This is a genomic window from Vibrio proteolyticus NBRC 13287 (assembly GCF_000467125.1).
Lineage (GTDB): Bacteria > Pseudomonadota > Gammaproteobacteria > Enterobacterales > Vibrionaceae > Vibrio > Vibrio proteolyticus.
Window position 1 is genome coordinate 1 of the sequence record NZ_BATJ01000028.1, and the last position, 57,322, is coordinate 57,322.

At 51.2% G+C, this 57,322-nt stretch carries 51 protein-coding genes and 1 tRNA gene; 32 read left to right on the forward strand and 20 right to left on the reverse strand.

The features are described from left to right. Positions 1–155 precede the first annotated feature (155 nt). The gene (locus tag VPR01S_RS20655) at positions 156–356 is read left to right on the forward strand and encodes a hypothetical protein (RefSeq protein WP_021707313.1); all 201 of its coding nucleotides are present in this window, start codon (positions 156–158) and stop codon (positions 354–356) included. Positions 357–433: 77 nt separating this feature from the next. Further along, entirely contained in the window at positions 434–2,080 is a 1,647-nt protein-coding gene (locus VPR01S_RS20660; protein ID WP_021707314.1) for a diacylglycerol kinase family protein, read from the forward strand. Here the strand turns inward: VPR01S_RS20660 and VPR01S_RS20665 are convergent. Beyond that, positions 2,077–3,429: a sigma-54 interaction domain-containing protein gene (locus VPR01S_RS20665; protein WP_021707315.1), complete on the reverse strand. Its 1,353-nt coding sequence runs from the start codon at positions 3,427–3,429 to the stop codon at positions 2,077–2,079. The two genes, VPR01S_RS20660 and VPR01S_RS20665, sit on opposite strands and share 4 nt — an antisense overlap. Positions 3,430–3,585: 156 nt before the next feature. Between VPR01S_RS20665 and VPR01S_RS20670 the strand changes: the two genes are divergently transcribed. Both VPR01S_RS20670 and VPR01S_RS20675 read left to right on the forward strand, forming a co-directional pair. Next, on the forward strand, positions 3,586–3,990 hold the full coding sequence (locus VPR01S_RS20670) for a hypothetical protein (protein ID WP_021707316.1): 405 nt from the start codon (positions 3,586–3,588) through the stop codon (positions 3,988–3,990). A 174-nt stretch (positions 3,991–4,164) separates the two neighbouring features. Then, on the forward strand, positions 4,165–4,719 hold the full coding sequence (locus VPR01S_RS20675) for a BON domain-containing protein (protein ID WP_021707317.1): 555 nt from the start codon (positions 4,165–4,167) through the stop codon (positions 4,717–4,719). Positions 4,720–4,795: 76 nt separating this feature from the next. On the opposite strand, the gene VPR01S_RS20680 is transcribed toward VPR01S_RS20675, so the two are convergent. Further along, complete coding sequence (locus tag VPR01S_RS20680; RefSeq protein WP_021707318.1) at positions 4,796–5,692, reverse strand: LysR family transcriptional regulator; 897 nt, start codon at positions 5,690–5,692, stop codon at positions 4,796–4,798. A gap of 136 nt (positions 5,693–5,828) precedes the next feature. On the opposite strand from VPR01S_RS20680, the gene VPR01S_RS20685 reads away from it, so the two are divergent. From VPR01S_RS20685 to mscS, 5 genes are all read left to right on the forward strand, one after another. Next, positions 5,829–7,784 carry a ligand-gated channel protein gene (locus tag VPR01S_RS20685; RefSeq protein ID WP_021707319.1) on the forward strand — a complete coding sequence of 652 codons (1,956 nt, stop codon included), beginning with the start codon at positions 5,829–5,831 and terminating at the stop codon, positions 7,782–7,784. Positions 7,785–7,932: 148 nt separating this feature from the next. After that, complete coding sequence (gene epd / locus VPR01S_RS20690; RefSeq protein ID WP_040903257.1) at positions 7,933–8,970, forward strand: erythrose-4-phosphate dehydrogenase; 1,038 nt, start codon at positions 7,933–7,935, stop codon at positions 8,968–8,970. Between the two features lie 142 nt (positions 8,971–9,112). Next, complete coding sequence (locus VPR01S_RS20695; RefSeq protein WP_021707321.1) at positions 9,113–10,276, forward strand: phosphoglycerate kinase; 1,164 nt, start codon at positions 9,113–9,115, stop codon at positions 10,274–10,276. A 155-nt stretch (positions 10,277–10,431) separates the two neighbouring features. Then, positions 10,432–11,508 (forward strand): class II fructose-bisphosphate aldolase, encoded by a 1,077-nt coding sequence (gene fbaA / locus VPR01S_RS20700; protein WP_021707322.1) that lies wholly within the window; start codon positions 10,432–10,434, stop codon positions 11,506–11,508. Positions 11,509–11,836: 328 nt separating this feature from the next. Further along, complete coding sequence (mscS, locus tag VPR01S_RS20705; RefSeq protein ID WP_021707323.1) at positions 11,837–12,700, forward strand: small-conductance mechanosensitive channel MscS; 864 nt, start codon at positions 11,837–11,839, stop codon at positions 12,698–12,700. Positions 12,701–12,760: 60 nt separating this feature from the next. Here the strand turns inward: mscS and VPR01S_RS20710 are convergent, their stop codons facing one another. Beyond that, positions 12,761–13,243, reverse strand: a complete 483-nt coding sequence (locus VPR01S_RS20710; protein ID WP_021707324.1) for a YbaK/EbsC family protein — start codon at positions 13,241–13,243, stop codon at positions 12,761–12,763. 1 nt (position 13,244) lies between these two features. Further along, positions 13,245–13,877, reverse strand: a complete 633-nt coding sequence (locus VPR01S_RS20715; protein WP_021707325.1) for a LysE/ArgO family amino acid transporter — start codon at positions 13,875–13,877, stop codon at positions 13,245–13,247. 123 nt (positions 13,878–14,000) lie between these two features. Between VPR01S_RS20715 and VPR01S_RS20720 the strand changes: the two genes are divergently transcribed. The 3 genes from VPR01S_RS20720 to VPR01S_RS20730 all read left to right on the forward strand — a co-directional run bounded on the left by VPR01S_RS20720 (position 14,001) and on the right by VPR01S_RS20730 (position 17,728). Further along, positions 14,001–14,897 (forward strand): LysR family transcriptional regulator ArgP, encoded by an 897-nt coding sequence (locus tag VPR01S_RS20720; protein ID WP_021707326.1) that lies wholly within the window; start codon positions 14,001–14,003, stop codon positions 14,895–14,897. A gap of 102 nt (positions 14,898–14,999) precedes the next feature. Beyond that, positions 15,000–15,698, forward strand: a complete 699-nt coding sequence (locus VPR01S_RS20725) for an oxidative stress defense protein (protein ID WP_021707327.1) — start codon at positions 15,000–15,002, stop codon at positions 15,696–15,698. Positions 15,699–15,844: 146 nt separating this feature from the next. After that, positions 15,845–17,728, forward strand: coding sequence for a sensor domain-containing diguanylate cyclase (locus VPR01S_RS20730; RefSeq protein WP_021707328.1), 1,884 nt, complete (start codon positions 15,845–15,847; stop codon positions 17,726–17,728). Positions 17,729–17,754: 26 nt separating this feature from the next. Here the strand turns inward: VPR01S_RS20730 and VPR01S_RS20735 are convergent, their stop codons facing one another. Beyond that, positions 17,755–18,408 carry a GntR family transcriptional regulator gene (locus VPR01S_RS20735; RefSeq protein WP_021707329.1) on the reverse strand — a complete coding sequence of 218 codons (654 nt, stop codon included), beginning with the start codon at positions 18,406–18,408 and terminating at the stop codon, positions 17,755–17,757. Positions 18,409–18,562: 154 nt separating this feature from the next. Then, a complete protein-coding gene (gene pykF, locus VPR01S_RS20740) occupies positions 18,563–19,975 on the reverse strand; it encodes a pyruvate kinase PykF (protein ID WP_021707330.1) in 1,413 nt (470 codons plus the stop codon). A 431-nt stretch (positions 19,976–20,406) separates the two neighbouring features. Between pykF and VPR01S_RS20745 the strand changes: the two genes are divergently transcribed. Both VPR01S_RS20745 and glmS read left to right on the forward strand, forming a co-directional pair. Continuing rightward, on the forward strand, positions 20,407–21,168 hold the full coding sequence (locus VPR01S_RS20745; protein ID WP_021707331.1) for a DeoR/GlpR family DNA-binding transcription regulator: 762 nt from the start codon (positions 20,407–20,409) through the stop codon (positions 21,166–21,168). 84 nt (positions 21,169–21,252) lie between these two features. Next, positions 21,253–23,085 (forward strand): glutamine--fructose-6-phosphate transaminase (isomerizing), encoded by a 1,833-nt coding sequence (glmS, locus tag VPR01S_RS20750; protein ID WP_021707332.1) that lies wholly within the window; start codon positions 21,253–21,255, stop codon positions 23,083–23,085. Between the two features lie 86 nt (positions 23,086–23,171). On the opposite strand, the gene VPR01S_RS22040 is transcribed toward glmS, so the two are convergent. The 5 genes from VPR01S_RS22040 to VPR01S_RS20775 all read right to left on the reverse strand — a co-directional run bounded on the left by VPR01S_RS22040 (position 23,172) and on the right by VPR01S_RS20775 (position 30,408). Then, positions 23,172–23,915: an immunity protein TsiV2 protein gene (locus VPR01S_RS22040; protein ID WP_217997216.1), complete on the reverse strand. Its 744-nt coding sequence runs from the start codon at positions 23,913–23,915 to the stop codon at positions 23,172–23,174. After that, positions 23,900–24,634 carry an immunity protein TsiV2 protein gene (locus VPR01S_RS22045; protein ID WP_021707334.1) on the reverse strand — a complete coding sequence of 245 codons (735 nt, stop codon included), beginning with the start codon at positions 24,632–24,634 and terminating at the stop codon, positions 23,900–23,902. The genes VPR01S_RS22040 and VPR01S_RS22045 overlap by 16 nt, the downstream gene beginning before the upstream one ends. Then, positions 24,634–28,842, reverse strand: a complete 4,209-nt coding sequence (locus tag VPR01S_RS20765; RefSeq protein WP_021707335.1) for a LysM peptidoglycan-binding domain-containing protein — start codon at positions 28,840–28,842, stop codon at positions 24,634–24,636. The genes VPR01S_RS22045 and VPR01S_RS20765 overlap by 1 nt, the downstream gene beginning before the upstream one ends. A gap of 185 nt (positions 28,843–29,027) precedes the next feature. Further along, positions 29,028–29,684 (reverse strand): TVP38/TMEM64 family protein, encoded by a 657-nt coding sequence (locus tag VPR01S_RS20770; RefSeq protein WP_021707336.1) that lies wholly within the window; start codon positions 29,682–29,684, stop codon positions 29,028–29,030. After that, positions 29,677–30,408 (reverse strand): glycosyltransferase family 2 protein, encoded by a 732-nt coding sequence (locus VPR01S_RS20775; protein ID WP_021707337.1) that lies wholly within the window; start codon positions 30,406–30,408, stop codon positions 29,677–29,679. Before VPR01S_RS20775 ends, VPR01S_RS20770 begins: the two co-directional genes overlap by 8 nt. Before the next feature lie 410 nt (positions 30,409–30,818). On the opposite strand from VPR01S_RS20775, the gene VPR01S_RS20780 reads away from it, so the two are divergent. Continuing rightward, on the forward strand, positions 30,819–32,522 hold the full coding sequence (locus VPR01S_RS20780; RefSeq protein ID WP_021707338.1) for an ArnT family glycosyltransferase: 1,704 nt from the start codon (positions 30,819–30,821) through the stop codon (positions 32,520–32,522). A gap of 50 nt (positions 32,523–32,572) precedes the next feature. On the opposite strand, the gene VPR01S_RS20785 is transcribed toward VPR01S_RS20780, so the two are convergent. Further along, positions 32,573–34,324: a bifunctional lysophospholipid acyltransferase family protein/GNAT family N-acetyltransferase gene (locus tag VPR01S_RS20785; RefSeq protein ID WP_021707339.1), complete on the reverse strand. Its 1,752-nt coding sequence runs from the start codon at positions 34,322–34,324 to the stop codon at positions 32,573–32,575. Positions 34,325–34,748: 424 nt separating this feature from the next. On the opposite strand from VPR01S_RS20785, the gene VPR01S_RS20790 reads away from it, so the two are divergent. Together VPR01S_RS20790 and VPR01S_RS20795 are read left to right on the forward strand one after the other, a co-directional pair. Continuing rightward, entirely contained in the window at positions 34,749–35,468 is a 720-nt protein-coding gene (locus tag VPR01S_RS20790; protein WP_021707340.1) for an SIMPL domain-containing protein, read from the forward strand. A gap of 268 nt (positions 35,469–35,736) precedes the next feature. After that, entirely contained in the window at positions 35,737–37,782 is a 2,046-nt protein-coding gene (locus VPR01S_RS20795) for a GGDEF domain-containing protein (RefSeq protein ID WP_021707341.1), read from the forward strand. A 40-nt stretch (positions 37,783–37,822) separates the two neighbouring features. Here the strand turns inward: VPR01S_RS20795 and VPR01S_RS20800 are convergent, their stop codons facing one another. Beyond that, a complete protein-coding gene (locus VPR01S_RS20800; RefSeq protein WP_021707342.1) occupies positions 37,823–38,080 on the reverse strand; it encodes a hypothetical protein in 258 nt (85 codons plus the stop codon). A gap of 135 nt (positions 38,081–38,215) precedes the next feature. Here VPR01S_RS20800 and VPR01S_RS22960 point away from each other — a divergent pair, with 135 nt between their 5' ends. Both VPR01S_RS22960 and VPR01S_RS22965 read left to right on the forward strand, forming a co-directional pair. Beyond that, positions 38,216–39,004 (forward strand): hypothetical protein, encoded by a 789-nt coding sequence (locus VPR01S_RS22960; RefSeq protein ID WP_021707343.1) that lies wholly within the window; start codon positions 38,216–38,218, stop codon positions 39,002–39,004. Positions 39,005–39,032: 28 nt separating this feature from the next. After that, a complete protein-coding gene (locus tag VPR01S_RS22965; RefSeq protein WP_021707344.1) occupies positions 39,033–39,617 on the forward strand; it encodes a methyltransferase domain-containing protein in 585 nt (194 codons plus the stop codon). Here VPR01S_RS22965 and VPR01S_RS20810 read toward each other — a convergent pair. The 6 genes from VPR01S_RS20810 to rpsU all read right to left on the reverse strand — a co-directional run bounded on the left by VPR01S_RS20810 (position 39,614) and on the right by rpsU (position 46,535). Further along, on the reverse strand, positions 39,614–41,542 hold the full coding sequence (locus VPR01S_RS20810; RefSeq protein ID WP_021707345.1) for a sulfatase-like hydrolase/transferase: 1,929 nt from the start codon (positions 41,540–41,542) through the stop codon (positions 39,614–39,616). The two genes, VPR01S_RS22965 and VPR01S_RS20810, sit on opposite strands and share 4 nt — an antisense overlap. 261 nt (positions 41,543–41,803) lie before the next feature. Beyond that, positions 41,804–41,879 (reverse strand) — tRNA-Ile (locus tag VPR01S_RS20815). 141 nt (positions 41,880–42,020) lie between these two features. Beyond that, positions 42,021–43,889, reverse strand: a complete 1,869-nt coding sequence (gene rpoD, locus VPR01S_RS20820) for an RNA polymerase sigma factor RpoD (RefSeq protein WP_021707346.1) — start codon at positions 43,887–43,889, stop codon at positions 42,021–42,023. Between the two features lie 98 nt (positions 43,890–43,987). Beyond that, positions 43,988–45,754, reverse strand: coding sequence for a DNA primase (gene dnaG, locus VPR01S_RS20825; protein WP_021707347.1), 1,767 nt, complete (start codon positions 45,752–45,754; stop codon positions 43,988–43,990). A 93-nt stretch (positions 45,755–45,847) separates the two neighbouring features. Next, entirely contained in the window at positions 45,848–46,291 is a 444-nt protein-coding gene (locus tag VPR01S_RS20830; RefSeq protein ID WP_021707348.1) for a GatB/YqeY domain-containing protein, read from the reverse strand. Between the two features lie 28 nt (positions 46,292–46,319). Continuing rightward, positions 46,320–46,535 (reverse strand): 30S ribosomal protein S21, encoded by a 216-nt coding sequence (gene rpsU / locus VPR01S_RS20835; protein ID WP_001145625.1) that lies wholly within the window; start codon positions 46,533–46,535, stop codon positions 46,320–46,322. Between the two features lie 229 nt (positions 46,536–46,764). Between rpsU and tsaD the strand changes: the two genes are divergently transcribed. Together tsaD and VPR01S_RS20845 are read left to right on the forward strand one after the other, a co-directional pair. Continuing rightward, on the forward strand, positions 46,765–47,781 hold the full coding sequence (gene tsaD / locus VPR01S_RS20840; protein WP_021707349.1) for a tRNA (adenosine(37)-N6)-threonylcarbamoyltransferase complex transferase subunit TsaD: 1,017 nt from the start codon (positions 46,765–46,767) through the stop codon (positions 47,779–47,781). 143 nt (positions 47,782–47,924) lie between these two features. Continuing rightward, a complete protein-coding gene (locus VPR01S_RS20845) occupies positions 47,925–48,737 on the forward strand; it encodes an alpha/beta fold hydrolase (RefSeq protein ID WP_040903271.1) in 813 nt (270 codons plus the stop codon). A gap of 12 nt (positions 48,738–48,749) precedes the next feature. On the opposite strand, the gene plsY is transcribed toward VPR01S_RS20845, so the two are convergent. Then, positions 48,750–49,358 (reverse strand): glycerol-3-phosphate 1-O-acyltransferase PlsY, encoded by a 609-nt coding sequence (gene plsY / locus VPR01S_RS20850; protein WP_021707351.1) that lies wholly within the window; start codon positions 49,356–49,358, stop codon positions 48,750–48,752. 168 nt (positions 49,359–49,526) lie between these two features. On the opposite strand from plsY, the gene folB reads away from it, so the two are divergent. The 11 genes from folB (at position 49,527) to rpoS (ending at position 57,279) form a co-directional block, all read left to right on the forward strand. Beyond that, positions 49,527–49,880, forward strand: a complete 354-nt coding sequence (gene folB, locus VPR01S_RS20855) for a dihydroneopterin aldolase (RefSeq protein WP_021707352.1) — start codon at positions 49,527–49,529, stop codon at positions 49,878–49,880. After that, a complete protein-coding gene (gene folK, locus VPR01S_RS20860; RefSeq protein ID WP_021707353.1) occupies positions 49,877–50,374 on the forward strand; it encodes a 2-amino-4-hydroxy-6-hydroxymethyldihydropteridine diphosphokinase in 498 nt (165 codons plus the stop codon). The genes folB and folK overlap by 4 nt, the downstream gene beginning before the upstream one ends. 7 nt (positions 50,375–50,381) lie before the next feature. Continuing rightward, positions 50,382–51,185 (forward strand): undecaprenyl-diphosphate phosphatase, encoded by an 804-nt coding sequence (locus VPR01S_RS20865; RefSeq protein ID WP_021707354.1) that lies wholly within the window; start codon positions 50,382–50,384, stop codon positions 51,183–51,185. Between the two features lie 117 nt (positions 51,186–51,302). Next, on the forward strand, positions 51,303–51,584 hold the full coding sequence (gene ftsB / locus VPR01S_RS20870) for a cell division protein FtsB (protein WP_040903273.1): 282 nt from the start codon (positions 51,303–51,305) through the stop codon (positions 51,582–51,584). A gap of 1 nt (position 51,585) precedes the next feature. Then, positions 51,586–52,281 (forward strand): 2-C-methyl-D-erythritol 4-phosphate cytidylyltransferase, encoded by a 696-nt coding sequence (gene ispD, locus VPR01S_RS20875; protein ID WP_021707356.1) that lies wholly within the window; start codon positions 51,586–51,588, stop codon positions 52,279–52,281. 23 nt (positions 52,282–52,304) lie between these two features. Further along, positions 52,305–52,781, forward strand: coding sequence for a 2-C-methyl-D-erythritol 2,4-cyclodiphosphate synthase (gene ispF, locus VPR01S_RS20880; RefSeq protein WP_021707357.1), 477 nt, complete (start codon positions 52,305–52,307; stop codon positions 52,779–52,781). Positions 52,782–52,804: 23 nt separating this feature from the next. Next, entirely contained in the window at positions 52,805–53,848 is a 1,044-nt protein-coding gene (gene truD, locus VPR01S_RS20885) for a tRNA pseudouridine(13) synthase TruD (RefSeq protein WP_021707358.1), read from the forward strand. Positions 53,849–53,851: 3 nt separating this feature from the next. After that, entirely contained in the window at positions 53,852–54,607 is a 756-nt protein-coding gene (gene surE, locus VPR01S_RS20890; protein ID WP_021707359.1) for a 5'/3'-nucleotidase SurE, read from the forward strand. A gap of 2 nt (positions 54,608–54,609) precedes the next feature. Beyond that, a complete protein-coding gene (locus tag VPR01S_RS20895; protein WP_040903252.1) occupies positions 54,610–55,236 on the forward strand; it encodes a protein-L-isoaspartate(D-aspartate) O-methyltransferase in 627 nt (208 codons plus the stop codon). Between the two features lie 3 nt (positions 55,237–55,239). After that, complete coding sequence (gene nlpD / locus VPR01S_RS20900) at positions 55,240–56,205, forward strand: murein hydrolase activator NlpD (protein WP_021707361.1); 966 nt, start codon at positions 55,240–55,242, stop codon at positions 56,203–56,205. A gap of 72 nt (positions 56,206–56,277) precedes the next feature. Then, positions 56,278–57,279 (forward strand): RNA polymerase sigma factor RpoS, encoded by a 1,002-nt coding sequence (rpoS, locus tag VPR01S_RS20905; protein ID WP_021707362.1) that lies wholly within the window; start codon positions 56,278–56,280, stop codon positions 57,277–57,279. The last annotated feature ends 43 nt before the right edge of the window (positions 57,280–57,322 follow it).

The window sequence follows — 57,322 nt, forward strand, 5'->3', positions numbered from 1 at the left end:
GCGTAAGTTTTTCCCATCGGTGTGAAATTCTTACCGCTTCGGATTTTAGATTTGTTTACTGATTTTTCTATATTACTGATTTTTAATGGTTAGTTTTGTTGGCACGGCTTTCGCTACCTTGTATTCAACCTCTTCTAATCACTAAGGAGCGTATGATGAAAAAGCGTAATCAAAAAGTATTGATCCCGATGCTAACTCTGATGCTGAGTGCTGGTCTGGTCGCGTGCAGCGACGACAACAGCGCCGAAGATGTCGGTGAGAAAATCGACCAGGCGGTGACGGACACCGGCAATGCTATCGAAGACAGTTGTGAAAACCTCAAAGAATCGGCCAACGCGCAAGACACGGATTGTTAAATATCCTGTGTGACTGGGCTCCCGCTATACTCAATACGTCTGGCGGGAGTGAATCTGATGGCAAAATGAGGTGAAGAATGCGGGTTGCAACGTATTACATGATGGGCTGTTTTGGCGCCTTAATTCTGAGTCTGCTTAGCCCTTGGTGGGGATTGAGCCTGGTGATGCTTTGGACGGCGTTGTCACTGGCGCTGGTGGCGTTGGCGTATTACAAAAACAATGGACGTATCTTTCGTAAAAACAGTGACGGCCGAATTCCGAAAGGGGTGCGGGTATTGTTTTGGCCGTTTATGTTGGGGGTGTACGCGTACAACTATCTGGTGCGATCGCGCTCTTCTACGCCCAGCATTCAGCAAATCGAACCCGGGCTTTACCTCGCAGCGCGCCTGACCCCCGCAGATGTTGAGGCGTTGCATCAGTATGAAGTCAAAGCCGTACTGGATGTGACGGCCGAATTTGAAAGCCTCAATATGTCTTTGATGGGCGAGGGGATCGATTACCTCAACGTACCGGTCCTCGACCACGCCTACCCGGAATTTTCCACCTTGCTTCAGGCGGTGCGTTGGATCGAAGCTCAGCGCAAAAAACAACGCGCCGTGGTGGTGCACTGTGCGCTGGGTCGCGGCCGATCTGTGATGGTCATGGCCGCCTACTTGCTGGCTCGGTCACCGCAAAGCAGCATTGAGGAAGTGATGCAGCAGATCCAGTCGATCCGTCGCAGGGCACGGCTGAACTCAACGCAGTACCGGGCTCTGGAGCGTTACATTGCCAACCAGGAGTTTGGTCTGAGTAAACCCAAAGCGTGGCTGATTGCCAACCCGGTCTCCGGCGGCGGTAAATGGCCAGCGAACAAAGAGGGCATCATCGTAGCGTTGTCTCCGTATTTCTCTCTGGCGGTGCAAGAAACCAGTGAGCAAGTCTCGGCGGCACAGCTGGCCCGTCAGGCTTTGCAAGCCAAGCCGGATCTGGTGATCGCTGCCGGGGGCGATGGTACGGTTAACGAGGTGGCGGCCGAATTGGTCGGCAGCTCGGTACGCTTTGGGATTCTGCCGCTTGGCACCGCCAACGCTTTATGTCATGCGATGTGGGGAATTCGTTCCAAACTGACGCCTCTGGCCACCGCCTGCGAAGCCATTATTCATGGCGATACCCGTATGATTGACGTCGCGACCTGTAATCAGCGGATTGCGTTATTGATTGTCGCGGTCGGCTTTGAGCAGCAGATGATCGAGTTTGCCAATCGGGAAGCGAAGAACAGCGATGGTCAGGTGGCGTATCTGAAAGGCTTTTTAAATGCGGTGACGAATGGCGACAGCATTACGCTCAAGGTCCGCTTTGATCAGGAAGAAGAGCAGACATTAGAGACACAGAGCATCGTGATCGCCAATGCTGCGCCGTTCAGTACCTTGCTGGCGCAAGGCAGTGGCGAGCCGGACATCAACGACGGCAAGCTGGACGTCACCTGGATCCCCAAAGCCGAATTGCCGGGCATGCACGTTCTGTCACTCACCGAACTGGCTGTGGCGGGGGTAACGTCGGAAAAATTGGGCAGTTTCACTGAGCACCGTCAGGTGGAATCGGTGCGCATTCAGCATCCTGACGGCCTCAAGTATGTGATTGATGGTGAACTGTTTGAGAGCAGTGTGCTTGATATTGCGGTGCGCCCGGACGCACTAAAAATCATGTCGCCCAGAGCACCGCAAAGCGGCGAGATCACCCTTTAACTTTTGGCCTGATAGCGTTCCAGTTTGTTGTACAGAGTTTTGACACTGATACCGAGATCGGACGCGGTCTCGGTTTTATTGCCTTGATTTTCTTGCAAGGTATTGAAAATGGCTGCTTTTTCAATCTCTTCCAGTGCGACGCCAGCAGGAATCGCGGCTTCCAGCCTCGACGGCGATTGCAGTGGCGGTGCATCGAACACCAGATGGTGTGACTCAATCTGTTGATCCGCCAGTATGTACGCCCGTTCAATACAGTGTTTCAGCTCACGGACATTCCCCGGCCAGTCGTGCGTTGCCAGCGCGTCAATGGCTTGAGGCGAGATGGCTTTACTTTGCTGCTCTTCGGCATTACGGTGGGCGAGAAAATGCTGCGCCAGACCGCTGATGTCATCGCCCCGCTCACGCAGTGGTGGTACATGGATTGGAAAATGCGCCAGGCGAAAATACAGATCTTCGCGAAAGCGTCCCTCTTCGATCGCTTGCTGAGGATCGCGGTTAGTGGCCGCCACGACCCGGACATTGGCGCGACAGCTTTGTTGGCTGCCCACCGGGCGGTATTCCCCGCTTTCCAGCACGCGCAACAGCTTGACCTGATGCTCCAGCGGCATTTCGGTCACCTCATCGAGAAACAACGTACCGCCTTCGGCCTGACGAAAAACACCCGCGTGGGTTTTGTTGGCGCCGGTGAAGGCGCCTTTTTCGTGTCCGAACAGCTCACTGTCCACCAACTCCGGGCTGATCGCTCCGCAGTTGATGGCGATGAAAGGCTGCTGAGTTCGCGCGCTGGCAAGGTGAAGGGTATTGGCCACCAGTTCCTTACCCGCACCGCTTTCACCGACGATCAGCACGTTGGATTCGGTTTTCGCTACCCGGCGCAGTGTGCGATACATGGTGTGCATTTCTCGGGATGATCCGACCAGCAGACCAAATTGATCCAGCGGACTGGCCTGAACTGCGGCCGTTGGCGGACCAGATTGGTGCTGTTCAAAGTGGCGAGCTATGTCGCTCAGGGTATCATGCAGTAGTTCGTGATTGAGTGGGTGGCGAAAGTGGAACACACTGCCGCTCAACATTAATTGATCAATGTGCGGATTGGGAGTGCCGTCGCTGAGCAGGATCACGTCGGTGTCGGTGACTACGTGGGAGGCGGCCAACTCGGTCAGTTCATTAGCCGAGAAATAACGGGTATCCAGTAGCGCCACGTCGGTATCAGCCTGCTCAAGCTGACTCAGCCAGTGTGTCTGGCCGTTTGCCTCGATAAGGGAAAATTGCGACAACACGCCGTTGCGGGTCAGAGCGTCAACATGCTGAGGATCGGAGAGTAACACGAACAAAGTAGGCAGAGACATGCACGGTTCCTTTGCGGTGAATGAACCTTCACTGTATGTAATCGGATGCATTCTCTCAAGCGGCGCGCTGTGTTTTTAACCGCAGTTTTACGTATAAGTTGGTATAAAGATTGTTTGTCATCTCAGAGTGAGAGAAATAACAGCCAGGAGGTGGAAGTGACTCAGGAGAACGAAAGCGTTGTTTCGCTGGCCGATGCTCATCAAGTGCGCTTGGTCATGGCGTGGTTGCAGGCCAGCCTCAACCACGCCAGAGTGCAGTGGCACGCCACCACGCACAACCACAGTCTGCAGCGCTCATTGGCGAGGCTGATGAGCCTGAAGCGTCAGGCCATCCGTGCGCTGGGCAAAGAGTTGGGAGGCTGCCAGCCAGTGTATCTGGTGACGTCGCACTGCGAGGGAATGCCGGCGTTGATGGAACAAAACCGGCTACTGATTCGCCGTGCGCGTCAGGTCAGTAAAACCTTGCAAGATAAGAGACTGATTCACATGGTGTCGTATTGGATTGCGGCGTTGCAGATGGAAGTGGAAACCGCAGCACTGACTTGGCGACGTTTGCGCTGAGCGCGTATAAAAGTTACCTCCGGACAGGAATTTTTTTCATAGCTCGGCGAGCAGTGTGGTTTAAGTTTTGTTTTAAGTAGTTGATTTATAATTATTTGATTGATTGGCACGCCTTTGGCATAGATACAAATGGACATTTTATATTTGTATGACCAGACCACAGAGGAGACGAACATGAAATTTTCAACGTTAACTCAAGCGCTTATTCTGACTCTTGGCGTGAGTGTATTCAGTGCCAGCGCGGCGGACAGCAATCAGTGGAAAGACAGTGCGCAGGATGGCTGGATCGACGGCAAAGCCGAGGCGACGCTGCTGTTTAATGGCAATCTGAACAGCTTTGATATCAATACCGATGTGAAACAAGGGGTGGTGTATCTGACCGGTAATGTGGACAGTGATGTCGACAAACGCCTGGCCGGTGAGCTGGTGCGCAACATAGATGGGGTAAAAAAGGTCGACAACCAACTGACGGTAATGGATGAGAAGCAGCAGAGCAGTGATCTGAAACAGGATCTGGTGGACTCAAAAATTGCCACCGTAGTCAAAACTTCCTTGTTGCTCGAGCCGGATGTGAACGGTTCGGACATCAATGTTGATGTTGAGCAGGGTGTGGTTACCCTCAAAGGGGAAGTGGAATCGGACGCTATGCGTCAGCTCGCATTGCTGCTGGCGAAGCATACCGATGACGTGAAAAAGGTCGATGATCAGCTCAACGTGGTCACCCAGTAATCATTCCAATCGTTGCCGCAGCACACGTTGCGGACACAACACGAAAGGCGCTCTTAGAGCGCCTTTTTTATGCGCGTTACCCTTTGCACCAGCACAGCGGAACCTGCTGTTGTAGGGCGTCCAGTAACACCGACAGACGCAATGGGTGGCGACCTGCCGGGGTATAGCAGGTGATAGCGACCGGTTCGGACAACCAGCTGTCGAGACAAGGAACGATGCGTCCCGGATGGTGGCGCTGGTAACCCTGCACGGTCCAGGTAGGCAGCAGGCCAATGCCGTGTCCGTTGGCGATCGCATCAATCTGCAACGCCACGTTGTCGCTGTGCAGGCGGCTGGAGAGCGGCTCGAGCTTAAACTCGCCGTGCTCACTGTGGTGAAGCGTCAACTCACGTTCGCGCAGGCAACCGAAATCGATCCATGGGTGACGATGCAATTCCTGAGGAGACGTCAACTGGCCATGCTGACGCAGATACTCCGGCGATGCGTAAGGCGCATAGCGCCAGTAACCCAGTGTTTCTTCGCGCCATTCGAGTGAGGGGCAAGGCCCGACCCACAGCACCAGATCCGGCTCATTATGGGTGCTGTTTACATCGCTGCTCAAGCGGATTTTGACGTCCGGATTCTCACTCAGGAACTGATTGAGTACGCCACTGAGCCAACTGCGCACTAAAGCGGCGTGACACACGATGTGCAGTTGTCCGGAGATTTTGTTGTTCAACCCCTGCAGCGCATCCTGACTCTCATCGGCCAGCTCCAGCATCTGCCGGCTGTAACGGGCGAAGATTTTGCCGGCTTTGGTCAGTACCAGCCGGTTGCCTTGCCGGGCGGTCAATGCCTGACCGACGTCTTCTTCTAATTGCGCCAAACGGCGGCTGATGGTCGATTTCGGTTGATTCAGAGCTTTGGCTGCCGACGTCAGACTTTTGTGCTGGTTGAGCGCATCAAAAGCCCGGATAGCCGCGAGGTCATGCATCTTTTACTCCTCATGCTGTGCAGTGACCAAGTTCCATTTATGGGAAGAGTCATTCCATAACTCTGTCTATGCATCGCTGTCTATTTGTGAATAATCGTTTCGAAAATAATAATCATTATCAATAATGGAGTTCAAGATGTCCACTATTAAACTGCCGGCCGCAGGTTCTGCCGGCATGTTGGCTCTGTTGGCCATTCCTCAGGTCCACGCCGATTCTGCAACCAAACCCGAAACTGTGGTGGTAACCGCTTCCGGTTTCGAACAAAGTCAGGCCGATGCTCCGGCCAGTATCAGCGTGGTAACGCGCGAAGAGCTTGAGTCCCGTTACTACCGTGATATTACCGACGCACTGAAGAGCGTGCCGGGTGTGGTGGTGACTGGCGGTGGAGATACCACTGACATCAGCATCCGCGGGATGGGGTCGAAATACACCCTGATCCTGGTGGACGGCAAACGTCAGAGTACCCGCGAAACGCGTCCGAACAGCGACGGCCCGGGTATTGAGCAGGGGTGGCTGCCACCGTTGCAGGCGATTGAACGTATCGAAGTCATCCGTGGCCCGATGTCGACACTCTACGGTTCGGACGCGATCGGTGGTGTGATCAACATTATTACGCGCAAAGACAGCCAAAGCTGGAACGGTAATATCCAGCTCGGAACGGTGATCCAGGAAGACCGCAAATCGGGTAACGAACAGAGCGCTAATTTCTATTTGAACGGCCCGCTTTCTGACGCTCTGTCGCTCCAAGTTTACGGCCAGTATACCCAGCGTAACGAGGACGATATTCCTCACGGCTATGAAGACAAAAGCCTGCAGAGCCTGACGTCGAAACTGACTTATCATTTGAATGACCGTCATTCGTTCCAGTTAGAAGGCGGGACGTCGGCGCAGGATCGCCGCGGCAATGTGGGTCATTCGGTTCCGACCAGCGGTTGTCGCGGTGAGTGTGAAGACAGCGAAAATGAATACCGTCGTAACTATGTGGCTCTGAGCCACAGCGGTGACTGGCAGGAATGGGGGTATTCGGAAACTTACCTGCAGCGTGAAGACAGCCGCAATAAGTCGCGTAAGATGGAGATTGAGAACACCACCTTTAAATCCAGCCTGGTGACGACCCTGTCATCCCATGTGCTGACGACCGGTATCGAAGCCACGCACGCTAAACTCAATGATGAGACTTCAAATGAAGCATCCAGCCAGTCGAAAATTTCGAACAGCCAGTGGGCGTTGTTTGTGGAAGACGAGTGGACCATCATTGATCCGTTCAGCCTGACGTTAGGCGGACGTGTCGATCATGATGAAAACTACGGCACGCACTTTAGTCCGCGTGCATACGGTGTGTGGAGTATCGATTCTGACTGGACGCTCAAGGGTGGCGTAGCGACCGGTTTCCGTTCACCGCAGCTGCGTGAAATAGCACCAGGCTGGGCGCAGGTCAGCCGTGGCGGCAACATTTACGGTAACCCGGATCTGGAGCCGGAAAAATCGATCAATAAAGAGATCAGCCTGATGTATCAGGGGGAATACGGGATTGATGCGTCACTGACCTTGTTCCACAACGACTTCAAAGACAAGATCACTCGCGTGGTATGTCCGGCATCGGTCTGTACCGACGGCGCCAACGAGTGGGGCTCGGATCCAACTTACCGCATCAACGTGGATGAAGCGGTGACACAAGGGGTGGAAGCGACGTTTGCGATGCCACTGACGGAGACGGTTTATCTGAGCACCAGCTACACCTACACCGATTCTGAACAGAAAACCGGTGAATACAAAGGTCAGCCACTGCAACAACTGCCGAAGCACCTGTTCAATGCCGATCTGAGCTGGCAGGCGACTGCCAAGCTGGAGAGCTGGGCGAAGCTGACCTACCGTGGCAAAGAGATGGATCCGACCACCGGACCCTCGTCGGGTAGCCTGATTGAGCCGGCGTACACGTTTGTGGATACCGGTGTGACGTACCGTCTGACGCACAACACCACGTTGAAAGCGGCGATCTACAACCTGTTTGATGAAGAGATCAGCTACGAAGAGTACGGGTACATTGAAGATGGCCGTCGTTACTGGCTGGGTCTGGATGTCGCGTTCTGAGCACTGAGGCTCGATCACGGAACTGAACACAGGCCGGAATGTATTCCGGCCTGTTTTGCGTTGGTCTGTTCACTCATTCAACGGATGCGCTTTGGTCTGGTATCGGTTAGTATCTGGGGCACGAAAATGATGTAGAGCGATGGAAGTGATGCTGAAAATAGCGATCAATGGATTTGGGCGCATCGGTCGCAACGTGTTGCGTGCGGTGTACGAAAGCGGTAAGAGTCAGCAGATAAAAGTGGTCGCCGTGAATGAATTGGCGCAACCCGACGCGATGGCGCATCTGCTTCAGTATGACACCAGCCACGGCCGTTTCGGCAAGAAAATTTCCAATGATCAGGAACACATCTATGTTCATCATGACAGTGGTGAATTCGATTCGATCCGCATTCTGCACCTGAGCGATATTGAACTGTTACCGTGGCGTGATCTTGACGTCGACATTGTCCTCGACTGTACCGGCGTCTTCGGCGCTCAAGTGGATGGTCAGGCCCATATTGCCGCTGGTGCGCGTAAGGTGTTGTTTTCCCATCCGGGCGCCAGCGATCTCGACAACACCATTATCTATGGGGTGAACCACGATACGCTGCAAGCGACGCACAAAGTGGTGTCCGCTGGATCTTGTACCACCAACTGCATTGTCCCCATCATCAAAGCGCTCGATGACGCGTTTGGCATTGATTCCGGGACCATCACCACGATTCACTCGTCCATGAATGATCAGCAGGTCATTGATGCATACCATACCGACTTACGCCGTACCCGGGCAGCCAGCCAGTCCATTATTCCTGTAGACACCAAGTTGCATAAAGGAATTGAAAGAATCTTCCCGAAATTTTCCAACAAGTTTGAGGCTATTTCGGTGCGGGTGCCCACAGTCAATGTCACTGCCATGGATTTAAGCGTCACAATTAATACAAATGTGAAAGTTAATGACGTAAATCAAACCATAGTTGACGCTTCTCAGTGTACATTACACGGCATTGTTGACTATACTGAAGCTCCGCTCGTTTCCATCGATTTTAACCATGATCCGCACAGCGCGATCGTCGACGGTACCCAGACCCGGGTCAGTAATGGCCGACTGGTGAAAATGCTGGTCTGGTGTGATAACGAATGGGGCTTTGCGAACCGCATGCTGGACACAGCGCTCGCAATGCAGGCCTCAGAAAATCCGAGTGACTGAGGCGTGGAGAAATATTTATTTTTAACCTTGAAATAAATGAGCCGTATCTCCATATCAAAAGTAGTTTGAAGAATTTACAAGTTCGGCAGGGTGGCCGGGCTTTCCAAAAACTTTAATTATTTATTATTTGAGAGGACACAACATGTCTGTAATCAAGATGACTGACCTGGATCTTGCAGGTAAACGCGTATTCATCCGTGCTGATCTAAACGTGCCAGTAAAAGAAGGCAAAGTGACGTCAGATGCTCGTATCATCGCATCACTGCCAACGATCAAGCACTGTCTGGAAGCGGGCGCGAAAGTAATGGTGACGTCTCACCTAGGTCGCCCAACGGAAGGTGAATACGCAGAAGAGTTCTCTCTACAGCCTGTTGTGAACTACCTGAACGACGCTCTGGACTGCGACGTGAAACTGGCGAAAGACTATCTGGATGGTCTGGAACTGAACGCGGGTGAACTGGTCGTTCTGGAAAACGTTCGCTTCAACAAAGGCGAAAAGAAAAACGAAGAAGAGCTGTCTAAGAAATACGCAGCCCTGTGTGACGTATTTGTGATGGATGCATTCGGTACGGCTCACCGCGCTCAGGCATCGACTCACGGTGTCGGTATGTTTGCGCCTATTGCTTGTGCAGGTCCTCTGCTGGCGAACGAACTGGATGCACTGGGCAAAGCGATGGACAACCCAGCACGCCCAATGGTGGCTATCGTTGGTGGCTCTAAAGTGTCAACCAAACTGACGGTGCTTGAGTCACTGTCTAAAATCGCTGACCAACTGGTTGTTGGCGGTGGTATCGCCAACACGTTCATTGCCGCTGCCGGCCACAACGTTGGTAAGTCTCTGTACGAAGCCGACCTGGTGGATACCGCGAAGAAACTGATGGAAGAGTGTGCCATTCCAGTTGCCACTGACGTAGCGTGTGCCAAAGCGTTCGATGAAAACGCAGAAGCTGAAATCAAACACGTTTCTGAAGTGCAAGACGACGACATGATCTTCGACCTTGGCCCAGACTCAACCGCCGCTTTGGCTGAAATCCTGAAAGGTGCGAAAACCATTCTGTGGAATGGCCCGGTTGGCGTATTCGAGTTCAAGAACTTCGAAGCCGGTACCAAAGGCATTTCTGAAGCGATCGCCGCTTCTGAAGGTTTCTCTGTTGCTGGTGGCGGTGACACGCTGGCTGCGATTGACAAGTTCGGCATCAAAGCGGACGTGTCTTACATCTCGACTGGTGGCGGTGCGTTCCTTGAGTTTGTTGAAGGTAAAGTACTGCCAGCAGTAGAAATGCTGGAAGCACGCGCTAAAGCGTAATGAATCAATGAAAGCGGGGGAAATCTCCCGCTTTCTTGTTTGCTGCACGCAGGGGGCTTCTCTGCTAGAATAGCCCTAGTTGTGAGCAAACGTTTGCAAGAATTTAAACTTAACAAGTTTTATTTTTAAAACGACAGATAAATAGGACTCTATCCATGTCTAAGATCTTCGACTTCGTAAAACCAGGTGTTATCTCTGGTGATGACGTTCAGAAAGTATTTGAAGTTGCTAAAGAGAACAACTTTGCACTTCCAGCGGTTAACTGTGTAGGTACTGACTCTGTAAACGCAGTACTAGAAGCAGCAGCGAAAGTTAAAGCACCAGTTATCGTTCAGTTCTCTAACGGTGGCGCAGCTTTCTTCGCTGGTAAAGGTCTAAAACTTGAAGGTCAAGAAGCACAAATTCTGGGTGCAGTAGCGGGTGCAAAATTCGTTCATACTGTGGCTGAAGCTTACGGCGTGCCTGTTATCCTGCACACTGACCACGCAGCGAAGAAACTGCTGCCTTGGATCGACGGCCTGCTGGATGCTGGTGAAGAGTACTTCGCGCAAACTGGTAAGCCACTGTTCTCTTCTCACATGATCGACCTGTCTGAAGAGTCTCTGGAAGAAAACATCGAGATCTCAGTTAAGTACCTAGAGCGCATGGCGAAAATGAACATGACTCTGGAAATCGAACTGGGTTGTACTGGTGGTGAAGAAGACGGCGTAGACAACTCTCACATGGACGCGTCTGAGCTGTACACTTCTCCAGAAGACGTAGCTTACGCGTACGAGAAACTGAACGCGATCAGCCACCGTTTCACTATCGCAGCGTCTTTCGGTAACGTTCACGGCGTTTACAAGCCAGGTAACGTGGTTCTGACTCCAACTATCCTGCGTGATTCTCAAGCGTACGTTTCTGAGAAATTCGGTCTGCCAGCGAACTCTCTGAACTTCGTATTCCACGGTGGATCAGGTTCTTCTTTGGAAGAGATCCGTGAGTCTATCTCTTACGGTGTTATCAAAATGAACATCGACACTGATACTCAGTGGGCAACTTGGGATGGTATCCGTCAGTACGAAGCGGACAACCACGATTACCTGCAAGGCCAAATCGGTAACCCAACCGGTGAAGATGCGCCAAACAAGAAATACTACGATCCACGCGTATGGCTGCGTGCGGGTCAGGCGTCTATGGTTAAGCGTCTGGAGCAAGCGTTCGCAGACCTTAACGCGGTTGACGTACTGTAAGGCGTTGACTTAACGCATTCAAAGCCCGCGGTAACGCGGGCTTTTTTGTGCCTGTGATATATCAAATATGCAAAAAATCACACTTAAAGCTCGCCACCCTATGGCGAAATGGAAAAACATTTCTTACTCTTGTAACACGTGCGAACTAGACTCGGCCGAAATGTCTTGATTTACAACTCTTTGCAAAATTCTTACTTTGCAAAACGTCACTTTTAAGATATTGTGCCAAAATTCTGACGCATGTTTGGCAAACTGATCATTTGCTCGCCCATTCCCTGGGTGTATTGCAGCACATTTAATAAAAATTCTATTGTTAGAGGATACGTATATGGCAGGGGAATCTGCGGAGGTTCAAACTCCACTTATTGATGGTTTGGCAAGTGCTGAATCATGGCTGACAAATAACTCTGATCTGCTGATCCAGTACGGAGTTAATATCATTTCTGCACTGCTGATCCTGTTTATCGGTAACCTGATTGTGAAAGCAGTGGCGGGCAGTGTCTCTAAAGTCCTGAAGAAAAAAGACATGGATCCGGCCGTTGTCGAGTTTGTACATGGTCTGGTTCGTTACCTGCTATTTGTGATCGTACTGATCGCGGCATTGGGTCGTGTTGGCGTACAAACTGCTTCCGTGGTTGCGGTTATCGGTGCGGCAGGTCTGGCCGTTGGTCTGGCCCTGCAAGGTTCTTTGTCTAACTTTGCGGCGGGCGTACTGATTGTCGCTTTCCGTCCGTTTAAATCTGGCGACTACGTTGAAGTTGCTGGTGTGGCGGGCTCGGTGGATTCTATCCAGATTTTCCAAACGATCCTCAAAACACCAGACAACAAGATGATTGTTCTGCCAAACTCTGCCGTTATTGGTGGTGCAATCACCAACTATTCTCGCTACGACACTCGTCGTGTTGATTTCCTGATTGGTGTGTCTTACAACGCGGACCTGAAAAAGACCAAACAAGTGCTGCGTGAAGTGGTTGAAAGTGACCCTCGCGTTCTGAAAGATCCCGCAGTGAATGTCTCTGTGCATGCGCTGGCGGATTCTTCCGTGAACCTGGTAGTACGTCCTTGGGTAAACAGCGCAGATTACTGGGCTGTGTACTGGGACCTGACTCAAGCGATGAAAGAAGCGCTGGACGACAACGGTATCGAAATTCCATTCCCGCAAATGGACGTTCATCTGAACAAAGTCGACTAAATAGACGATGCATTAAAAAGCGAGGCTCCGGCCTCGCTTTTTTTATCTCTTTAGCACACGTTATATTTCATACAGTGGGTTTGGCAGCGCCTGTAAGACGTTGGCCAGTTCGGCACCGGAAATGCCAAAGGTCATGTCCGGATAGCCGGGGGTATAGAGCACCTGCGGATGCTGGTAGAGACGGGTATCGACGATCACGCTGACCTGTTCTGGCATCCCAAATGGACACACAGCACCAGGCACACAGCCGAGCTCGCGGGTCATTTCCTTATCGCTGCAGATGGATGGACGCTTGCCCGTTGCAGCCTTGATGGCTTTGGTGTCGAGTCGCGAGTCTTTGTCGGTCAGATACAAGGCGTAATCACCGCCTTTAAGTTTAAGAAACAGGCTTTTGCTGTGCGTGCCACTCCAGCCCAGTTCTCTGGCTACCCGCTCATCCGTGACAAAGTCCAGAATGGGTTCATGCTGCCATTGTGCATATCGGATGTTGAGCTGTGTCAGCAAGCCAACGTTGCTTTGATAGATCTTTTCCAGTGATGACATATTAACCCCAATATTGCGTAATCAACTCTTGGCTGAGTGAGGCAGCGATAAGCAGCATCATACCCGCCACCGCCAGATCAATTCCTTGCTTCACTCGCGGTTTTGATAATGTCGGCCCGAGTTTGGCGGCACCGATCGACAGGCTGTAGAACCAGACAAACGACGCGATGATGGTGCCAAGCGCAAACGCGATTCGATCATGCCCTGCAAATTGTCCGCCGATTGAGCCGAGAATCACCACGGTATCGAGATAGAGGTGCGGATTTAACACCGTTACTGCCAGAGCGCCGAGAATGACGGTGCGCCGTCCTCTGGCCATCGCTTCCGACGGGCTCGTATCGTTGCCGCCTGAACTGAAAGCACTTTTTAGTGACAAGCCGGCATAAAGGGTAAGAAACGCAATGCCGCCGAGCGTCACCAGAGTCAGCAGGGTTTCATTCTGCGATAACAAGGCACCACCACCGAATATACCGAGAGAAATAAAGAACATGTCCAGTACGCTACAAACGGTGGCTGTGGTCAAATGATGGTGGCGATTAATCCCTTGATTGAGCACATACGCATTTTGCGCGCCGATAGGAATAATCATGGTTGCTCCTAAGCCAAACCCTTGTAACATCAACCAAAAATTCACTTTTTTCTCCTTTCATCATGGTCTTGGTTGTGAATGCCTGCCACCTTAAACCGGATATCTTTATAAGTATAATTAATGATTTTAATCTATTATAAGTTTGTCTAATTTTATGGGGACAGGGCCATGCGCGGGTTGGATTACAAATGGATAGAAGCGTTAGAGTCGGTGATCACGCAGGGCAGCTTTGAGCGAGCTGCCGATAGTCTGTATATCTCGCAATCGGCGGTCTCACAGCGTCTTAAGCAACTGGAAAAGTTTCTCGCTCAGCCAGTGTTGGTTCGCGAGCAGCCGCCAAGAGCCACTCCGGTGGGAAAAAAGCTGCTTGGCCTCTATCATCGTATCCAGTTGTTAGAGAGCGAACTGATGCCGGAGTTGACCAATCAGGAGCATGAGCGGCCGCTACCTGTGTCGATTGCAACCAATGCAGACAGCCTGGCGACCTGGTTGCTACCGGCACTGTCGCCAGTGATGAAACAGCGTCATGTCGAGTTGCATCTGGTGGTGCATGGTGAAGCCCGCACCATTGAAAAGCTGAAAAATGGCGAAGTAACAGGGGCCATCAGTCTGGAAGCAAACGCGTTGCCGGGTTGCAATGCGGTGTACCTTGGCCGGATGGACTATGTGTGCGTCGCCAGTCCGGAATTCTGTCATCGCTACTTTCAAGCGGGGGTGAATCGGGAGACGTTACGCCGGGCGCCGGCGGTGTCGTTTGATCAGCACGACGATCTGCATCATCAGTTTCTCAACCAGCACTTTAATTTGTCGCCAGATTGCGTCACCAACCATAGAGTGGCCAGCTCAGAAGCGTTTGTGAAACTGGCGTTGTCCGGGGCGGCGTATTGCCTGATCCCCAAATTGCAGATTCTGGATGAGTTGCAAAGCGGCGCGCTGGTGGATTTGATCCCGGGCTTTTTGATCCCTTACCGGATTTACTGGCATCACTGGCAACTGGAAACCGGGATCCTGCAAACCATCTCGGAAGCGATCACCGGCTACGCAGCGCAGATTTTACCCAGATAGACGTCGGTCAAAGTTGTGTCAGATCGTCGTTTAAAAGCTAGTCAATCCGGAGTAAAAAACTATGATGTATGGGAATCAGTTACATAAGGTGAACGTATAACTATGAAGATGGTATCTCGCTTTGTACTTGTGATCTCCGGATTGTTCAGTGCGGCAGCGTTGGCGGAAGCGCCAGGCTTTCCCCATCTGGTGACCACAGGTTATGGAGAAATTGTAGCCAAACCGGACATGGCCGAGTTTTCGGTGCGAGTGGTGGAGTCCACTATGACCGCAGAGCAGGCGAAGCAGGCAGTCGATAAAACGGTCGACAGCTATCTCAAAAGTCTCGCCGATCTGGGGGTGAAGCCCGAGAGCATCAGCAGCTCGAATCTGTATCTCGCACCTCAGTACCACTATCCAAAATCGGGTAAGCCGGAGTTGGTGGGCTATCGAGCGTCGCGCAATATCACCGTGACCGTCGATGATCTGGCCAATTTAAATCAATATTTGGATCTGGCACTGAGTGACGGCGTTAACCAAGTGGATCAGATCAAACTCAAAGTGCGCGATGAGAGCAAATATCAGGCTCAGGCGCGTCAGGCGGCGATTAAAGATGCCATGAACAAAGCCGCGTCTTTGGCGCAGGGCTTTGATAAAAAACTTGGTGATATCTGGCGCATCGATTACAACACGCCGAATGTCCAGCCTGTGCTGATGCGCTCAATGGCGATGGATTCCGCGCGCAAAGAATCGAACTCGTACCAAGACTCGACACTGGTGATCCATGACCGTGTCGACGTCATTTATAAATTAAAAGATTAACTTCTTACCGGGTACGATTTAACCCTACAGTTTTTGCTGGAATGAGAACCCACTATCAGTTTTGACGATTGATAGTGGGTTTAATTTAGACACCGATTCCAAGTAGTATAATCTTTTCCGTTTTTGCTGGAAGAGACGATAGCGTAATGAAGTACACCAAAATCGCAGCCTATTTGCTGGTGACGTGTTTTGTTTTCGCCGTCATTGTTTCCGCCTACTACTATCATCGCTACCTGACACTGCAACACAACGTGGTGGAAAAAACCGCCCAGGACGCCCTCAATCAACTGACGTACAGTGAACGGGAATACGACACCCTCAAAGGGCAGTTGCGCTCGACGGTCAAACTGCTGGCCAACAGTCAAAGCATGTTTGATTACGCGATTTTACCCAATACTGAGCACCGCCAGGTGCTGGAGAATATTTGGGAGTCGGTGGCCACCAGTCAGAAATGGTATAAGCAGATTCGCTACATCAGTCGAGCCGGAAAAGAGCTGATCGATGTGGGCTACACCCGCAACCCCGGACATTCTTTTGTGCGCAACGCACTTCAGAATAAAGCCTCCCGTGATTACTTCAAATATGCTCAGTCGCTGGAAGCCGGTGAGGTGGCGCTTTGGGGGATTGATCTGGAAACCCACGACGGGGAATTGGTCGTGCCCTATACGCCGGGGTTGCGTCTGATTTCTCCGGTTACAGTATTGGGGAAACGCATGGGCTATCTGGTGCTCAATGTGGATGTGAGCTATCTATTTTCACGCATGAACTACTCCCCGGACAGCGACTTCAATCCGGAATTGCTGAATCAGCAAGGCTACTACCTGTCGAGTGACAACAAGAGCAAGTTGTTTGGTCATATCCTGAGCGAGCGTCAGCAGTACAATGTCGCCAACCTGTTTCCCGCCGTGTGGCAAAAGATGCAACAGCAGCCCTACGGCTACGCCAGGGAGCAGGGCGGGATCATCGCGTTTCGTCGGATTGAGCTGGTGCCGGGAAACAGCATGTATCTGATGGCGCATGTTGATCGGCAACAGATCCTGCAACGCCATGCGCGTGACTTTGACGACTTATTGCAAGAAGCGATTTTTGTCTTGATGATGGTGCTGTTTTTTGCGCTGCCCATCGCTTCGGTAGGGTTGCATTACCACCGGCGTAACATTGAAAGCCAGCTTGCCCGTGCCGCACTGAGCGGCATGTCCGCCGTGATGATTTCTGACGCGCACCACAGTGTCATTATGACCAACGATGCGTTTACCAAACTGACCGGACGTACACAGAAACAGGTGCAGGGCCGCAATGCGCTCAAAGTGTTGTTTGGTGAAAAGCGGTTGGAGTCGATGCTGAAAATTGTTGACCGGGTTGGTCAAGAGCGCCGTTGGGAAGGTGAAGTGGAGTTCGATATCAACGATCAACCAGGGCCGGTGACGGCCATCATGCGGGTTCAGGCGGTGTTGTCGGAAAACGGCAAAATCAGCTATTACATCACCTCGCTGGTCGATATTTCCGATCGCAAAGCGCTTGAGTTTCAGCTACGTGAACTGAGTGAGAAAGATGAACTGACCAAGTTGTGGAACCGACGTAAGTTTGAAAATGAGCTTAAGCGCCACGCTTTGATGGTGGAGCGTTACCCGGAACGCAATCGGGTGTGCTTAGCATTGATCGACATCGATCATTTCAAGCGCATCAATGATCACAAAGGGCACGATGAAGGCGATCGAGTGATCCGAGCGGTTGCAGAGGTCATGACAGACACGCTGCGTCAAACCGACTTTATTGCCCGGATTGGTGGTGAGGAGTTTGCGGTGATCATGCCGCACACCACGCTTGAAGAAGCTGAATCCGCATTAAACAGGCTCCGTATTGCGGTTGAGCTGGATGCGCGCATTAACACCACCATCAGCGCCGGGTTTACCGATCTGACTCACGATAATACTCGTTGTTACAAATGGGCCGATGTAGCGCTGTATGACGCCAAAGCGTCAGGCCGCAATCAGGTCGCGTACTGTTTGAGCAGCGAAGAGGTGGCGTAAAAGTACAGTTTGATTGCTCTGGCGGTTCAAGCGAGATCGAGCGCGCGCTCCAGCTGCTGTTTATGATCAGTCAGTTGTTGCTCAAACAGAGCGGTCGCTTGTTCGGTGTCTTTGGCCAGTGCGGATTTCATCAAACGCTCATGGGTGTCGATATCGAGTCGGGGAGTGAAATGACGCTGATGCATGGCGTACGATTGATAGCGTTTAACCTGATTAAACGTCTGATTGAAAAACTCACACAACCGCTGCGCGCCCGCACCATCCAGCAGAGAGTGGTGAAATACCTGGCGGCGGTCTTCAAGGGAATGCCAGTCCTCATCGCTGTGGTTTTGCAAGCGGGACAAACGGTGGAAAGCGGTCAGTACTTCCAGCTCCCAGCTTTCATCGCCGTGTTGAATCGATTTGACGAGCAAAATGCGCGATAGCACACTCAAAGTATCGAATAAGTCGCTCAGATCGTTTTTGCAGATCGGGGCCACCCAGCAGCCTTTTTGGGGTTCTAGTGTGACGTACCTGGACCAGGACAGCTGGACCAGCGCTTCCCGGATCGGTGATGCCCCCACACAATAACGCTCCTTTAAATCGGCAACGACCAGCTTTTGTCCTGGTTTCAGTTCACCAGCCAGAATGTCCGTACGGATGATTTTTGCGATTTTGTCAGCTAACGTCGGGCTGGGCATACCGGCATTCCTCAAAATAAACGGTAAGTTAATGGTATGAGGTACTTATAAATATTTTTAATGATATAGCGTTCTGAATATGCCAGCAAGAGAGAGAAATAAAAAAAGAGGGCCATAGCCCTCTTTTATGTATCGTTATGTATCTATTCGCGTTTTATAGAACGTGAACCGATGCAGTGTTGGTGGTACCAGACGCAACCAAGGCACCAGAAACCATCACTACGATGTCGCCTTTGTTACCCAGGCCTGATTCCAGCGCCAGCTCTTTACCACGGATGTAGAATGCGTCAGTACTGTCGATGGAATCAACAACAACTGGCATTACACCTTTTGTCAGAACCAGCTGAGCGGCGGTCTTCTTGTTGGTAGTCAACGCCAGGATGTTGGCTGTTGGGAAGTATTTACGTACTGAACGTGCTGATTTACCGCCTTCGGTTGCCACGACGATCAGTGGTGCCGCAAGTTTCTCAGCGGTGTCAACTGCACCTTTACATACAGCTTCAGTGATGCGCAGTCGTGGGCTGTCCAGACGAGAACCCAGCTCGGCTTTCAGAGCAGAGTCAGTGCGGTTTGCGATTTGTGCCATGATGGTCACAGCTTCTACCGGGTATTTACCTTTCGCGGTTTCACCAGACAGCATCACTGCGTCAGTACCGTCCATGATTGCGTTAGCAACGTCACCGGCTTCTGCACGTGTTGGACGTGGGTTCTTGATCATGGAATCCAGCATTTGAGTCGCAGTGATAACCATCTTACGTGCACGGTTACATTTCTCGATCATCATCTTCTGCGCGAAGATAACTTCTTCTGCTGGAATTTCTACACCCAGGTCACCACGTGCAACCATGATACCGTCAGACAGCTCCAGAATGTCGTCGAAGTTATCAACACCTTCCTGGTTTTCAATCTTAGAAATGATGTGGATGTTCTGGCCGCCGTTTGCGTCCAGTACTTCGCGGATTTCTTTCACGTCAGAGGCTTTGCGGATGAAAGAAGCAGCAACGAAATCAACGCCTTGCTCACAACCGAATTTCAGGTCGTTCTTATCTTTCTCAGCCAGTGCTGGCAGATTTACCGATACGCCTGGCAGGTTCACACCTTTGTTTTCACCCAGTGCGCCGTTGTTCAGCACTTTACATTTTACTTCGGTGTCGGTAGTTGAAATCACTTCCATTTCAATCAGGCCATCGTCAACCAGAATGGTGTTGCCCGCAGACAGGTCAGCCGCAAAACCAGGGTAGGTAACAGCCACAGTGTCTTTATTGCCGATCACAGAGGTGTCGGTGGTAAAAGTGAATTCCTGGCCTGCAACCAAATCAACGTCTTCGCCGTTTTCCAGTTTGATTGTGCGGATTTCAGGACCTTTAGTATCCAACAGGATAGCCAGTTGCTTACCTGTTGCTTCCATTACTTTACGGAAGTTCGCAATACGAGTGCCGTGCTCTTCGTAGTCACCGTGAGAGAAGTTCAGACGCATTACGTTCATGCCTGCGTTAACCAGCTCGGTCAGTTTCTCTACAGATTCAGTTTTAGGGCCAATCGTACAAACGATTTTGGTCTTTTTCATGGAAGATACTCTCCGCTAAATATAGTTACAATTTGAAACTTGGTTTTGGTCACCAGAGTGGGGGCCGATTGGGCTGACATTTTGGGCCTGTCAGCGTGATTTTGCTTCGGCAGCGCAGCACTCCAGAACTGAAAGTCTTTCATCAAGTTTAGTCATTTTATGACCACGCTGATGGGAATTTATTCGGTAGTTTTGTGACTAACCCCACTTTATATGAGGAAAGTTGCAAAAAAATAACGGTCAATTCTGTAATTTATTTTCTTTTCGGTGGCGAATTCTACCACCGAATCGCCGCAATATCACTGTTTAAGAATTGTCTTAGGACAAGGTTTTAGCGGGAAATATTAATTTTTTGGATCGAAATAAATGGACAAAAAAGTTTCGCTTTGATTATACTTTGTTTCGATTTGAAACTTATAATTTAAAATTAAATGTCGAAACGAAACACTCAACTGCGCCGCCACGCGATTTCAAACTTAGTGAACGACAAGGGTGAAGTCAGTGTGGAAGAATTATCCAGCCGATTCGAAACCTCTGAGGTCACGATTAGAAAGGATTTGGCTTCGCTAGAGAAAAATGGCCAGCTACTGCGTCGTTATGGTGGTGCCATTGCATTGCCGAAAGAAGTCGTAAGCGAGGAATTAAGTAAAAATGTTTCGACTCGAAAGGTGGAGTTGGCCAAAGCCGCCGCAGAACTGATCCGCGATCACAATCGTTTAGTGATCGACAGTGGCAGCACGACGGCGGCATTAATTCAGCAACTCGATCATAAACGCGGTCTGGTTGTCATGACCAACTCACTGCATGTCGCTAATGCGCTTAATGAGTTGGAAAACGAACCGACATTATTAATGACTGGCGGAACTTGGGATACGCACTCAGAGTCCTTTCAGGGTCAGGTGGCCGAATCGGTATTACGCTCATACGATTTTGATCAGTTGTTTATCGGCGCGGATGGTATCGATCTGGAGCGCGGTACCACGACGTTTAATGAGTTGGTAGGCCTTAGCAAAGTGATGGCCGAAGTCTCACGTGAAGTCATTGTGATGATTGAGTCCGAGAAAATTGGCCGCAAGATCCCTAATCTGGAATTAGGCTGGCAGAACATCGACGTGCTGGTGACAGACAAACAGGCCAGTGACGAGCAGGTCGCACAAATCGAATCTCATGGCGTACGAGTGATCCGCGCCTGACCCTATTACCCTGTTTCCCCGACGTTCCGGCTTTTGCTTGCTGCCGGTTGGGGAGATAAAGAAATCAAACACGGAGAACAAAACATGTGTGGAATCGTAGGTGCAGTAGCACAACGAGATGTCGCTGAAATTCTGGTAGAAGGTTTACGCCGTTTGGAATACCGCGGGTATGACTCCGCTGGTGTTGCCGTAGTAGATGGCGACCATCAACTGACCCGAGTGCGTCGCCTGGGCAAAGTTCAGGAACTGGCGGATGCTGTGGAAGAAGCGCAGGTACTTGGCGGTACTGGTATTGCGCATACACGTTGGGCGACACATGGTGAGCCCTCTGAAGTGAATGCTCACCCACACATGTCCGGGGATATTGCCGTCGTACACAACGGCATCATCGAAAACCACGAAGAACTGCGCAGCCTGCTGCGTGATCGTGGCTATGTGTTTGAATCCCAAACCGACACCGAAGTGATTGCCCACCTGGTGGAGTGGGAACTGCGTACCTCAGCCAGCCTGCTGGAAGCGGTACAGAAAACCGCCAAACAGCTGGAAGGTGCGTACGGCACCGTCGCGCTGGATCGTAAAGATCCGTCTCGCATAGTGGTGGCTCGTTCTGGTAGCCCGATCGTGATTGGTTTCGGTGTTGGCGAAAACTTCCTGGCTTCGGATCAACTGGCTCTGCTTAATGTCACCCGTCGCTTTATGTACCTCGAAGAAGGGGATGTCGCGGAAATTACCCGCCGCGAAGTGACTGTGTTTGATGCGAACGGTGAGCCCGTTGAGCGTGAAATTACCGAGTCCAATGCAGAGCACGATGCCGGAGATAAAGGTCAGTTCCGTCACTTCATGCAGAAAGAGATTTACGAGCAGCCAACAGCGCTGATCAACACGATGGAAGGCCGTATCAGCGCCGATTCTGTGGTCACAGAGAGCATCGGTGTTAATGCGGTTGAGATCCTCAATAAAGTGGAACACGTTCAGATTGTCGCGTGTGGCACCTCTTACAATGCGGGGATGACGGCGCGCTACTGGTTTGAATCTCTGGCGGGCGTGAGCTGCGATGTGGAGATTGCTTCCGAGTTCCGTTATCGCAAATTTGTTACTCGTCCAAATAGCTTGCTGATCACGTTGTCTCAATCGGGCGAAACGGCCGATACACTGGCGGCACTACGTTTGGCTAAAGAAAAAGGCTACATGGCGGCGATGACGATCTGTAATGTCGCAGGCTCATCTCTGGTGCGTGAGTCTGACTTTGCGTTTATGACTCGTGCTGGGGTGGAAATTGGTGTTGCGTCGACCAAAGCGTTCACTACTCAGTTGTCAGCACTGCTGATGCTGGTGACCGCTCTGGGTAAACAGAAGCAATTGATCGGTAAAGCGCAAGAGAAAGAGATTGTTGAAGCACTGCACGCACTGCCTCAGCAGATCAATGCTGCCCTGTCGTTTGAAAAAGAGATTGAAGCGTTGGCGGAAGATTTTGCTGACAAGCACCACACGCTGTTTTTGGGGCGCGGAGAGTTCTATCCGATCGCGATGGAAGCATCATTGAAGCTCAAAGAAATCTCTTACATTCATGCCGAAGCGTATGCCGCAGGGGAGCTGAAACACGGCCCTCTGGCATTGATTGATGCCGATATGCCAGTGGTAGTGGTCGCACCGAGCAACGATCTACTTGAGAAGCTAAAGTCGAACATCGAAGAAGTGCGTGCACGTGGCGGCTTGTTGTACGTGTTTGCTGACAAAGATGCCGGTTTTGAAGCGGATGAGAACATGAAGATCATCACCATGCCACACGTGAGTGAAATCACGGCGCCGATCTACTACACCATCCCAATGCAACTGCTGTCTTACTATGTGGCCTTGATTAAGGGCACCGATGTCGATCAGCCTCGTAACCTGGCGAAAGCGGTGACGGTGGAGTAACTCACCAAACCTCCATCCTTAGATAAAACCGCCGACTGGACAGCATTCAGTCGGCGGTTTTTTTATAAAGATAGAGTTTTCGGTGTTTAATAAGCCTCAACTTCTTTAGTGTCGATAACTTGGTTAACCGCCTGGGTAAATGCCGCGTGCAGTTCGGGCGTGGCATCGTAGACGGAAGCGTACCGTCCTCGTGTTGAAAAGTGAGTGTTTTCATCGAACTGATAAGGCGTTAAATCGGGCAGTAGAAAATAGCTGGTTACGTTATTTTTATAGGTTGCGACTCTGCGTTTTTTATCAAGGTATGAGATGCCGTCTATAAATGGCGTCACCACCATTTTTGGCCGATTGACCACGCCTGCCATTTTAAACGACATCAGTAGACCCGCACCGGCGCCAACAAAGGCCATCGGCCCCACAAAAATCACAGCCACCACTGAAACCGCCACTCCGACGTAGCCGGAGTAGCGCAGTGCCGCATAGCACGCATCAGGTACTAATTCTAAGTCGCTGACAATAATGCCCTTGTCGGTTAGGGTGACTGTTTGTTGAATGTTGGGTTTACCTGCGTAGTACAGATAAGTGCCCATCGCACTAACAAAAAAGAGCACCATAACAAACTGAATCCAGTCTCCTAACGTGCCTACCCATAATGCCAATGCTGCGCCGATTAGCCAGATGGTAATGGTGCCATAGTCTGGTAGTGGCTCTTTAATCAGTTCAAACTGATACAGCACGTCTGAATCCAGCACCGCTTGTTGTTGCTGTTGTTTGTATTCGTCACTAAGCTCTGGCAATGCTGCCGTTGATGTCGACATTAACTTGGCTGGCACGTTGCTATTTTTCGAGTATTAACAATCTGATTTAAAGCCTTCATAAAATCAGCCTGCGATTCGGAGTCGGCATGGTACACCACTTCATGGAATACCCTCATCTCATTATGCTCTTCATCGCTCAATGGATAGGGATCGATATCAGCCGATAAGTAGTACGAGGTAAGGCCGTGCTTAAACCTGAGTTCTCCTCGCTCCTCCAGATAATCTACCCCCTTGATAAACGGCCTGATTTGCACTCTAGGTCGATTGACCACGCCTGCCATTTTAAACGACATCAATAGGCCCGCGCCGGCGCCAACAAAGGCCATCGGCCCCACAAAAATAACTGCGATAACAGAAATGGCCACACCAACATAGCCGGAATAGCGCAAGGCGGCGAAGCACGCATCGGGCACTAGTTCTAGATTACTAACAATAATGCCTTTTTCAGTTAGCGTGACCGTCTGCTGAATGTTGGGGTTGCTTGCATAATAGAAATATACGCCCATTGGAGTAATAAGAACTATCATTAGCAGGACATACATCCAGCCTCCTAATGAACCTACCCAGATTAAGAACGCTACTAATGCAACACCTAAACAGTTAGAAATGTAGTCTGTAAAAGGCTCTTTAACCAGTTCAAACTGATACAGCACTTTTGCTTCCAACACCGCTTGTTGTTGCTGTTGTTTGTATTCATCACTAAGTTCTGGCAATGCTGCCATTGATGTTGACATTATCTTGGAACCTCTACTTCAATTATGGTGTGTTGACTCAGGTTGATTGCGTCCAGTTTTACCATCTCCTGAGTTACATTAACACCGGCGGCAAACTGCGTCTGATATATACTGCTGCGCGTTGTGTCCGAATTGGTCTGATAAGGGTTGTCCATATCTTTCAACACAAAAATCCGGATTTTGGACGGCTCTGTGCTCGCGTGGTAGCTGACCGTTTGACGAATTGGGCGGGGTAACACAAGCTGATACGAGTAAGTACTCGGTTCATTCGGGTCTTGTCGCCATTGACCTGCTGCAATCTCCTGCGCGCCGAACGGTTGTGCGGCTTTGCCTGCTGGTTTGACTTCGATGCCCAGTGCGATGGTGTCTCCGGCATAGGTATTAGGCAGAGTGAAGGTTAGTTGCTGCTCAATCTCTACTTGTGTCGTGGTGTCATAAGGCGAGGCAAGCGGCATCACGTTTCGGCTGAGTACCTGAGTGTGTACTGACGGCTGATTGATCAAGGTAATCAGATTGAAAAACTCATCTTCAGCGCTCAAAGCTGGATCCGGTTCCTTGCCCCACACCGAATGTTTCAGCCATTTTTCTAACGGTGTTTTTTCCGTCAGCAGCAATATGATGGTAACTACGCCATACAGAGCCGCACCCCAGAAGTTGGCTGCCAGCATCCATCCTTGCAGCACACCTCCAATGGCTAGTCCAACATAACGTGACATCAAAGACCGGATGGCCAAGGTGATCCAACTGAATCCTTGGGTACTTAATGCGAGTGTTTTTACAGCAAGTAAAGCTTTCTCTGCACTGTCTTTGGATTGATAAAAGTCCTCAATAGATTGCCATCCTTCCAGTCCGACTGCTATAACACCAGCCACTCCTGCAATTAATGAGCGCGCGATATATTGTTCGGCATGAACAGTTTGCGCTACAGTGGGGCTTTGACTGGCTTTTATCTGTTTCAACGAACGGTCGAGCAATTTGGTCTCAGTCTTCAGATTATTGATCGACAACCCTTTTAAGTTGGAACCTACCGCATTAATAAACCAGGCGGTGCTGTAGGCCAGAGTCAGCTCCTGGCGACGGGTGTCCGGGTATGGCACAGATTCGACGATCTGTTGCAGCGACATCATCTGATTAAACACATTGATCAGGTTTAAGCTCGAGACCACAAAGTCCATACGGCCTACGCTATCCCACTTTTGCGACAGGTTTTGCGCTTTGCTGGAAAACACATGTTTGCCAACCTGGTGGTCCTGATAGGCCTCGAAGACCAGTGGGGTTTCATCAATAAACTGGCTGACCCTCTGGTTCAGGTCTTTGAGTTCCGTGCTGGTTTTCACGTACTCTGGTGAGCCTTTCATTTGCGTTTTTAAGGTTTTTTGCAATACTCCGGCTTCGATTGACATGTGATGATAGATATTGGTGCCAAATCTGTCTGCGTGTGACAATTTATTGAGTTGCACTTTGCCCCCTCTGAGATAGAGCTGCGCCCATACGGCCATGGCCATGCTTCTTCGGGCTGCAAGACCGGGAAGTTTCATCACACGATTTAGAATTCTGAAACGCAGCATCTGCATGGCATGCAGAGCTTTATCTCCTTTGACGGCGGTCGCTTTTTTGGCGTTCTCGATGATGGTATCCAGCGAAACCAGCAACCCTTTGGTCATGGTGAAGAGGGGAGAGTTCGGGTCATCAAAGCCAATAATATCGTTAAAGGCGGACATAAAGCCCCCAATTGGGATTCGGCTGTTCTCCGCAAACTGTGAGAAATCCAACTGGCTGATCAAGTTTTCTGTTTGAGCGTAAATTTCACTGGAGAAAAAGCTGGTTGTCAGCCCCAGTAAGTTTTCAGGGGCAATAATAAGTTGATCAATGTGCTCATGGAGTTCAGGGCAAGATTGCGAGCTGAGATCGAGATCGTTCAGGATGCAATCGAGCAGGGTATTTAAGGTTATCTGATGATCGTGCTGAGCGATGTCGATCCCCAGGCGGAGCGGATCATTGCCCAAGGTTTCCAGAGCGCTGATCAGGATAGGAACGTCACGCAATATCCCCGTTTGCGCCAAGGCTTGGGTTTCAATATAGGTTTTGTAGTACTTATCCAGTCCTTTCCAGTCAACCTGACGATGTGCTTTGCGCCGCTGGGTGTATTCATCCAGACGTTTTTCTAGCAGTGCAGGCGCAATGCCTTTTGCTGCTAAGCGGGCTTTGGCTTGCGGGTATGCGAGTACTGTCGATTCCGCTTCTGCCCAAATGGCCGCTTTTGCGTCACCACGAGGCGCATTGGCTTGGGTCATTTGGGTTTGGAAATAGTGGTATTCCAGGCAAGTATCGATGTCCTGCTCCACTTCAATCCAGTCTTGCGGGGGAATGACACTCATGCTCTCCGCTGGCAGAGAAATACGCACCAGAGAGCGGATGGTTTCCGCAATGACCGTTTGACGACGGGCGGCATCGTCTTCAATCGTGAGCTGCACCGACTGCGATAAGCGTAGATACAGGTCGACGATATCTGCCATGGGATCATCCAGAGCGACCAGGTCATGAGCTGCGTGACTGGGCACCTGGTATTGATAACTTTTGAGGTTGCGCGATACCAGAGGTGCGACTAATCCGGTGGGATCCTCTTCTTCGAGCTGTGTGGTAGCGCAGCTCCAGTCAAACTGGGTTAAGTCGCACTGGCCCACATCGGCGACGCAGGTTTCAATCTGCTCGATTGGGGTGCGGTGCGTTCCTGCATTGACGTCGCGTAGCCAGTCATTTCGGGCTTGTTCATTACTTTGATAAAAATCGACGATGCGATCAGTCCAGCGCTGGCTGGCGTAGCCCAGATAATACGGACACTCTGTTCGGATCATCAGGTGGGATTGCGGAGCTTCGGGTTTCGCTTCCAGCCGCGCTGCTGCATCATCGCCTTTACAGCGATAAAATTCGCCCTCACGCACCTGATACTCTTCGAGTTGCCAAGCGTCACCTTCAGGGGGCTGGTGCAAGGTATACAGCCATCCATCACGTAACTGACGTAACGTATACGGGACTTTATTCGATGCAAACACACCACCTGAAAAGTTTTGTTTGTCTTTAATCGGGTGGACACCTTCAGCCACCTCGTTCTCCAAACTTTCAGGGACGATATTGTCGATGGCGTATCGGACCGGCGCGATCGCAGCAAAACTGTTCTGGCTCGATTGTGCGACGCGAACCACAGGAAAGGTGGCCTGTTCGCTGATGGAGCCCATCGACAATATGTCTGGGATCAGCAGGGCGGTGTTGATCTGGTAGCCGACGTCTTTGCCGTGGTTATATTGGCTCACGGGTTCGAGATACAACACACTGCCGGCTTCCGGCTGAGCATCATCGCCGCGCCAATAGGGATTCAGCGTCTTCAGTTCTTCGACGGTGATGCTTTGTTGTTCCGCGACCTGCTCCAGCGTTTCTCCCGGCGCTACGATGTGTTTTTTTCGTTTGGCTTGCCCTTCGGTAAGTGGGATTAACTCGCCCATATTCAGTTGTATGCCATGCTCGTCAAGAAAGGCATGGTCCACCAACGCCACTGCGTTGTCATCCAATGGCTCTTTGCTAAAAAGCAGATACTGATTATCAACGGTTTGCCCATTTCGCTTCCACAACGCAAGGATAAAATCGGTTTCGCTGGCGTTGGACGGTGCGTTGTTCATGCTACCCGCCACACTTTGGGTGGCCACAAAGCGATATTTTTTATTGCCGCCGAAGCGGTATTCATTCAGCAGTTTGTCGTCTAAAAAGTGATAGAGAAAACCTTCGGTCGGCAAACCGAGCTGAGATCCCACTTGGATGGCTGGGCGGAGGGGGATAAAGGCCTCTTGTATCGTCACGCTGTCTTTTGGATGAGGCATTACGTTATCTAATTGAAATGGAACAACGTGATGTTTACCGACCTGAAGGGCTTTGGCTTCTTCTACTTCGATGCTGCAGGCGTAGTGGGTTGTCTGCTTTACTGCCTGCTGACGCCACTGCTTGATCGCCGGCTGACCGGACGAAGATTTAAGCAACATTTCAAGGTTAGGGGCAACAGACTGTTTAAACAGCGGCTCTTGGCACGCAAACTCAAGAGTGTAGGCAAATTCAGGTTCAGCTTGAGTGGTTTCAACCGGTGTTGAATGACGATGAACCGGCGCCGTGTCGGTAAGAGGTTTATAGCCCGCTTGATAGACTTTGCGGGTCTTTGACATTTTTAGAGACATAACAACTGAATATGAGCAAAAAATAGGCCCAAATTGTACCCGCAAACGGCGGATTCATACTCTAGTTATATGCACTTATTTGCTCTTATTTTTCGCTAAGCTGCCAGTGAAAAGCTCATTGATAGAATTAAAACCGCCATATCGGCGTTTCGAACGTATTGATGGCGTTGTCTTCAGAGTTGTCGTCGCTGAGCGAGACGATGTTTCCGATATAAGTGACCGGTCAGCAGAATGCTGATGATGCCCAATAGAAGGCTGACCCCGAGTTGAGCATGAGATCCTGTACCAATGCCACTGCCAGCCAAGGAAAAAATAATTGTTTGGGGCAGGTATCCAAACAGTGAAGCAAGTAAAAATGCGGGGAAGGGGACCGACGCCATACCGCTGCACAGATTGGTCAGCAGATTGCTCCCGATAGGGAAAATACGTAGCAACAGAACTTTGCTCACCGCGTCTTGTTTAACAAAACGCTCAAAGCGATAGAACTGGACTGGGAAGTATCGACTCAAGGTTTGCTTGAACATCAGTCTTGCCAGCCAATAGATGGCGGCAGCACTGAACAGCGTGCACAGTATGGCGTAGCCCAGCCCGATGCCCGCGCCGAACGTATAACCAAATAAGAACGCAATCAACTGACGAGGGCCGCCACAACCGGTAAACAGAACGCCCGTAATTAGCAGCCACACCACGCCGTTGACGCCATGTGCGCCTACGTAAGCGGCGATCCAGTTTTTATCGGATAAATGTTCCCATATTGGGTTGTCGGTTTCCCGGAAAATTACGATTGCCAAGACGGCCAGCACGGCAATTTTCAGATAGGTTTTATTCATTGCTGCGATAAGCACATTTAATGGTTGGCCATTTGGTTCTGCGGATCAACCAGGCGACGCCAATCAGATCAACGATGCCGACCCATAACCGATTCCAAACCGTGTACTTGGAGACTCCTTCAATGCGATCACGATGATTTACCGGATGGATCACGATCTTCCCGTTGAGCCGGCGGATCAGTGCCGGCAGGAAACGGTGCATATGATCAAAATAAGGAAGCAAGACGAAAGTGTGGCGCGGGAAGACTTTCAGTCCGCAGCCAGAATCTGGAACGCCGTCTTTCAGCAGGGCATGTCTGACGCGATTGGCCACCTTCGACTGGAAACGAACCCACGGCGTATCTTTGCGACCTTTACGGTAGCCCGCGATGCAGAAATGTTCGTTCTCAAGGGAAAATGCTTTCTCGATCATCGACGGAATATCGTGCGGATCGTTCTGGCCATCGGCATCCAGTGTGGCAATCAAGTGTCCGCGAGCATGATGGACGGCGGTATGTACCGCGGTACTCTGACCACAGCTGTCCGCATGGCTGAATACTTGTAGCGCCGTACCCAGGCGCTCGGCGGCCTGAATGGCGTCGTCAACAGTGTTGTCGGTGCTACCGTCATCGGTCAGTACAATTTCAAATTGATACTGGGGATGAAGTACTTCATGTATTTCTTCGATTAATCGAGAAACATTCCCTTGTTCATTTTTAGCCGGAATAACTACAGAAATTTGCATCTTTTTAAGAAAAGTAAATGAGTTATGAAAATACTATGCTCGTTTTGGCTTCTGTCAAGATAGCACGAGAAGTGTAAAAAATACGTGAATAACAAACCCCGATTAATACGGGATTCATTAATAGTGGTTATATTTTTATTTGTCTTATTAAGTGTTTGATTTTGTGTGTTTTATTTTTTTGTTTTACTTTTTGGGAATGTTTAAAATGTTATTTTCATTTTGTTTCATTAGAGAGTGTGATTGATGTTTAAATAAAGAATTAAAATGAACTCTTGAAAACATGAAAGGATAATTTGTCTTTTTTAAAGTTTTGTGACCGGAACGAATTTAATCTTGCCTGGATTGCTGAATGTTTTATACAGACATATACTGCGGCGTATGTATTTAATTTTTCTCAATAAGACAAGTTCATGCAAGGAATGAATGACTCTGAACGTCACGAGTATGTGTTTACATTATTCTGGTTAGTGTTGATCGCGTTTGTGGTTATTTTTGCCGGGATAGGTTTGCGTGATCCCTGGCCTGCCGATGAGCCGCGTTTTGTTGAAGTCGCCAGGGAAATGGTGGCGTCAGGCAATTGGTTCTTTCCAATGAGAGGTGGTGAGCTTTACCCGGACAAACCGCCGGTATTTATGTGGTCAATGGCCCTGTTGTATCGCCTGACCGACAACCTTTCCTGGACGTTCTTGATTCCCAATGCAGTGGCGGCGTTGATTACACTGCTGTGTGTCTACGATTTGGGGGCGCGACTGTGGAATGTGACCACTGGCCGTAATGCAGCGCTGTTGTTGTTGATCGCTCCACAATTTCTTATCCAGGCCAAGACGGCGCAAATTGATGCCATGGTAGCGTGTTGGATTACCCTGGGGATGTATGGATTATTAAGATACTTTTTCCTGCGTGGTTCACTGGGCTGGTACCTTCTGGCCTGGGTGTTCATGGCGCTGGGCATCATCACTAAAGGGGTTGGATTCTTGCCGTTGTTGGTGTTCATTCCTTTGTTGGTGCTGCATTTTACTGGTCGACAGTCATTTTCTGACCAGTGGGATCGCAAACTCTGGTTCGGGCCTTTAGCGATGTTGGCAGTGTTATTGTGCTGGCTGCTACCAGTGATCTATTTCTCTTACACCAGTCACAATCCGGACTTTGCCGCTTATCGGGACAATATTCTCTTAAAACAAACGGCGGAACGTTATGCCAACTCCTGGGGCCACATTAAGCCGTGGTATTACTTTGCTGTCAGTGTCATTCCAGTGTTCTGGTTCCCGCTTTATTTATTGATCGCACGAAAAGGGGCGCTGCTGTCGATGTGGCGTTCGCCGTTGGCGGTTACGCTAGCCAGTTGGGTGATTCTGGTGGTGGTATTTTTCAGCCTGAGCCCCGGTAAACGCGGTTTGTACATCTTACCAGCGTTACCTATGCTGGCATTGTTGGTTGGTGCTTACTCGACACCGGACAAACTGGCGCGTTGGCTGCAAGGTTTGCTGGCCGGTCTGGCTGCACTGTTGAGTGTGGCGGCTATTGTGGTGGCTGTCGCTGCGTTGATTCAGTTGGATGCCGTGGTTGAGCAGGTCGGGCCGAGAACCTGGCCGTTTGCGTTGATGTTTTTCGCCTTGGCTGCGATTTGGGGGCTGGTGGTTTGGTACAAACGCTTCGCGGTGGATCTGCGCAGTTATACCTTGGCGCTGTTAGCGACCTGGCTTCTGTATTCGCTGGTCGGTTATTCGCTGTTGAATCCGGTGCGTACGCCAGCGAAAGCGGTGATGCAGCAAGTGGTGGACAATATCGAGCCGGGCGCTGAAGTCGGCATCACCCGCTTTAAAGAGCAGTTCCTGTTGTTCTCACCGATCGCGCTGACCCATTTCAGTTACCTGACGTCGTCTCAGCAGCAGGATCGCAATGCCTGGCTATGGATGAAAGAGCAGCCCGGGCGTTATATTTTGACTCAGAATGACCAGGATCTGACGTGTTTTGATGCCAGTCAATCTATCGATTTAGGGGAAGCTCATCGTCGTCACTGGATTCTATTGGGCCAAGACTCATTACTTGAGACGTGTCCGAAACCGGAGCGGGTGGTGCGGTATCACCAACCTTTTCGATCGGTTTACCGTTAACGGAATTTGATCAAAAAGCCACCCGAACTGGGTGGCTTTCTTTAAGCGGTTCAGCGGGCGTGCTGGCTGAGGTACTCCGATGCGGCCAGCGGTCCCATATAGCGGGCGAGTGTTTTCTCGGCGACGGTGCGAAGATCAACCACAATCAGTCCGTCGAGCGCATTGTTGAACGCAGGATCGACATTGAAACACACCAGTTTACCGTTCAGACCCAGATATTGACGCAGCAATACAGGGACGCCTTTGCCGTCATCAATGCGGGCAATGACCCGAGACAGAAGCTGCAAGTCGCCAAGTGCCGTCAGTAGACTGGTGTTCCATGAGCTGGCATGGCTCGGCAGTGGGTTAGACGCTTCAACGTAGTGGGCACTGTCGGCATCGTAATGATGCAAGGTCATGGTCTGAGCCAGCAGTTGACGGGCTTGCTGACTGTAATCATTACTGATGCTGACCGGCCCGAACAGGTGGGTAATGTTCGGGTGTCGCGAGACGTATGTCGCTATGCCTTTCCACAGCAGTAACAGGGCACTCATGCTGCGCTGGTACTCAGCCGCAACCACGGAGCGGCCCATTTCAACCGCCGTCCCCATTTTATTCAGAAACCGCTGATCGTAGTGGAATAAGGTGCGTGAGTAGAGACCATCCAGACCTCGCTTGGCGGACACCTGTTCAACCAAACCGAGGCGATAAGCGCCAACCAGACACTGTTTGTCGCGATCCCAGACAAACAGATGCAGATAATCCTCATCGAATTCATCCAGGTCGAGCGCCAGTCCGGTGCCTTCACCGACCGCTCGGAAATTCAGCTCACGCAGGCGCCCGATCTCATGCAACAGAGAAGGAATATGTGCGGCACTGGTGCAGTAAACGTCAAATTCGTTGCTGCTCAGCAGGTGGTGTTCCGCTGGGAGATTATGGATATCCTCCAACCAGGCTTCGGTGGCTAACGCCGGCGCGACGGGGTGTGGCGGCGATGCTTCGACCGTTTGTGTGCTGTTCACCGGGGCGGGCTGGAGCAGGTAGGTATTCAGGCGCAGGTAATTGACGACCTGGGTATCACTCAGGCCATTAACCTCTTTGTACTTGATGGCGTCGCCGACGGCGATCCCGATTGGTTGAGATTGTTTGTTGAGCAGCTCACGTCCGAGCATCAGGGTACGCAGCAACGGGTGGATTTTCCCGGCCATATAAAAGCGTTGCGAGTTCTGGCCGTTAATGAAGACGGGAACCGTAGTGGCTTTGTGTTTACGAATCAGTGCGCTAACAGAGCGGCTCCACTCTTTGTCTTCCAGTTTCTGGGCTTTGCGGTCAACCAGATGCGACACTTCGCCAGCCGGGAACATCAGCAGTAATCCACCTTGTTCAAGGTGTTTGTTGGCGCAGCGCAGCGCTTTCATGTTGGCTCGGTGGGCGGATTCGCCATCAAAGACATCCACACCAATGAACAGTTTGTCCAGTTCGGGAACGGTTTTAAGATATTGATTAGCAAGGATCTGTACGTCGTCGCGGAGCAACAACAACAATTCCGCGAGGATCACACCTTCGACGCAACCAAGTGGATGATTGGCAACCACAATCGTGGCCCCTGAGGTGGGAATTTTATCCAGACTGCCGCGCGTGATCTGATAATCGATGCCTAGCACATCGAGCGTAAAACGCAGGAATGCCCGGGTGTCGCCACCGGCTGGCCGCTGAGCGTAAAATTTGTCGAGCTTGCTCAATCCGGTTGCCCATTCAGCGATGTTTTCTCCCCAACCAAACGGCGTTTTCCTTGGCAGACGAAAAGGGCTGGTGATATCCATAATGACCTCAGTTTGATGTACTCTGGAGAGAATCTTATGGCGATTAGATGTCAGTCAGGCTTCAGTTTGATGAGAAAAGCATGATAGAAAAGTGACGATTTGATGAACATGCGTTACGGCCTGAGATATCAAACTGAATTAATATGTAACAGCCAGGCCGGTGCGCCTTTAAATTACGTGTCGCTCACAAAATGTACTAATTTCATACCGTACTGAAAGTATACCTGCTAGCTTAGATTTTGCGGGTACACGCACAATAACAAGTCAATTGAACCTTTGCTTAATGTTGCTCTGGAATAACGGGAACCGGATCGGTTCCCGTTTTTTGATCGCACACAGTGTCATCAAATCATATCTTGGGTGAGCAGTGGATCATCTATGGAATCGGTTGTATAAATGATGAGGCTGAATCAGGAGTTCTATTATGAAAGCAACAGACAACCGCACCGCTCTTATCCTTGGCATCAGCTTGATCTTAGGTTTGGCGGTACTGGGCTACTTTGTTCAACAGACGGCGTTAAGTTACCGTGGTTTTGAACGTGTCGTGACCGTTAAAGGGCTGGCCGAAAAGGAGTATCCGGCCGACACTGTCATCTGGCCGATTCAATTTTCCGTTGCTGGAAATGATCTGCCTGAACTTTTCGCTACCCTCGACAAACAGTCGCAGGCCATCAACGCATTTCTGGTGTTGCAGGGGATCGACAAAACCGGTATTTCGTTCTCTTCTCCGACGGTGATCGACAAAAAAGCTCAGCAGTACGGTGGCGAGAGTAACATTGAATTTCGCTATCTCGCTTCTCAAACCATGACGGTTTACAGCCAGCAGGTGGATTTAGTGCGTCAGGCCATCACTAAACTGGGGGAACTGGGTAAACAGGGGATTGTGTTCAACCAGGATCCGTACAGCAATCCCATCGAATACAGTTTCAATGGCCTGAACAAAATCAAGCCTGACATGGTGGAAGAAGCCACGAAAAACGCGCGTGAAGTCGCGCAGAAATTTGCCCGTGATTCGCAAAGTTCGCTCGGTAAAATCAAGCGAGCTTCGCAAGGGCAGTTTTCGATCGTCAGCCGTGACAGCAATACTCCCTATATCAAAAAAGTTCGGGTGGTTTCCACCGTCAGTTACTACCTGAATGATTGAGTTTCGGCCAAGCGGGGCGACGTGGATTAGTGCTGAGACGCTATTTTTGTAGCATAAATAAGACTTTTTTCGTAATTGATTAAAAATTGCCCGCATTGGCTGGATTGTGGAGCAAAACGATTTCGCCGGACAAAGTCGGTGATTTATTATGCAGCCCAATCTGTTCGGGAAAGCATTTTCGGATCGGCTCCGAGCCGATCCGCTTACTTAATAATAATCATAATTTCCCGCCACACTGAAGTATTTACCCATCTAGGGAATAGTAATAATGTTGCAATTTCATAAACTTATGATTGCACCTCTGCTCTTCTGGACATTGCTGTGTTCGTTCCAGATCCAGGCTGCGGGTGCAGAGCCAAAAGACAAATTCCTCCAGTCTCTGGAAGGCATCGAGCGTCAGGTTTACGCCTTGCCGCAAAAATCGCTGGCGCAAATTGAGCAGTTGGAAGAAGACTCACTACTGCAAAACCAGCCGAGAGAGTTGCTGGTGCGTTACTACCTGGCCAAATCGACGGTACTGGAACTGCTGGGGCGACAAAAGGAGAGTTCAGCGGCGGCAAAGAAAGGGCTGAGCCTGGCGCCAAAACAGAGCCGTGAACACCTGTTGCTTGAGTTGCATCAGATTCAGGCGATGATGGGCAAAAACGACATCAACGAAGCCGTCTCTTCATTGGATACGCTACTGAAAACGTCACGCACGAATGGTGATAAGCAGCTGGAATCGGAAGTGCTGTTGGTCAAAGGGCGCTACTACGAAGTTCAGGGGGATTTTAAAAAGTCCTATGCAGCGATCATGTCCTCGCTTGAGGCGGCAGAGTCTTCCGGTGTACAAGGACAGGTAGAGCGTGCTGCGTTAGGGCTGGGTGATGTACTGGTCAAAATTCAGGGTTATGGCCGCTCGGAAACGGTGCTGAATCAGGCGTACCGCTATTTCAAAGAGCGGCGTATGTCGTTCAATGAGTTGCTCAGTGTGCTGACCATTGCCAAATTGCACAAAGCGCAGTTCCAGTATGATAAAGCGATTGACGCCTATCAGGACGCGCTCAAACTGGCGCAGATCATCGGCGATGGCCGTTTTCGTTTCCGCATCAACCTGGAACTGGCTTCTCTGTACCGCGAGACCGATAACGACCGGAACATGCTGCGCCACCTGAGACTGGCGGAAAACCTCCAGTACCGTGAAACGTCGAGTGCCTATCTGGCGACTTTCAGGTTGCTGCAAGCGCAGTATATGCTGGAGCAGAAGAAGTTTGACGAGTTGCTGGCTATGATCACGCCAATGCTGCCGGAGATCATCAAGAGCCCGCACATTCAGCAGCAGCAACTGGAGCTGCTCAAAGTGGCAGCCCAGGCCTACGCTGGCGCGAACAACTTTCAGCAGGCGTACCAGTCTTATGGTCAGTATCACAATAAATTCATTCAGTTCAGCAACGATCGCGAGATGGAAAAACTCGAGCGTCAGCAGATCCTGTTTGAGCTGGAGCGACTGGAATATGAGAACCAGGATCTGAACTGGAATAACGTTTTGCAACGGATGGAACTGGAGAACAATCGCCGGACTTTCTACTTGCTGGGGGAAATTGTGATTGCACTATTGGCTGTGATCCTGTTGCTGGCAGTCGTGTTCCTGGCCGTCAACCGTTCGCGTATCCGCATGCGTCGTTTAGCGAAAACGGACACGCTGACCGGTTTGTTCAACCGTCGTTTCCTGGAAGAGTGGTTTATGCAGCCGATCACGGAACAGGCTGCACCTAAGCCGGAAGTGAAACCACAATCGCTTCCGGGTAAAGTGACGTACCACTTACGTCAGCAATGGAAACGCGTCCAGTCAGGTTATGCACAGCTCAACAAGTGGCTGGAACGTAAACTGGACAAAAAAGTGGTGGTGAGAAAACCGGAAACGGGGCCCATCACGATGGTGATGATCGATGTCGACCACTTCAAACAGGTGAACGATACCTACGGACACGTGTTTGGCGACGTGGTTTTGACTGGTGTGGCTAAAGTACTGGAATCGTCGGTGCGAGACAGCGATATTGTCGCGCGTCTCGGCGGAGAAGAGTTCGTTGTGGTGCTGCCAAAAACCGATCTGGAAGAATCCGTGGCGTTAGCAGAACGCCTGCGTGAGGCGGTGGCTCAACAAGGATTCGTGACTGAGAGCGAACAAGCCGTCAATGTCACGTCGAGCTTCGGTGTATTGACGACCCATCAGGTGGACATGGAGTTTGAGGTGCTGTGTAATCAGGCCGACAAACTGCTGTATGAAGCCAAGGCCAGTGGACGAAACTGTGTGAAAGCACTACAGCTAAGCTGATAATGTGAGAGAAGCCCGTCGAATGATGTCGCGGGCTTTTTTATGGCTCTTTATGGTCGTGCTTTGATGTGGGCTGCGCATTGTCGTTGTCGTCTGCTGACGGGTCTTTACGGCTTGAAAACAGGTTCAGCAGTTTATCCCACCATAAACGCATAGTCGCAAGACCCGCGACGACCGTCGCGATAATCGCTTGCAGGATCACGCTGCCCGTACCGGGATCCAGATACGCTTGTGCCGGAAAACTTGCCATCAGGGTCAAGGCCACTAAGCCCAGTTTGTGGTGCGTGCGGGAAAGCATAAAACACTCCCTATCTGGTTATTGATAAAAAAGAGATTAGTTCAACTGTAGTCAGGCGGCGTTCATTCAGCAAATGCAGATTAGGCTATAGTTATGAGTATTCCAGCTCTGAGTGACCTTAAGTGACGATGAACTATGCAGAATATTGAAGTGGATGACTCTTCTTTCCGTGACAGCAGTGGTTTTGTGTTTCGCTATCAAGGGACGCTGTATCGTCAGGTGAACCAATGTTTTGCCGATGCCTTTGATGCTTATCTGGATAGTGGCCTGCATCAGGCTCTGACGGAGCGCAACTATCTGGTCCGCCATCGCGAGCAGCCACTGGACGGTTATCGCTCTGATCTGGCACACAAAATCCTGAAGCCAGAGCGTATTCGCTACATTTCGTATCCGTATGAATGGTGCTTTAGCCAACTTAAAGACGCGGCGTTGTTGACACTCGACATTCAGTTGCTTGCACTGGACTACGGGTTTAGTTTGAAAGACGCCAGTGCGTTTAACGTCCAGTTTCATCAGGGAAGGCCAATTTTCATTGATACCTTGTCCTTTGAGCCTTATGAGCAGGGTACATGGGTGGCCTATCGCCAGTTTTGTCAGCACTTTTTGGCGCCGCTGGCTCTCAAAGCTCATTGCGACCACCGGTTGGGAAAACTGGCTGAGCTGTATATTGATGGGGTGCCACTTGATCTGACGAGTCGACTGTTGCCCAAACGCACCTGGCTGAGCTTCAATATTCTGTCCCATATTCATCTACACGCGAAAATGCAAACCCGTTACGGTGACAAGGCGCATCAGACGCAAGCCGCGCTGAAAGGGGCAGATGCAATGAAGGTGGACAAACTGCGCGCCATGCTCAAGGGGCTGAGAACTTACATTGCATCGCTGCACTGGCATACGCCTTCGTCTGAGTGGGGGGAGTATTAGTCAGCACACTAATTATCAGGACGCAGCGATGCAGGGTAAAATCGCTTTGGTTGAGGGCTATCTTAGCCAGCGTGGTACGCCAGCCTCTCTGCTCGCGGACATTGGCGCCAACTCAGGTCAGTTCAGTCGCTTAGCCAGCCGTTACACCGAGCAGGTGGTGGCGTTTGATATCGACGAAGTGGCCGTCGAGCACAACTATCAGCAAGTTCGTGAGTCCGGAGAGAGTCATATTCTGCCACTGGTGTTGGATCTGTTTAATCCGTCGGCCGCCATTGGCTGGGCGAACGGCGAGCGAAGCTCGTTTGTATCGCGCGGTGCGTTTGATGTGGTGATTGCCCTAGCGCTGATCCATCACCTGGCGATCAGCAACAATACTCCGCTTGAACACATCGTCAGGCTGCTGCATCACATCAGCCGTCAACAAGTGATCATAGAGTTTGTCCCCAAGGAAGACTCCCAGGTACAGCGTTTACTGGCGAGCCGCAAAGACGTTTTCCCACAATACCATCAGGTGGGGTTTGAAGCGGCACTGGCCGGCTATTTTACCATTGAAGCCAAAGACCAAATTCCTCACTCTTGTCGCACGCTTTACTGCCTGACGAAACTGTCTTAATTCAGCTGTGCTGGCAGCATCGAGACATCATAGCCCATCTCACTCAGGTGTCGGGTTAACATTTGATAGGCCTGTTGCTGGCTCAGAGCACGCTGACCACAGCGGTTATCGGGTGGGTGTACCAAGGTGTGTGTCAGCGCAACGGCCTCGGGCTGATTGAGATTGAGCGAGTAAAGCCGACCGCACAGCGCCATCGACAAAGTCCCCAAGGTATAAAAAGGGGCACGGACACTGGCCGCCGATTTCCATTCTCCCATTCCCACGATCTGCTCATCCGGTGATGTGGCGATAAAAATGGGCTTAGGCACTCTGCTGGTAGCTAAGAGATCCTGACCGTCCATCCACTCCGGAATGGGCAGCGACAAGTAACCCAGCAGGGTCGGGGCGATATCTACCCGTTGCGAAGGCTGTACGACCACTCCGCTTGGCTCGCGATGTGGAAAGCGGATCAACAAAGGCAGCGTTTGATCAATGCTGTGGCCGATACCGTGATCACTGGTGAAAATCAGTATGGTGTTGTCCAGTTCGCCCCGTTCAATCAACAACTGATAGATTTCTTGAGCATACGTATCCCACTGACGAATCGCGTTGTCGTAGTGATCGAGCATCCACATTTGGGGCTGATGTTTGGTGTCGGTAAACACCGGGGTTTCATAGGCAAATTTATTACCGTGTGGGCCGAGCAGGTGAACATTAGCAAAATATGGACGTGGTGCGGTAGCGATGTGGGTTATGAGTTGATTGACCCGATCGCGATCGCTGAATCCCTTAGGAATGTCCAAGCCACCATTGACCAGTTGATGTGGGTACGCCATTGGCGCATGGCCCGTCAGATGAGCTAACCGTTGATAGAGGCGTTGCCAGGTTTCCTCCCAGAACTGCACACTGTCTGGCCAGCGCTGAACAATAACCTCCCGAATGTCGTTATGGCGCGAAGAGACATGGCGGCGATTGGCGTAATCAAAACCGTTTCTGATCTTGAGATCCACCGGATCAACGTAATAGCGCAGGGTGATATCGATGTTGAAATATCCCGCCTGTTTCAGCAACCCCGGCAGGTGCTGGTACATGTCCTGACCGCGAAACGTATCCGGGCGGAAGATCACCCGGGTTCGAGTCGGGTATTTGCCGCTCAGCATCGCTCCCATGGCGCCGGTGGTTTTGGCGGAGTTGGTCCAGTGATGATGAAACACCATGCTCTCGTTGGCGATCTGCTCTAAAAACGGTGTGGTTTGGCGCGCGTAACCGTACACCGAAACATGATTGCTGTTCACGCCATCAGCGCTGAACACAATAATATTAGGCGGTGATTCGGGTTGCACCTGCACCGCACTTTGAGCCGGTATATGTGCAATGACTTGTGGTGACTGATAAGACAGCCACACCATCACCAAGGAGAGGCTCAGAAGCACGGCGCAGGTTGTGCTGAGTTGACGCTGCAGCGCGATGTGCGTGGCCAGGTACGACATGGCTGGCATCAGGCGGCGCACAAAATAACCTACTAAACCAATAAAAAGCAGCCAATACACTGATTTAACCAATAGGCTGTTTGCCGACGGTGAGGCAAAGCGAAGCAGGGTATAGGTAAAATTATCGATCAGTAGAAAAGTGGTACAGGAGAGAATCAAGCCGGGAATCAACAGGGCGATGTGTCTTAGCGGCAACCCAATCAGCGGGATAGTCCCCGGTGCGCGCAGCATAAGCACAGTCAGCAGCAATACGGCCATAACGCCTATCACCACTAAGGGCAATGGCGCTACCAGCGCAACCGCGACACTGTGTATCACATCAAGATAGCTGAACATCGATGGACGAAAGTAGAAAAACAGCCACTCCATCAGGTAGTACAGATACCCGCACAATAGAGTGATGATCCCAAGGCTAAGCAGATACGCGCCCGTTGCCGGAGTGTGGGTTTGGTCCATAGCGCTTCCCGTACACAAGATGAGTTTTGAGTATAGTCAAAGCGTCATCGAGCACAGGTTATGAACGATGAGTTCTGGGAGCTTTTGGATCATGGGTGTCCTTCCCGACATGGAACTCGCTATTTATCTCATATTGAGATGGATAACTGGCATTAATCGACCAGAGCATACCGGAAGTCATCACTGTTGAGGAAAAGGAGCTGAATACGGAAGGCCAGAAAAACAAAGGCCCGTAGATTTCTCTACGAGCCTTCTTGAATATGGTGGCCCCTCGCAGACTTGAACTGCGGACCAATCGATTATGAGTCGACTGCTCTAACCACTGAGCTAAGGGGCCAAATTAGGACAACGATTATAGGGGAAGCTTGCCGGGGTGTCTAGCCGCAGATATTACCAATTGCGCTTAGTTTTTATCCACTTAGAACGTCAGGCAACAAAAAAGGTGAGCCATTGCTCACCTTTTTTCATGCTTGGTCGATTACTCGTCCAGGAAACTGCGCAGAGTTTCTGAGCGGCTTGGATGACGAAGCTTACGCAGTGCTTTGGCTTCGATCTGACGGATACGCTCACGGGTAACGTCGAACTGCTTACCAACCTCTTCCAAAGTGTGGTCGGTATTCATGTCGATACCAAAGCGCATACGCAGTACTTTCGCTTCACGAGGCGTCAGGCCTGCCAGTACGTCACGAGTCGCCACTTTCAGGCTGGTAGAAGTCGCAGAATCCAGCGGCAGTTCCAGAGTGGTGTCCTCGATGAAATCACCCAGATGCGAATCTTCGTCGTCACCGATTGGTGTCTCCATTGAGATTGGCTCTTTGGCAATTTTCAGTACTTTACGGATCTTGTCTTCCGGCATTTGCATGCGCTCTGCCAATTCTTCCGGTAACGGCTCACGGCCCATCTCTTGCAGCATTTGACGCGAGATACGGTTGAGCTTGTTGATCGTTTCGATCATGTGAACCGGAATACGGATCGTACGAGCTTGGTCAGCGATTGAACGAGTGATCGCCTGACGGATCCACCAGGTCGCGTAGGTCGAGAATTTGTAACCACGACGGTATTCAAATTTGTCGACCGCTTTCATCAGACCGATGTTACCTTCCTGGATCAGATCCAGGAATTGCAGACCGCGGTTGGTGTATTTCTTAGCAATCGAAATAACCAGACGCAAGTTGGCTTCCACCATCTCTTTCTTCGCGCGGCGAGCTTTGGCTTCACCGATAGACATACGGCGGCTGATGTCTTTGATGTTCTGAACCGTCAGTGACGTTTCTTCTTCGATCGCTTTCAGTTTCAGGATAGAACGACGGATGTCGTCTTCGCTGCGTTTGATCTTTTCAGCGTAAGGTTTGTCTGAAGACAGAACCTCATCCAACCAGGCTTCGCTGGATTCATTGCCGGTAAACAGAGCAATGAAAGATTTCTTCGGCATTTTGCCGTATTCAACCGTCGAGCGCATGATCAGGCGCTCTTGCGTGCGTACGCGATCCATAGCGGTACGCAGTTCTTCCACCAGGTAGTCAAACTGTTTTGGTGTCAGACGGAATTCTTTGAATACGTCGATAACCAGTGCGTGCGCTTCGCTGGCTTTGTTGCTTTCACGGCCGTGTTCGTTTACTGCCAGACGGTAGTTCTGGAAGGTGTTGCGCAGATCGGTGAATTTCTCAAGCGCCAACTCAGGGTCGATGCCGGTATCTTCTTCTTCAGAAGAGTCGTCATCGTCCTTGTCTTCATCTTCGTCTTCGTCGAGATCTTCGTCGTCTTCGTCCGCCAGTTCGTTTTCTGCCAGTTCAGAACCGATGTGAGTGGCCGTTGGGGCGCTGGTCTCTTCATCGTTTGGATCTACGAAGCCGGTGATCAGGTCGGTCAGGCGCAGTTCTTCGGCTTGAACTTTGTCGAACTGTTCCAGAATGTATGGAATCGTACCTGGGTATTCTGCGACAGCGTTCTGAACCTGGTTGATACCATCTTCAATACGCTTCGCGATATCGATTTCACCTTCACGAGTCAGCAGTTCTACCGTACCCATTTCGCGCATGTACATGCGCACCGGGTCGGTGGTACGGCCGATTTCGTTCTCTACACTGGATAGTGCAGCCGCGGCCGCTTCGGCAGCGTCTTCGTCGGTGATGTTGTTGTCATCGCTAAGAGCAAGGTCATCGGCATCAGGAGCGGTTTCCACTACCTTAATACCCATGTCATTAATCATCTGAATAATGTCTTCTACCTGCTCGGAATCGACGATTTCTGCGGGCAGGTGATCGTTAACTTCGGCATAGGTCAGATAGCCTTGTTCCTTGCCCTTAATGACAAGTTGTTTTAGCTGTGACTGCGGATTTTGATCCATAGACGGTATCCAACTTCGTATCTGGTGAAGGAATTAGTATGCGAAATGCAAACCACGAATACTAACAAATTTATTCATTGCTGACTAATCAAACAGGGTTACGCTTTCAAATCTAGCATTAAGGCTAGCAGCTCCCTTTTCTCTTCGGCTGATAAACCGACACTTCTTGCTTTGGCCTGCAGGTTTTCAATTTGTTTTTCAACGCACTGAGCAAGTATTTTGTCCAATGAGTCTAAAAATATATCTTCTTGATTGTCTTCAGCGAGCGGGATCTCCCAGCTGGCAAGACGAGACAGAAGCGCCTCATTTTTGTTATTACGCCAGTGTTCAAGCAACTGGCCGGTGTTGATATGGGGGTGGGACTGACAATAATCAAGTACTTCCACCAATAAACCCAAACCAGGCAACGCCAATCCCCGGACACTGGACAGGTCCGGTACCATTTCAGCATAGCTTGGATTCTGAATAAGCAAAGCGATCACTTCTCGCATCGGTGTGCGCTTGATCTCTTTATGAGGCTGGGGACGTGCCGCGGCCTCACTGGTGCTTTTTTTGTTCAAGCTAGACTGAATCGCGTCAGAGCTCAGGCCGGTTCGCAGCGATAGCTCTTCCCATAAATATAGCTTTAATGACTCATCTCGTACCGAGTTGATGAGCGGTTCGGCCAGATGGACCACCCGAAAGCGACCTTCTCGGCTGCTGTTGTCGACCACTTTTTCCATTAAGCCGCTGAACAGAAAGTCAGAAAACGGCGTGGCCTGCTGGACATGCAGCTCAAATGCTTCGGTGCCGTTCTGGCGGATAAATGAATCGGGATCCTCTTTATCCGGCAGGAACATAAACTTAAGAGTTTTGTTCCCGTTCAAATAGGGTAGAGCATTTTCCAGCGCGCGCCAGGCAGCCTGACGACCCGCGTTGTCGCCGTCGTAACAGCAGATCACGGCACTGGTCTGGCGAAACAGCACCTGCAGGTGGTCGCCGGTTGTGGACGTCCCCAGAGACGCCACGGAGTAATCCACTCCGTATTGTGCCAATGCCACCACATCCATATAGCCTTCAGTGACCAGTATCTGCGGCGGCTCTCGGTACGCCTGCAACACTTCGTACAGGCCGTAAAGCTCTTTGCCTTTGTGAAAGATCGGCGTTTCCGGAGAGTTGAGATATTTGGGGGTGCCTTCGCCGAGCACCCGGCCTCCAAAGCCGATCACGCGGCCACGCCGATCGCGGATTGGGAACATGATCCGCCCGCGGAAGCGGTCATAGCGATGGCCATTGTCGTTCTCAACCAGCATACCCGCTGAGGTCAGCATCTCTTCTGCATCGCGGCCGCGGGCAAAGTTTTTGCGCACGCTGTCCCACTCGTCGGGGACATAGCCGATACCAAACTTCTGCACAATTTCACCGGATAAGCCGCGACCCTTGAGGTATTCGATGGCTACCTTGCTGGACGAGAGCTTGAGCTGATCACGATAGAACTGAGCAATACTGCCCATCAAATCATAGAGGCTGCGTTTTTGTTCGCTGTTGGCGCGTGGCTGCTGATTGAGATTGCTGCCGCTGCGCTGTTCCCGTGGCACATCCAGGCCGAGAAAAGAGGCCAGTTCTTCAATGGCTTCAGGAAATTCCAGCCGCTCGAATTCCATCATAAAATCGATGGCATTGCCGTGTGCACCGCAGCCAAAACAGTGATAGAACTGCTTTTCCTGGCTGACGCTGAAAGACGGGGTCTTTTCGTTGTGGAACGGGCAACAAGCGCTGTAGTTTTTGCCTTTTTTCTTCAGTTTTACGCGTGCGTCAATGATATCGACAATATCAAGCCGAGCAAGGAGGTCATCAATAAAGCTGCGAGGGATGTGTCCTGCCATAAAACCGAATAGAAAGCCTCAATGTAGATAGGATAGATACAAACAAGCCGTGCGTTCCAGTGGATAGCACGGCTTGCTGCAAATGGGGTTGGTTTAAGCGAGTTTAGCGCGAACTAAACCACTCACTTTCCCCATGTCTGCACGCCCTTGAATTTTCGGCTTGAGCACGGCCATCACTTTCCCCATGTCTTGCATGCCCGCTGCGCCAGATTCGGTGATAGCACTGTCAATCAGTGCTGCGACTTCATCTTCGTTCAGTGGTTGAGGCATAAATTCCTCAAGGACAACGATTTCCGCTTTCTCAGCGTCTGCCAAGTCTTGACGACCTGCAGCTTCATACTGCGCAACAGAGTCGCGACGTTGTTTGACCATTTTTGTCAGCACAGCGAGAATATCGTCGTCGCCCAGAGTGATCTGTTCGTCAACTTCACGTTGTTTAATGGCCGACAGAGCCAAACGAATAGTGCCAAGGCGCGTTTTGTCCCTGGCTTTCATCGCTAATTTTTGCTCTTCTTTGAGTGTGTCAATCAGAGCCATAACTCAATTCCTTTACTGAATTAAGTTATTAGTACAGGCGAACGCGACGAGCGTTTTCGCGAGCTAGCTTCTTAGCGTGACGCTTTTGAGCTGCTGCTTTAGCGCGTTTGCGAACGGTAGTTGGTTTTTCGTAGTGCTCACGACGACGCACTTCAGAAAGGATACCTGCTTTTTCGCAAGAGCGCTTGAAACGACGCAGAGCTACGTCGAACGGTTCGTTTTCACGTACTTTAACTACTGGCATATGCCTTTCACCTCAGGGGTTATTCGTTAATGCTGGCCTATAACAGTCAAACATGAATTGCTTGGACGCTAACCAGCTTGATCAAAAATGGTGCGGAATTTTAATCCGATCACATAGCCATTGTAAAGCCTTTTATTGCCTATTGTCTGTACAAAATTTGTTTGAAAAGCCAAGGCGAGGTAAGATTGCGCCAAATTTTGATTGTGGATACGGGTGTACCGAGAAAAATATGCGCATTATTGGCATTGAAACCTCCTGTGATGAAACGGGAATCGCTATCTATGACGATGAAAAAGGCCTGTTGGCGCACAAGTTGTACAGTCAGGTAAAACTGCATGCCGACTACGGTGGTGTGGTACCGGAACTGGCCTCGCGCGATCACGTGAAAAAGACCATTCCGCTGATCAAAGCTGCGATGGCTGAAGCCAACCTGACACCCGCGGACATTGACGGCGTTGCCTACACCGCTGGCCCGGGATTGGTGGGCGCATTGCTGGTGGGCGCGACCATCGGGCGCAGTATTGCGTATGCCTGGAATGTGCCGGCTGTACCGGTCCACCATATGGAAGGCCACCTGCTGGCGCCAATGCTGGAAGATAACGTTCCGCCGTTCCCGTTTGTTGCGGTGCTGGTGTCTGGTGGTCACTCGATGATGGTCGAAGTAAGAGGCATCGGTGAGTACAAGATTCTTGGCGAGTCGATTGATGATGCCGCTGGTGAAGCGTTTGATAAGACCGCGAAACTGATGGGGCTGGATTACCCGGGTGGACCGCTGCTGTCGAAGCTGGCGGAGAAGGGCACGCCAGGGCGCTTTAAGTTTCCGCGACCGATGACCGATCGCCCGGGACTGGACATGAGTTTTTCCGGGTTGAAAACTTTCACCGCCAACACCATTGCAGCCAACGATGACGATGAGCAGACCCGAGCGGATATTGCGTACGCGTTTGAAGAGGCCGTCTGTGAGACGCTGGCGATCAAATGTCGCCGCGCACTGGAGCAGACAGGCATGAAGCGTATCGTGATAGCCGGCGGTGTGAGCGCGAATAAGCGTTTGCGTGCTGAGCTGGAAAAACTGGCGAACAAAATCGGCGGTGAAGTCTATTATCCGCGCACCGAATTTTGTACCGATAATGGCGCCATGATTGCTTACGCTGGCATGCAGCGTCTGAAAAATGGCGAAGTGGCTGACCTGTCGGTACAGGCGACGCCGCGCTGGCCGATTGACCAGTTGGAACCGATTGCCTGATTTGCCAAGTATGAAAAAGCGGTCGCCCTGTGCGGCCGTTTTTTTATCGCTGCGTCTGGCGACAGCTCCGAGTGGTGATTGATAGTAATGATGATAGGATAACGACAAAAATTACAACAATACCTTTGATGGACACTGTCATGATGAAAAAATTTACCATAGATGGACAACAGCTCGCTTATCTGGATGTGGGGCAGGGACCTGTTTTGCTGCTGGGTCACAGCTACTTGTGGGATCATCAGATGTGGGCACCACAGATTGAAGCGCTCAGTCAGTCATATCGCTGCATTGTGCCGGATCTTTGGGCGCACGGTGAATCCGATCCGGCGCCACAGAAAACCCGTTCATTGCAGGACATTGCGGCCGATATGCTGGCGCTGATGGATTATCTCGATGTGGCACAGTTTGCGGTTGTCGGGCTGTCGGTCGGCGGCATGTGGGGCACGGAGCTGGCGCTGATGGCGCCCGGACGAGTGACGGGGCTGGTGATGATGGACACCTTTGTCGGTCTGGAGCCGGAGGTGACTCACCAAAAATACTTTGCGATGCTGGAAGCCATCAGCATGGCGCAGATGGTACCCGCACCGATCGTCGATGCGGTGGTACCAATGTTCTTTGCCCGTAACGCGGCGCAGAACTCTCCGCAATTAGTGAACAAATTTTCGGCTCAGCTTTCGGCGATCAAAGGGCAAGATGCCGTGGAAATCGCACGTATCGGCCGCATGGTGTTTGGTCGTCGCGATCTGATCGAAGAGCTGGAAACATTGGCGTTGCCGGTTTTGATCGCCGTGGGTGAGGAAGACACCCCGCGTCCGGTACTGGAGTCGTTCCTGATGCAAGATTGCATCGCGGGCAGTGAGCTGGTGCAAATTCCCGCAGCGGGACACATCAGTAATCTGGAGCAGTCGCAGTACGTGACACAGATGCTGGAGCGCTTTCTTGCCGAGCACGCTTAATCGAAAGACCTCTCAGGAGGTCTTTTTTATGTCTTTCTTTTCGCCGACTTTGGGCTCGGTGCCATCGAACAGACGGCGGATGTTCTGGTGATGTCGAAACACGATCAGGCAGCACAACATGGCAACCGGCAGGGTATATTGTGGTTTGATCAGCCAGGTATATAAGGGCGCCAGCAGTACCGTGATCAGTGCGGCCAGCGAGGAGTAGCGGAAGATCAGTGCGATCACCAGCCAGGTTGCTATGATCAATAACGTCAGGTCCCAGCCAATCGGAGCAATTGCGCCCAGCGCCGTCGCCACTCCTTTTCCTCCTTTAAAATGGAAGAAAATCGGATACATATGTCCGAGACAGGCCGCAATGGCCACCACCCCGAGAATGATCGGATCAATATCGAGAAAATAGCCGCCCCACACCGGAATGGTGCCTTTCAACATGTCACACACCAGCACCGCTACCGCTGCTTGTTTACTACCAATGCGCAGCACGTTCGTGGCACCGGGGTTCTGGGATCCGGCGCTGCGAGGGTCCGGCAGACGCAGTACCCGGCAGATCAGCACGGCACTCGAGATCGACCCCAGTAAGTAGGCAGAAATGATCAGGATGAGGGCGAGTGGTGTCATGGATACTCTTAATGGCTGAAACGTATGCTCTATGTTGCTATCATATCGCGAAAATTTGACTCAAACTACCGAACCCGTTGGCGGATGTGTGAGCAGAAGCTGAGTTTTTAATGATATGTGTTTTGTTTTAGTTTGGGTATCCGACCTCTGAAGGAAATGGCTATCACCATGGATAAAGTGTTTATTGAGCAGTTAGAAGTGATCACCACGATCGGTGTATACGACTGGGAGCAGGAAATTAAGCAGAAGCTGGTGCTGGATATCGAAATGGCACACGACAACCGCCCGGCGGGTCACAGCGATAATGTGGCGGATGCTCTGGATTATGCTCAGGTCAGTCAGGCAGTTCTGTCGCATATTGAAAATGGTCGCTTCCTGCTGGTGGAACGTGTCGCGGAAGAAGTAGCGGCACTGATCATGACCCGTTTTGCTGTCGCGGGCGTCCGCATTCGTCTGACCAAACCTGGTGCTGTACCTCAGGCCAAAGGTGTGGGTGTCGTCATTGAGCGGGGCCAGATGTGATCACTAGTTACATCGGTGTCGGTACCAACCTTGAACGACGCAAACACGTCGAAGCGGCGGTACGTGAGTTATCGCAACTTGGCCAGCAACTGCGTTTGTCTCAGGTGTATGAGTGTGATGCACTCGGATTCGACAGCCACCCGTTTTATAACCTGGTGATTGAGCTAAAAACGGAGCTGACTTTCACGCAATTTTCACAGGCGCTGCGTAACATAGAGCTAAAGTGGGGACGCCGGCCCGACGCCGGTAAACTGGAAGACCGGACGCTCGATCTGGACATCATCTTATTCGGTGAGATGGTGTCGGACACGCAACCGGAAATTCCCCGCAGCGACATTTATAAATACCCTTTTGTACTGCAACCGCTGTATGAGTTGTGTCCGCAACGGGTCGTGCCGGGAGATGGCCGCACCATCGCGGCGTTGTGGCAGGCAATGCCTTCTTTTCAATCGTTAACCCAGATTGAGCTGTGGTTCAATCCTGACCTTTTTTGAGTATCTCATGAGTTATTATGAAGCCTTTATGCTGGCGCTGATCCAGGGCCTGACTGAGTTTTTGCCAATTTCCAGTTCGGCGCACCTGATTTTGCCTTCGGCGATTCTGGGCTGGGCCGATCAGGGCCTAGCGTTTGATGTGGCGGTCCATGTCGGTACGCTGGCGGCGGTGGTGATCTATTTCCGTAAGGAAGTCATCAGTTTATTAAGCGCTTTCTTCGCTTCCATTTTCCAGGGCGATCGCAGCAAAGAAGCGAAACTGGCGTGGTTGATTGTACTGGCGACCATTCCGGCGTGTATTTTTGGCCTGCTGATGAAGGATGTGGTGGAAACTTACCTGCGCAGTGCTTGGGTGATTGCCACCACGACCATCGTGTTTGGTATACTGCTGTGGTACGTCGACAAACACGCGACGCAAAGCGATGATGAGTATCAGGCTACCTGGAAATCGGCGCTGTTTGTTGGTCTGGCTCAGGCGCTGGCGATCATTCCCGGGACTTCCCGCTCGGGCGCTACCATTACTGCGGCGTTGTATCTGGGCTTTACCCGTGAAGCGGCGGCCCGTTTTTCCTTTTTGATGTCCATTCCGATCATCATGCTGGCGGGGGGCTACCTGGGAATGAATCTGGTCACCAGTGGCGCGCCTGTTCACCTTGGCTTCATGCTGACGGGGATTGTGACCTCGTTCATCAGTGCTTACCTGTGCATCCACTTTTTCCTCAAGTTGATTGCCCGTATGGGAATGATGCCGTTTGTCATTTATCGCCTTCTTCTGGGTGCCGGGTTGTTCGCCTTTCTGATGATGGGTTAACCCTGTCCTGTTAACATCCTGACACGATTAGTGAAAAGACTACTGAGTGCCGCCTCGCCTGACTCCGGGCGTTGTGGTATAAAGTAGTCTTTCTTTTCCTCGTTAATGTCAGGTGATATGCGAATTTTTGCTCTTACCCTCATCGTGCTGCTCGGCTGGCTGCAATATGAATTGTGGCTCGGTAAAAACGGCATTTCTGACTTTAAAGCCGTGAATGCTGAAATCGAAGTTCAGGAACAGGTGAACCAAAGCCTCCACTCACGCAATACTGAAATGTTTGCTGAGATCGATGACTTGCGCCAGGGGCTGGACGCGATTGAAGAGCGTGCCCGCCACGAGCTGGGAATGATCAAAGAGGGGGAGACCTTCTACCGCATCGTCGGGGAGGAAACCAAATAGCATGTCAGACATCGCCTCTGTGATCGCCGTGGTCCCCGCAGCCGGGGTCGGCAGCCGTATGCAGGCCGATAGGCCAAAACAGTATTTGCCGATTGCCGGTCACACAGTGTTGGAACACACCGTACACAAACTGCTTAGTCATCCTAAAATCTCAAAGGTGGTGGTGGCCGTAACCGATGGCGACCCGTATTTTCCGGCACTGGCGATTGCAGCGCATCCTGACGTGGTGCGGGTCTCCGGTGGAGGTGAGCGTGCAGACTCGGTGCTGTCTGCACTGAAATACATTCAGGCCCACGCGTTATCTGAATGGGTAATGGTGCATGATGCGGCCAGGCCGTGCATTACACACGCCGACCTCGACGCTTTGATAGCCGCGGTGGAGCAGCATGAAGTGGGCGGCATTCTGGCGAGCCCGGTACGCGACACCATGAAACGCGCGGACGCGGCATGCAACATTGACCACACCGTGGAACGGCAGGCGCTTTGGCACGCTTTGACGCCACAAATGTTTAATACTGAGCAATTAACCGACGCACTGGCTAAAGCACTGGCTCAAGGTGTGACGATCACCGACGAAGCGTCGGCGCTCGAATGGCTGGGTTATAAGCCTGCGTTGGTGAAAGGGCGGGCTGACAACATCAAAATTACCCAGCCCGAAGATCTTGCGCTGGCCGAGTTTTACTTGCGCCGCGATTGAAATTCAGTAAGTAAGGAAGGGTTATGATTCGAATTGGTCACGGTTTTGACGTCCATAAGTTTGGTGGACCGGGTCCGGTGATTATTGGTGGCGTGGCGGTCCCGTACGAGCAAGGGTTGATTGCTCATTCCGATGGTGACGTCGCGCTGCACGCATTGTGTGATGCGCTGCTGGGTGCGATTGCCGCCGGAGATATCGGCCGCCATTTCCCGGACACCGACGACAAATGGAAAGGCGCAGACAGTCGTGAACTGCTGAAAGATGTCTACCGCCGGGTGCAAGCGCAGGGTTATGTGCTGGGAAATGCCGACATTACCATTATCGCCCAGGCTCCGAAGATGGCGCCGCACATCGAAGCCATGCAGACCACCATCGCGGCGGATCTGGGCACTGACCCAGGCAATATTAATGTAAAGGCCACCACGACGGAACGTCTCGGTTTTACCGGGCGTAAAGAAGGCATTGCTACCGAAGCGGTGGTGTTGCTGATGAAAGCGTGATGGCGGATGAGTAGAAACTGAATATGTCCGATATGTTATCCCCTCTGGCCTACCTGAATGGTGTGCCAAAAGCCAAAGCCAAACTGAAAGCACAACCACAGCATTTTCAGGTCCGGGAAGATCTGGGTTATGAGTTGTCTGGTCAGGGCGAACACCTAATGGTGCGGATTCGCAAAACCGGTGAAAACACCAGCTTTGTGGCCAATGAGCTGGCAAAAGCGTGCGGCGTGAAATCGAAAGATGTCAGTTGGGCGGGTTTGAAAGACCGTCATGCTGTGACAGAGCAATGGCTGAGTGTCCATCTGCCTGGTGGCGACACACCGGATTTCGATGCCTTTCTGAAGCAATACCCAAGCATTGAAATTCTGGCGGTGACACGTCATCACAAAAAATTGCGCCCCGGCGATCTCAAAGGGAATCATTTTACGCTGACTTTGTCTGAAGTCTCTGATACAGAAGATGTTTTGCAACGTTTGTCTGCAATTGCTGAGACTGGCGTACCGAACTATTTCGGCAGTCAGCGGTTTGGTAACCAGGGGAACAACGTCAGTGAAGCCCGTCGCTGGGGACGTGAGAACGTTCGTACCCGTAACCAGAACAAGCGCAGCCTGTATCTGTCGGCGGCCCGTTCGTGGATCTTCAACCATATCGTGTCTGCGCGGATTGAGCAGGGAGCGTTCGATCGAGTTGTGGAAGGCGACATTGCGCTGACAGGCGAGGGATCGACGCTGGTGGAGGCCGACCAGGTGGCGGCGTTCAATCTTCAGCTTGAGCGCGGTGAAGTACAAATCAGCGCGGCGATGGCGGGCGATAATGCGCTGCCGACGCAGGCGCAGGCACTGGCTCTTGAACAACCACAACTGGACGCTGAGCCGGATCTGATGGCGTTGATTCGGGGTAACCGGATGCGTCATGAGCGTCGACCAGTGGCGCTAAAAGCGCAGGACCTCAGCTGGCAGGTCGACGGCAACAATATAACCCTGCACTTCTCTTTGGACGCGGGTTGCTTCGCAACGGCGATTGTACGAGAGTTAGTGGAAGAAATTCCGGTAGAGCGTGTGTACTAAGTCATGGAAAGACCACTAAAAATTTTAATCAGTAATGATGATGGTGTGTATGCGGAAGGGATACATGCCTTAGCACAGGAGTTGCGTGATCTGGCGGAAATTACCATTGTCGCGCCGGATCGTAACCGCAGTGGCGCCTCGAACTCACTGACGCTTGAGCAGCCGCTACGTGTCACCCAAATCGCTGAAAGGACGTATTCAGTGCAGGGAACGCCGACCGACTGTGTCCACTTTGCACTCAATGAGTTGATGAAAGATGATCTGCCAGATCTGGTGTTGAGCGGTATCAATCATGGCGCCAATCTTGGTGACGATGTGCTCTATTCGGGAACCGTGGCGGCGGCGATGGAAGGACACTTTCTCGGAGTGCAGGCGATTGCGTTCTCGCTGGTCGGTAAACACCATTTTACCACCGCAGCCCGGGTTGCCCGTCAACTGGTGGAACAACACATTGAAAAACCGATTCCGACCAATCGTTTACTCAATGTTAACGTTCCGGATCTTGCCAGTGCGGCCCTGAAAGGGGTAAAAATAACGCGTCTGGGTGCGCGTCATCATGCGGAAAACATGATTAAACAACTTGACCCTCGCGGTCATGACATCTATTGGCTTGGTCCGCCGGGCAAAGAGCAGGATGCCGGCGAAGGGACGGATTTCCATGCCACTGAACAAGGCTGGGTATCGGTCACTCCGTTGCAGGTCGATTTGACCGCGCATGAGTCTTTGCAGAGTATGGATAACTGGCTGAAGGACCGATGATCATGACCAACCCACATGCCGACAAATTAGTGGAACGCCTTGTCGCCAGTGGCATCCAGGATCCGCAGGTACTGAATGCGATCTATACCTTGCCACGCGAGAACTTTGTCTCGCAGGCAATGTTGCATCAGGCCTATGACAATAACGCACTGCCGATTGGCCACGGACAAACCATTTCTCAACCTTATATCGTGGCCAAAATGACGGAAATGCTTGCGCTTAAGCGCACCAGTAAAGTTCTGGAAATCGGGACTGGCAGCGGTTATCAGACCGCCGTGTTGGCGCAACTGGTGGAGCATGTGTATTCCGTCGAACGGATTAAAGCCCTGCAATGGGATGCGAAGCGGCGCCTGAAACAGCTCGATATTTACAATGTCTCGACCAAGCACGCCGATGGCTGGCAGGGCTGGGCCGCGAAAGCGCCGTTTGATGCGATCATCGTAACGGCCGCGGCAGAAACCCTGCCGCAAGCCTTGATGGCGCAACTTAATGACGGTGGTGTGCTGGTGATCCCGGTCGGCACTGAAGAACAAGCCCTGATGAAAGTCACTCGCCATGGCGATGAGTTTACATCGGAAGTAATTGAAATGGTGCGTTTCGTACCCCTGATAGCAGGTGATCTCGCGTAACCCATGAGTATGTGGTCTAAATCGATACTGATGTTTGGCCTTAGCAGCACATTGATTGGATGTGCTGCGCATTCCCCTGCGCCAGTGTCTGGATTGAAACGCGACTACAACTCTGTGGAGCGAGGTAGTTACCGTGGCAGCTACTACCAGGTTGAACGTGGCGATACGCTGTATTTCATCGCCTACATCACAGGCAAAGATGTAAATGATCTGATTCGTTACAATAACTTGGATGCGCCTTATACCATTCACCCTGGACAGAAACTCAAGCTTTGGCGTCCGACTTACGTGCCACCGGCCTACGGCGGAACCGGCGCTGGGGCAGCGAAAGAAACCACCAGTGTTGCAGCCGCCACGGCTGTCGTGGCTTCAGCCGCGGCTACTAGCGCTGGCAGCACAGCCGCCACCAAACCGGTTGTGACCAATTCGAGTAAAAACTCGAATCAAAAGGTTACGTCTACGGGTGCAAAAAATAACCAAAAACAGGTCAAAAAAGAACCAGAAAAGAAGGTTGAACAATCCAAACCAAAGGAGTATGTTGGCAGTGCAAGTAAACAAAATGTTAACAAAACTGTCAGCAGTTCGACACCAAAAAACGACAAAGTAACCAAATGGTTATGGCCAACAAAAGGGAGAGTGATTAAGAACTTTTCTGCAGGAGATCAGGGCAACCGAGGGATAGACATCGCAGGGCAGCGTGGTCAATCCATCACATCGACTGCAGCAGGCACCGTAGTTTATTCAGGTAATGCGCTCCGGGGTTACGGTAATCTGGTGATTATAAAACATAATGACAACTATCTGAGTGCGTATGCCCATAATGATCGGTTGTTTGTACACGAAGGACAGAGTGTGAAAGCAGGCCAAAAGATTGCGACCATGGGAAGTTCGGGTACCAACAGTGTGCGCTTGCACTTTGAAATTCGCTACCAGGGTAAGTCGGTGAATCCAAAGCGCTACTTACCGTAGATTTACTTGTACTGAGTAATGAAGCGACATTAAAAGCGGTAATGTCTTGCTAGCTCGCCAGGGGGAGGCACTATGAGTATCAGCAACACAGCAACAAAACTCCAAGAATTCGATGCAGATTCGGATACCGAAGCGATGGAAATGCTTGAGGTAGAAGAGAGCGCCGAAAACAATTCTAGTAACAATTCATCCACTGATGACACCAAAGAAGAGTTTGAGGTTACCAGCAAAAGCTTGGACGCCACACAACTCTACCTCAGTGAAATCGGCTTTTCGCCGCTCCTGACTGCCGAAGAAGAAGTGCTGTATGCACGTCGGGCGCTACGAGGCGATGAAGCAGCCCGCCGACGTATGATTGAAAGTAACTTGCGCTTGGTGGTGAAAATTTCCCGTCGTTACAGCAACCGTGGCCTGGCGCTACTGGATCTGATCGAAGAGGGGAATCTGGGGCTTATCCGCGCGGTCGAAAAATTCGACCCGGAACGCGGCTTCCGGTTTTCAACATATGCGACCTGGTGGATCCGTCAGACCATTGAACGGGCCCTGATGAACCAGACGCGCACCATACGTCTGCCGATCCACGTGGTCAAAGAACTCAATATCTATCTGCGTACTGCGCGTGAACTGTCGCAGAAACTGGATCACGAGCCCACCGCAGAAGAAATTGCCACTCAGCTGGACAAGCCGGTCGATGACGTTAGCAAAATGCTGCGTCTCAACGAACGCGTCAGCTCTGTCGACACGCCGATTGGCGGTGACGGTGAGAAAGCACTGCTGGATATTATTCCGGACGTGAATAATTCCGATCCGGAGCTGTCGACTCAGGATGACGACATCAAAACCTCGTTGATTGACTGGTTGGATGAACTGAACCCGAAACAAAAAGAGGTGCTGGCTCGCCGCTTTGGGTTGTTGGGGTATGAACCGTCGACGCTGGAAGAAGTCGGTCGTGAAATTAACCTGACTCGCGAGCGCGTGCGTCAGATTCAGGTTGAAGGCTTACGTCGTTTACGCGAAATCCTGGTCAAGCAGGGGCTGAATATGGAAAACCTGTTCAGCGTTGAAGACGAGTAACGGGCGACATAGGAAAAGGGCGATGGTGAACCATCGCCCTTTT

Bases quoted from the DNA above. Each gene is read 5' to 3' on its own strand.
- VPR01S_RS20655 (WP_021707313.1), top strand. From the start codon at position 156: ATGAAAAAGCGTAATCAAAAAGTATTGATCCCGATGCTAACTCTGATG.
- VPR01S_RS20660 (WP_021707314.1), top strand. From the start codon at position 434: ATGCGGGTTGCAACGTATTACATGATGGGCTGTTTTGGCGCCTTAATT.
- VPR01S_RS20665 (WP_021707315.1), bottom strand. From the start codon at position 3,429: ATGTCTCTGCCTACTTTGTTCGTGTTACTCTCCGATCCTCAGCATGTT.
- VPR01S_RS20675 (WP_021707317.1), top strand. From the start codon at position 4,165: ATGAAATTTTCAACGTTAACTCAAGCGCTTATTCTGACTCTTGGCGTG.
- VPR01S_RS20680 (WP_021707318.1), bottom strand. From the start codon at position 5,692: ATGCATGACCTCGCGGCTATCCGGGCTTTTGATGCGCTCAACCAGCAC.
- VPR01S_RS20685 (WP_021707319.1), top strand. From the start codon at position 5,829: ATGTCCACTATTAAACTGCCGGCCGCAGGTTCTGCCGGCATGTTGGCT.
- epd (WP_040903257.1), top strand. From the start codon at position 7,933: ATGCTGAAAATAGCGATCAATGGATTTGGGCGCATCGGTCGCAACGTG.
- VPR01S_RS20695 (WP_021707321.1), top strand. From the start codon at position 9,113: ATGTCTGTAATCAAGATGACTGACCTGGATCTTGCAGGTAAACGCGTA.
- fbaA (WP_021707322.1), top strand. From the start codon at position 10,432: ATGTCTAAGATCTTCGACTTCGTAAAACCAGGTGTTATCTCTGGTGAT.
- mscS (WP_021707323.1), top strand. From the start codon at position 11,837: ATGGCAGGGGAATCTGCGGAGGTTCAAACTCCACTTATTGATGGTTTG.
- VPR01S_RS20710 (WP_021707324.1), bottom strand. From the start codon at position 13,243: ATGTCATCACTGGAAAAGATCTATCAAAGCAACGTTGGCTTGCTGACA.
- VPR01S_RS20720 (WP_021707326.1), top strand. From the start codon at position 14,001: ATGCGCGGGTTGGATTACAAATGGATAGAAGCGTTAGAGTCGGTGATC.
- VPR01S_RS20725 (WP_021707327.1), top strand. From the start codon at position 15,000: ATGAAGATGGTATCTCGCTTTGTACTTGTGATCTCCGGATTGTTCAGT.
- VPR01S_RS20730 (WP_021707328.1), top strand. From the start codon at position 15,845: ATGAAGTACACCAAAATCGCAGCCTATTTGCTGGTGACGTGTTTTGTT.
- VPR01S_RS20735 (WP_021707329.1), bottom strand. From the start codon at position 18,408: ATGCCCAGCCCGACGTTAGCTGACAAAATCGCAAAAATCATCCGTACG.
- pykF (WP_021707330.1), bottom strand. From the start codon at position 19,975: ATGAAAAAGACCAAAATCGTTTGTACGATTGGCCCTAAAACTGAATCT.
- VPR01S_RS20745 (WP_021707331.1), top strand. From the start codon at position 20,407: ATGTCGAAACGAAACACTCAACTGCGCCGCCACGCGATTTCAAACTTA.
- glmS (WP_021707332.1), top strand. From the start codon at position 21,253: ATGTGTGGAATCGTAGGTGCAGTAGCACAACGAGATGTCGCTGAAATT.
- VPR01S_RS22045 (WP_021707334.1), bottom strand. From the start codon at position 24,634: ATGTCAACATCAATGGCAGCATTGCCAGAACTTAGTGATGAATACAAA.
- VPR01S_RS20765 (WP_021707335.1), bottom strand. From the start codon at position 28,842: ATGTCAAAGACCCGCAAAGTCTATCAAGCGGGCTATAAACCTCTTACC.
- VPR01S_RS20770 (WP_021707336.1), bottom strand. From the start codon at position 29,684: ATGAATAAAACCTATCTGAAAATTGCCGTGCTGGCCGTCTTGGCAATC.
- VPR01S_RS20775 (WP_021707337.1), bottom strand. From the start codon at position 30,408: ATGCAAATTTCTGTAGTTATTCCGGCTAAAAATGAACAAGGGAATGTT.
- VPR01S_RS20780 (WP_021707338.1), top strand. From the start codon at position 30,819: ATGCAAGGAATGAATGACTCTGAACGTCACGAGTATGTGTTTACATTA.
- VPR01S_RS20785 (WP_021707339.1), bottom strand. From the start codon at position 34,324: ATGGATATCACCAGCCCTTTTCGTCTGCCAAGGAAAACGCCGTTTGGT.
- VPR01S_RS20790 (WP_021707340.1), top strand. From the start codon at position 34,749: ATGAAAGCAACAGACAACCGCACCGCTCTTATCCTTGGCATCAGCTTG.
- VPR01S_RS20795 (WP_021707341.1), top strand. From the start codon at position 35,737: ATGTTGCAATTTCATAAACTTATGATTGCACCTCTGCTCTTCTGGACA.
- VPR01S_RS20800 (WP_021707342.1), bottom strand. From the start codon at position 38,080: ATGCTTTCCCGCACGCACCACAAACTGGGCTTAGTGGCCTTGACCCTG.
- VPR01S_RS22960 (WP_021707343.1), top strand. From the start codon at position 38,216: ATGCAGAATATTGAAGTGGATGACTCTTCTTTCCGTGACAGCAGTGGT.
- VPR01S_RS22965 (WP_021707344.1), top strand. From the start codon at position 39,033: ATGCAGGGTAAAATCGCTTTGGTTGAGGGCTATCTTAGCCAGCGTGGT.
- VPR01S_RS20810 (WP_021707345.1), bottom strand. From the start codon at position 41,542: ATGGACCAAACCCACACTCCGGCAACGGGCGCGTATCTGCTTAGCCTT.
- rpoD (WP_021707346.1), bottom strand. From the start codon at position 43,889: ATGGATCAAAATCCGCAGTCACAGCTAAAACAACTTGTCATTAAGGGC.
- dnaG (WP_021707347.1), bottom strand. From the start codon at position 45,754: ATGGCAGGACACATCCCTCGCAGCTTTATTGATGACCTCCTTGCTCGG.
- VPR01S_RS20830 (WP_021707348.1), bottom strand. From the start codon at position 46,291: ATGGCTCTGATTGACACACTCAAAGAAGAGCAAAAATTAGCGATGAAA.
- rpsU (WP_001145625.1), bottom strand. From the start codon at position 46,535: ATGCCAGTAGTTAAAGTACGTGAAAACGAACCGTTCGACGTAGCTCTG.
- tsaD (WP_021707349.1), top strand. From the start codon at position 46,765: ATGCGCATTATTGGCATTGAAACCTCCTGTGATGAAACGGGAATCGCT.
- VPR01S_RS20845 (WP_040903271.1), top strand. From the start codon at position 47,925: ATGAAAAAATTTACCATAGATGGACAACAGCTCGCTTATCTGGATGTG.
- plsY (WP_021707351.1), bottom strand. From the start codon at position 49,358: ATGACACCACTCGCCCTCATCCTGATCATTTCTGCCTACTTACTGGGG.
- folB (WP_021707352.1), top strand. From the start codon at position 49,527: ATGGATAAAGTGTTTATTGAGCAGTTAGAAGTGATCACCACGATCGGT.
- VPR01S_RS20865 (WP_021707354.1), top strand. From the start codon at position 50,382: ATGAGTTATTATGAAGCCTTTATGCTGGCGCTGATCCAGGGCCTGACT.
- ftsB (WP_040903273.1), top strand. From the start codon at position 51,303: ATGCGAATTTTTGCTCTTACCCTCATCGTGCTGCTCGGCTGGCTGCAA.
- ispD (WP_021707356.1), top strand. From the start codon at position 51,586: ATGTCAGACATCGCCTCTGTGATCGCCGTGGTCCCCGCAGCCGGGGTC.
- ispF (WP_021707357.1), top strand. From the start codon at position 52,305: ATGATTCGAATTGGTCACGGTTTTGACGTCCATAAGTTTGGTGGACCG.
- truD (WP_021707358.1), top strand. From the start codon at position 52,805: ATGTCCGATATGTTATCCCCTCTGGCCTACCTGAATGGTGTGCCAAAA.
- surE (WP_021707359.1), top strand. From the start codon at position 53,852: ATGGAAAGACCACTAAAAATTTTAATCAGTAATGATGATGGTGTGTAT.
- VPR01S_RS20895 (WP_040903252.1), top strand. From the start codon at position 54,610: ATGACCAACCCACATGCCGACAAATTAGTGGAACGCCTTGTCGCCAGT.
- nlpD (WP_021707361.1), top strand. From the start codon at position 55,240: ATGAGTATGTGGTCTAAATCGATACTGATGTTTGGCCTTAGCAGCACA.
- rpoS (WP_021707362.1), top strand. From the start codon at position 56,278: ATGAGTATCAGCAACACAGCAACAAAACTCCAAGAATTCGATGCAGAT.